The organism is Lysobacter panacisoli (assembly GCF_009765165.1).
Taxonomy (GTDB): domain Bacteria; phylum Pseudomonadota; class Gammaproteobacteria; order Xanthomonadales; family Xanthomonadaceae; genus Lysobacter_J; species Lysobacter_J panacisoli.
The window spans coordinates 784137-841441 of record NZ_VLNU01000001.1; the positions used below are offsets into that span (position 1 = coordinate 784137).

A 57305-nucleotide genomic window follows, 5' to 3' on the forward strand; every position below is an offset into this window, starting at 1 on the left:
GTGGGTGTTCATGCGTGTGCTCCCAACCGTTCGCGCAACAGATTGCGCGCGCGATGCAATTGCGCTTTCGAACTGCCGACCGCCATGCCGAGTTCGGCGGCGATCTCCTCGTGCTTCCAGCCCTCGACGTCGTACAGGACCAGCACCGCGCGGGCGCGCGGCGGCAGGCTGGCGACGGCGCGTTCCAGGTCCATCGACAGGGCCGTGGTGTGTCCGGCCGAATCGGCGCTGCCGAGCAGATCGAATACCTCCTCGTCCGAATCGCCATCGTCCTGCGGGCGGCTGCGGCGGCTGCGCATTTCCATCAGCGCGGTGTTCACCGCCAGCCGATGCAGCCAGGTCGAGAAGGCCGACTCGAACCGGAACGCCGGCAACGCCTGCCATGCGCGGACGAAGGCTTCCTGGGTCAGGTCCTCGGCGCGCGCGCCCTGCCCACCGACGAGACGGGCGATCACGCCGTGCACGCGACCGGCATGGCGGCGGTAGAGCGCCTCGAAGGCACGCACCTCGCCGCGCGCGGCGGCGGAGACCAGGCTGCGTTCCTCGCTCCCGTCCTCGCTCGCGACGGGCATGTCGGTCAGGTTTTCGGTCACGACGGTCAGCATAGTGGCTGTGATGCGGTGGGACCGTGCCGGGTTTAAGCGGGGCCGGCGCCGCCGGTTTGCCCACCCTGTCCGGTCCGGGGTCCAGACAGCACAAAGGCCGGCAGGGCCGGCCTTCGCTGTGCTGGATCGATGGAGGACCGGCTTAGTTGCTGGCCTTGTCCTCGACCTTCTGGCCGAGCTTCTTCACGTCCTTTCCGAGGCCTTCCATCGTGTTGCAGGCGGTCAGCACGGCCAGCGAGAAGGTGGCGAGCAGCAGCAGGGAAACAAAGCGCTTCATGGTCTCTCCCCGAGACGAGGTCTGGTAATGGCCCAAGGATCGCATGGCCCGCCGCCGGCCGCACCCGCCCGACCGGGTCGACGGGCGTGATGTCAGCCGCAATTCAGGACGCCGTCGCTCAGTCGCGCATCAGGGTCGACTTGCCGAACAGGCTTTCGACCAGGTCCACCGCCAACCGCGCGGTACGGTTGCGTTTGTCGATGATCGGGTTGAGTTCGACGATGTCGAGCGAGGCCATCCGCCCCGTGTCCGCGATCATCTCCATCACCAGCTGCGCTTCGCGGTAGTTCGGCCCGCCCGGCACCGTCGTGCCCACGCCGGGCGCGATGCTGGGATCGAGGAAGTCCACGTCGAAGCTGACGTGCAGATGGGTGTTGTCGTCCACGCCTTCCAGCGCTTCTTCCATCACCCGCTTCATGCCGATCTCGTCGATGTAGCGCATGTCGTACACATCGAGACCGTATTCCTGCACAAGGCGCTTCTCGCCTTCGTCGACGGAACGGATGCCGATCTGGCGGATCTCCTCCGGCCGCAGCGCGGGCGCTTCGCCGCCGAGGTTCGTCAGTGCGTCGGGGCCGAGTCCGCACAGGCACGCCACCGGCATGCCGTGGACGTTGCCCGAGGGCGTGACCTGGCTGGTGTTGAAGTCGGCGTGCGCGTCGAGCCACAACACGCGCAGTTGTTTGCCGGTGCGACGGCAATGGCGCGCGACCGCCGTGATCGAACCCAGCCCCAGGCAGTGGTCGCCGCCGAGCAGGATCGGCAGGCGCTGCTGTTCCAGCTCGGCCGACACCGCGTCCATCACGAGGCGGTTCCACGCGACCACTTCCGCCAGGTGGCGATAGCCTTCCACCGGCTTCTGCCAGGGATTGCGCGGGCCGTCGAGGTTGCCGCGATCGACCACGTCGACGCCGCGCTTGAGCAGGGCCTCGCCGAGGCCGGCGATTCGCAGCGCTTCCGGTCCGAGCCGGGCGCCGCGGTGTCCTGCGCCGACGTCGGTCGGTGCGCCGATCAGCGAAACCGGCGGATGGGTACGACTCATCGATGGCGTCCTCGTCTGGTGCCGGCAGTCAGAATCGAACTGACGACCTACCGCTTACAAGGCGGTTGCTCTACCAACTGAGCTATGCCGGCGAGACGGACATTCTAGCCTGCGGCCACGGTCGCGCCCATGTCAGCGCAGGCGCGCGCAATCCAGCGGTCGCGGCGCCATCTGCACCGCGGCTTCGGCGCGGGCGGGATCGAACTCTGGCTTGGCGACCAGATCGAGCCAGACCGACACGCGACCCTCGCCCAGCGGCTCAGCGCGCGCGGGAAAGCCCGCACCAGTGAGGCTGTCGGCGCGGCGGCGTGCGGAGTCCTCGCTGCGGTAACGGCCCAGTGCGATCGAATTGGCCTCGCTGCCCTGGCGCACGACGAAGAAATCGCCGAAGCCCGCCGCGGAAATCTTCCCGGCCATCGCTTGTGCGTCCTCGAGCGTGGCCGCCGCAGGCAGGTAGACGCGCCAGCCGCGCGCGCTCGAACCGGTGCGCTGCTCGCGCGGCACGACACGGCTCGATACGGCCATCAACAGTTCGCGCGCATTCTGCGCGGCGGTGGAATCGTTGAACGGGCCGACGCTGTAGCAGCGCGCGCCGGCGGGAATGGCGGCGGCGGTCGCATCGCGGAGTGCTTCCGGCGGCATCGGTGCCGGAGCCTTCGTGGCCGATGGTGCGATGGGCGATGGCGATGGCGCAGTCGTCGTGGTCGCCGGTGCGGCAGGCGCGGCCGGCTGCGGCGCGCGGGTTTCGCGCACCAGTTGCAGGCGCGCGACGTCCGCGGGCTGTTCGACCGCGATCGGCGGCGACGGCGGCGCGCGCAGCATCCACCAGGCGGCGACGCCGAGATTGAGCACGAGCAGCAGGACGACCAGGGCGCGTACGAGCATGGGGCGAGATTCTAAGGGGCAATCCTAAGCGGCGGTTTCGACGGCGGCCCACTGCGCGAGGCCTTCGAGCACGAGCGTTGCGACTTCGGTCGCGGTCGGCAGGTGCGCCGCCAGCGTGTCCGAACCGCCGCCGTGCAGCAACAGTCGCGGTTCCTCGCCGAGCCGGACACGGGCCGCGTCGAGGCTGCGTTCGATCAGGGCGACGGCCGCGCCGTCGCAGCCGGACGCCAGCGCGTCCTCGGTGTCGGCGGCGAAATCCACGTAATTCCCGCCCTGCTCCGGCAGCTGCGGCGCGCGCGCGTGCAGGACTTCGCGCATCAGCGTCGGCGACGGCGCGATCCGGCCGCCGAGGTGGGTTCCCTGAGCATCGAGCAGGTCCACCGTCAGCGCCGTGCCCACGCCGCACACCAGCGCCGGTCCCTGCGCGCGTGCATGCGCGGCGACCAGCGCCAGAAAGCGGTCGACGCCGAGCTTGCGCGGATCGCGATAGGCGATGCGCACGTCGCCGAAACGCGGCTGCGTGCGCGCGATGGAAATACGCCGGCAACGCGAGGCGAGCGCTTCCAGCACGGCCACGCGTAGGCCAGGCTGCGCGACGCTGGCCAGGTAGGCGACGTCGATGTGTTCCGGCAGATGCTGCGTCAGCGCGGCCGCCACGTCTTCCTCGCGATGCGGTAGCGCACGCGCTTCACCGACGCGGCCGCCGTCGAGCAGCGGCGCGCACTTCAGCCGCGTGTTGCCGAGATCGAACAGCCACGCGCTCATGCCGTCGCTCCGCTGCGCACGCTGACTTCTCCCGAATGGAATGCGCGTTCCTGACCGTCGTCGAGGCGCACGCGCAGCGCACCGTCGTCCGCGAGGCCGAGCGCGATGCCGGCGAGCGTCGCCGTCGGGGCGTGCACGGTGACAGGACGCCCAGCCAGCGCGTCGAGTGCGGCATAGCGCGCCTGGAACGGCGCGAGGCCGGTCGCATCGAATTCGTCGAGCGCCGGCAACAAGCGCGACAGCACCGCACCGGCCAGCGCATTGCGATCGGGCGCGCGTGCAGGCGCGGACAGGCCCGCGAGATCGCACCACGGTTGATCGATCCGTGCCGCCACGTCCGCCGGCATGCGCACGTTGATGCCCAACCCGATCACTGCTCGCGCCGGACCGGCGTGTTCGCCGCCGCCTTCGACGAGGATGCCGCCGAGCTTGCGCAGGCTGCCGTCGAATGCGGGAACGACGAGATCGTTCGGCCACTTCAGGCGCACGTCGTCGAAGCCGAGGCCGCGCAGGGCTTCCGCCGCGGCAATGCCGGCTACCAGGCTCAACCCGCCCAGGCGCGCCAGACCGGCACCGAACTGGCGCGAGACGGACACATAAAGGTGTGCCGCCAGCGGCGACGACCACTCGCGCCCGCGACGACCGCGGCCGCCGGTCTGGCGCTCGGCCAGCAGCACGCGAGCGCCGCGCTCGGGCGTGGGCTGGCGCAGGAGTTCGGTATTGGTCGAGTCGAGGGTCCAGGCCACGTCGAGCCCGGCCAGGACAGCGGCAGCCGCCGGGATCAGCGCGGAACGGATCGCACCGGCATCGAGCAGCTCCAGCGGCGTCGTCAGCACGTAGCCGCGCCCCGCCTTCGCCTCGATCGGCACGCCGGCTTCGCGCAGCGCACCGATGCGCTTCCAGATGGCGGCGCGGGTCTGGCCGCTGGCGCGGGCCAGGGCGTCGCCGGACGCCGGGCCTTCGATCAGCCGTTGCAGCAGTGCGCGCTCGTCCATCAGCGCGCCCACGACGGCAGGCGGCGGAGAGGGTCCAGACGGGCGACGGAGGGAGCGCGATTCATGGCGCGGATTATGCGGGAGCCGCCCCGGCCGACGAACGGCAATGCACACGCGCGATCGCGCCCGGGACCGCCCGAAATGCCGCTCCGGGGACACCCTACGGTCACGAATCGGCGGGACGATGGCCGTGCGCGGCGAAGCGTTGCAACGTTTCGCCCCGACCGTGCATCGATAGGAGATGATTGCGTCTGCAAGGTGCCGTCCGGATCGACGGTCGCCGAACGGCCCGAACCGGGCGGCGCCGATACATGGAGAGTTGCTGCAATGCACCACCAGCCCGTCCGGCCGACGTCCCGTTTTCGCGCTATAGTCCAGTCTTGCCCGGGGTGCGCCCCGGGTCCGTCCGAGGATTCCGCCATGTTCCGGATCTGCCTGTGCCTGCTGATCGTGGTCGCCAGCTCGACCGTGGCTGCGCGCGAGATCAAGCTCAGCTCCGCCAACAGCGGCAGCTGCCCGGAAGCAGCATCGCTCGCGCGTGAGAACACCCGTGCCACGCCGCGCGCGACCGCTCCCGCCCGTGAAGTGAAGGCCCGACCCAGCGTCCACAGCGACGCCGGCACCAGCTCGCGCATGCAGTCCCCGCGCTGGCACAGCTTCCTGCCGGGCATGTTCCGCTAAGACGCGCGTTTGCTAGGTCTGTTCCGACGCCTTCGCGGCGGTCCCGCTTCCATTCCCGACGATGTCTGGCACGGCACGCGTTCGCGCGTGCCGTGGCTGTCTTCGCTCGACGGCGCACGCGAGGCGCGACTGCGCGAACTCGTCGCGCGCTTCCTGCACGAGAAGACCGTCACGCCGATCGGCGAACTCACCCTCGACGACGAACAGCGCTGCAGCCTCGCCGCGCTGTGTTGTCTGCCGCTGCTGGAATTCGGCGCCGAAGGACTGCGTGGCTGGTCGCAGCTGATCGTCTATCCCGATGCGTTCCGCGTCGATCGCACGCACGTCGATGCGGCCGGCGTACTGCACGAATGGGAAGACGAACTCATCGGCGAAGCCTGGGAACAGGGTCCGGTGATCCTGTCGTGGGCCGACGTCGTCGCCGATTGCGAGGATCCACGCGCGGGCTTCTGCGTGGCCGCGCACGAAATGGCGCACAAGATCGACGTGCTCGATGGCTTGCTCGACGGCACGCCGCCGTTGCCGCGTGCGTGGCAGCGCGAATGGGCGCGCGACTTCCAGACCGCGTACGACGCGCTCGCGGCGAAAGTCGATGCGGGACGCGACACGGTCATCGACGGCTATGCCGCGGAAGCGCCGGAGGAGTTCTTCGCCGTCGTCACGGAGTATCACTTCAGCGATCCGCACACGCTTCGTCGCGCGATACCGAAGGTCGCCGAACACCTGCAGCGGTTCTACGGGCCCTCGCCCTTCGCCTGAGCGCGACGACTTACAGGCCCGGCGGCAACACCACTTCGAAATGCGCGCCGCCCAGTTCCTGCGAGCGGCTCACATCGAGCGTGCCGCGATAGCTGCGCACCACGTCCTGCACCGTGGCCAGGCCGATACCGTGGCCCTGCACGCGCTCGTCGCCGCGCACGCCGCGCTGCAGGATCAGCTCGATCTTGTCCTCCGGCACGCCGGGACCATCGTCGTCCACGGCGAGGAACAGGCCCGGACGACGGTTCGGCGCGATCTCGCCTTCCTTCACCGTCAGCAGCACGCGCGAGTGCGCCCACTTGAACGCGTTCTCGAGCAGGTTGCCCAACACTTCCTGCAGGTCGCCGGGCTCGCCGTAGAACTTCACACCGTCGTCGAGATCGAACTCGCACAGCACGCCTTTCGACGCGTAGATCTTCTCCAGGCTGCGCACGATCTGGTCGGCGTAGGGTTCGATCTCCAGCGGCGCGGCGAACAGCACGTGGCCCGACCGCGCCGCACGCGCGAGCTGGTACGACACCAGGTCGCTCATGCGCCGCACCTGCGTGTCGATTTCCTCGCGCAGTTCCGCCGCACTGACGTCCTCGCCGATGCGCGCGCGCAGCACGGCAAGCGGCGTCTTCAGGCTGTGCGCCAGATCGGCCAGCGTGTTGCGCTGGCGCTCGAGGTTCTCGCGCTCGCTCTCGATGAAGGCGTTGATGCTTTCGGTCAGCGGTTCCAGCTCGCGCGGATGGCGCCCGCTCATGCGCGAAGCGAGGCCGCGTTGCACGCGCTTGAGTTCGTCGATCACGCGCCGCAGCGGGCGCAGACTCCAGCGCATGATCACCGCCTGCAACAGCAGCAGGATGAAACCGGCACCACCGAGGTAACGCCACAGAGCCTGGCGGAATACGCTCACCTGGCGGCTCAGCGCGGTGGTGTCTTCGAGGATGTAGATGGTGTACGGGAACTCCGAGCGCGCGTCGTCGCCGCCCGCGCTCCAGATCAGGCCGCGGCCATAGCGGTAGGCCTCGCCGGGCTGACCGTTGATCTCCTTGATCGGCAGCGGCCCCTCGAAGGTCTCCAGGTTGGCCGCGAGCATCTCGCCGGCCGGCAGGGTCGGGCCCTGCGCGGAGGACGAATCCCAGTGCCCGTTGGGCAGCACCACTTCAGCGTAGAGGCCACTGCCCGGACGCTCCAGGCGCGGATCGACCGTCTCGTACGGGGGGATGAACTCCCCGTTGCGCGCGAATTCGCCGCCTGCCACGTAAGCCAGCGCGAGGCTGCGCAGGCGCTGGCGCATGTTGCTTTCGGCCGTTTCCAGGAACGCGCGGTCGAGCGCGTAGCCTGCCAACGCGAGGAACGCCAGCAGGCCCAGGCTCGCCGCCAGCAGCTGTCGGGCCTGCAGCGAACGCGGCTGGCCCCAGCTCATCGGCGGCGACCGGTGCGATGTCCGGCGTGGAAGTGGCATGCGGAAGACGGCATTGCCGCCAAGGGTAACCAGCGCGCCGCGCGTTGACGATTGCTCGCCGACGCCCGGCGCGTGGGAATCATCGAATCCGTGCGCTGTTGCTTATTCCCCGCTGCGCGCGATGGCGAAGCGGTAGCCACGACCACGGACCGTCTCGATCGGCTTGAGCGAGCCATCCGGGTCGAGCTTCTTGCGCAGGCGGCCGATGAAGACCTCCAGCACGTTGGAGTCGCGGTCGAAGTCCTGCTGGTAGATGTGCTCGGTCAGGTCCGCCTTCGAGACCAGCTCGCCGGCGTGCATCATCAGGTACTCGAGCACCTTGTACTCGTAGCTGGTCAGGTCGACATTGCTGCCGTTGACGCTCACCGTCTGCGCGGCGAGGTCGAGCACCACCGGACCGCATTCCAGCGTCGGCTTGCTCCAGCCGGCGGCGCGGCGCACCAGCGCGTTGAGGCGGGCCAGCAGTTCCTCGATGTGGAACGGCTTGACCAGGTAGTCGTCGGCGCCCTGCTTGAGGCCCTCGACCTTGTCCTGCCAGCTCGAACGCGCCGTCAGGATCAGCACCGGGAACTTCTTGCCTTCGTCGCGCAGGGCCTTGATCAGCTCCATGCCCGACATCTTCGGCAGGCCCAGGTCGATGATGCCCAGGTCGAACGGAACTTCGCGGCCCATGTACAGGCCTTCCTCGCCATCCTGGGCGGCATCGACCGCGAAGCCTTCGCGCTTCAGGCGGGCCGCCAGGGTTTCGCGCAGCGGAGCTTCGTCTTCGACCAGCAGAATTCGCATGTGGACTCCAATGTCGTCGGTTCGTTCTAGGCCGCTCCCCGGGGGCGGGATTCCCAGAGCGTGGCGGGTCAGTCGTCGTTGCGGCGTGTAGGGTCGTCCTGCGGATCCCGGCCACGCGATTGCGATTGCGGATCGTCCATGTAAATGCGAACGCGGCCGCTGGAGTCCACCACCTTCACGCGGTTGACGTCACGGCCGTCGTACGGCACCCGCTCCGCGCTGAGGACCTGGCCACCGGTGCGGCGCTCGACCCGACGCACCGAATCCGAGAGTCCGCGACGGTCCTCACCGCGATCGTGACCGCGGTCGTCGCCGCGATCCTGTCCCTGTCCACGCCCCTGCTGCGCCCACGCGGTTCCGACGGTCGCCGAGACGGCGGCCAGCAGGATCATCAGGGCGGTGCGGGACAGCGGCTTCTTCATGGCGGGCAGGGCTGGGAACGCGGCAATATCGCATGTCCGTGCGACGAGTGTGCATTCTCGAAACGGAGCGGTGAATCCGGTCTGAACTTTTCCCGCTGGGACTGGCCGGCATTCATGGCGCCCGACGTGAGGCAGGCGCCGGGCACTAGAAGACCTCGCCCACGCAGCATCGCAGCGAGCCGCCCGCGGCCTCGATGGCGTCGAGTTCGACGCTGCGGACCTGGAACCCCGCGCCGGCCAGCACGGCCCGGCTTTCCGGCGCCAGCGCGCGCGCGGCATCGGCGCTCATCCAGACCGCGTCGTCCGACAGGGCGATGGCATTGCCAGCGAACGCGCGGTGCTCGGCGTCCGACAGAATCACCGCGTGCGGCGCATGGAACTCCGCGATGGCCCGCGCGACCTCATCCCGCGCAAAACCGCGCGGCGCGACCAGCGCGGCGCGGCCCGCCAGCACCGCGAGCACCACGTTGGTGTGGTACTCGCCCGGCGCCAGGTCGAACATCAACGTTGCGCGCAACCCGAGCGCTTCGTGCATGAGCGCCGCGCCCGCCTCGTCGCAGCGTTCGGACAGGCCGCAGTAGCCGATGCCGCGCGCGCGGTCGATCACCAGCGCGCCGGTGAGTTCGCACGGATGCGGCTGCGTGGACAGGTCGATCTCGGCGTAGTCGAGTACGCCGGCGAAGAACGCGCGGATGTCCTCGCGTTCCGCTTCGCGCTGGCGCACGGGATGGCGCATGCGGCCGACCACGTAACGACCGGCGGCGGTCGCGAACACGTTGTTGGGGAACAGGCCGTCCGGCGCCTGCGGATCGCCCGCGAAGCATACCGTCGGCACGACCTGTGAGAGTGCCCGATGCAGTGCGCGGTGCTGTTCGCTGGCACGCGCGGCATCGAAGCCCGCCGCCTGCGCCATGTAGCGATTGTCGGATGCGGACTGTTCGGCGAGACGGAAACCGTCCGGCGCGACCAGGAACGCGGCACGCGCGGTCGCCGGCCCGAAATCCGCATGCAGGCCGCGTGCGATATCGAAGAACGCCGCGAGGTCGCGCGTGATCATGCGGCGTCGACCCGTTCGCCGGCGAAGGATTCGGTGATCGCGAGCGCTTCCTCGATCAGCGACCAGTCCGCGCCCGGCTTGTGCGCGCCCTCGCTGAGCACCTGGCGGAACGCGCGGCCGCCGCGCTCGCCCGCGAACAGGCCCAGCAGGTGCCGGGTAATGTGTTTGAGGTAGACGCCGCGCGCGAGCTGCGACTCGACATAGGGACGCAGCGCGCGCAGCAGTTCGCCGCGGCTGCGCAGTTCGCCACCGAACCAGGCCACGTCGAGCCGGTGCAGCAGGTACGGATCGTGGTACGCGGCGCGACCGAGCATCGCGCCGTCGGTGTGGTCCAGGTGCGCGGTCGCCTCGTCCTGCATGGCGATGCCGCCGTTGACGACGATCTGCAGCTGCGGACGTTCGTGCTTGAGCCGGTACGCCCAGTCGTAGCGCAGCGGCGGCACTTCGCGGTTCTCCTTCGGCGACAGACCCTGCAGCCACGCGTTGCGCGCGTGGATCACGAACATGCCGCAGCCGGCCTGCGCAACGGTGTCGATGAAATGCGCGAAGCGATCCCAGTCGTGGTCGTCGTCGACGCCGAGCCGGCACTTCACCGTGACCGGCACGTCGCAGCCTTCGACCATCGCCGCGACGCTCTCCGCCACCAGCGTCGGTTCGCGCATCAGGCATGCGCCGAAACGCCCGGCCTGCACGCGATCGGACGGACAACCGCAGTTGAGGTTGACCTCGTCGAAGCCGTGTTCGGCACCGATGCGTGCCGCCTGCGCGAGCAACTCCGGCTCGCTGCCTCCGAGCTGCAACGCGACCGGATGCTCCACCGCATCCATCGCCAGCAGCCGATCGCGATCGCCGTGGATCACTGCATTGGCATGCACCATCTCCGTGTACAGCCGCGCATGCGGCGCAAGCAGCCGATGGAACACGCGGCAATGCGTGTCAGTCCAGTCCATCATCGGCGCAACCGACAGCTTGATGGTCTGCGGATCCAACGTTTTTTGTTTATCTACGGTCACTTGTCCCAGCAGCGCGGCGTTCGATGGCGGGCCATTGTCCGCCGAAAAGGGCGAGCGCCCAAGTAGCGGATCGGACAAGGTCCGCGAAAGGCCGGCCGGGCCGATGCCCCCCGCCTCCCGCTTGGTCGCATCGCCCAGGGCTTACGGAGCCGACTTCTCGACGAGGATGCTGACCTCGACGCGACGGTTCGGAAGCAGGCACTCGCGGAGCTTGTCGCCTCCCAGCCCATCGCACGCCTGTACCTGCTCCGTGTCGCCCCGCCACTCATAGGAAATGATGTCGGCGGGGATGCCCTGGGTAATCAGGTAATCGCGCACGGCCTTCGCGCGCCGCTCCGACAGCGCCTGGTTGTACTGCCGCGTCGGCCCTTGCAGGCGATCGGCGTGCCCGATGAGCCGGATCGAGGTGATGCGCAGGTTCTCGTCCTTCGCCCGCTGCAAGGCCTTGGTCAGCACGGCTTTCGATTCGCCGCGCACCCGACTCATCGTGTCGCGATCGAAATCGAACAGCAGGTTCGCCGTCAGCGTCATGTTCTGCGGCTCCGGCGTGCAGTTGCGCGCCAACGACTCGGCCTCGTTGGTCAGGTCCTCAGCCATCTGGATGTACGGTTTCGCGTGGCGCCACTGCTGCTGGTTGAACTCGTTGCCGGCGTGCACCAGTTCGACCTCACCACAGGCCACGGCCTGCTGGGCGCACTCGAATCCGGGCGTGCCGTGGATCGCACCCAACCGCTTCCACAAGTCCTCGCGCAGGCGGCGGGCATTGTTCACCAGAGGCGTGTCGTTCGACGGCTCGGCGCCCTGCTCCATCGCGCCGATCAGCTGCGCCGACTGGTCCAGCGCATCCTGCGGGAAGTCGCTTCGATCGTTGCGCGAATACTCATGGAAAGACACGTCTAGCCAGCATTGCGCCTTGGCGAGATGGTAATCGCGCACCGGACGCCCACCGTCGTTGAGCGCCTGTATGCGGTCCTGCGTGGCCTGGTAGGTGGAATGGTCGGCGTAGAGCGCCTCATCGGTGATGCGCTGCTCCTGCGGTGCCAGCTGCGCGCTGGCATCGCGCGCCTCCTGTGCCCAGAGCGGCGCGGTGCAGGCCAGGAGCAAACCGATGAACAGTCGCGTGCGGAGGGATGTCATGTCCGGTGTCCTCACTTCTGCGCCGGCTTGCGGTAACGGTCGTCGTCGCGTTGGAACAGGTTCTCGTCGAACTTGAAGCGCAGCCGTATGAAGGCGCCTTCGTCGGTGTATTCGTAGCCGGTCAGGTCGGGGTCGCCTTCGAAGCCGACGAAGTTGTAGCCCACCGACAGCCACAGGTTCTGTCTCAGCAGGCGGCCGATCTCGACGCCATAGGCGTACTGGTTGGCGTCGTAGTCGCCCTGGAAAGTGGATGCGAGCACGCCGACGTCCCAGTTCTCCGTGATGTCGTAGACCACGCGGCCCGACACCAGGACGCCACGGAAGCGGTCGTCCACGCGTCCGCCGTCGTTGTAGCTGAATCGGTCTTCCTGCCACTTCGCCGCGACGCGACCGGTCAGCCACCACGGCCGCGACGGATGCCAGTCGGCGTGCGTGGAGAGAATGTGCGCGGCGGTGCGGATGTCCTGGCCGACGTTCTGCTGCGGAAGCCCGGCGATGCCAATGCCGCTCTTGTCGGATTCGATCTTGTACTCGTAACGGGCCAGCGCGTTGATGCGGTTGTGGTCGGTGTCGCGATAGGCCACGCCGAGCTGGAAGCGATCCTGCAACACGTCGCCACGCGACTGGTAGTCGGTCGCCAGCAGGTAGTTGCGCGCGAGCAGCGTCCAATCGCGGTTGAGCTTGCGCGCCCATAGCAGCTGGAACAGCGTGGTGTTGAACTCCTCGTCGGTGGCCGTGCCCTCGACATCGCCGGAGACCCGGTATTCCAGGCGCATCGCACCGCGCCACAGCGGGTTGGCGCTGTAGTCCAGGCCGAACGCCAACGCAGTGGTATCGCCGGTGTCGCCGTCGTAGATCTTGACGTGCTCGGCGGCGGTGCTCAGGCGCAGGCCCTCCGTGATGTCCCAATCGTTGCGGATGCCCGAGGCCATCTGCACGTCGCGTCCACTGATCGCATCACGCATCCGGTATTCGCTGAACACCTGCGTGTCCTTGACGTACGTGCTGTCGATGCCGAATACCAGCGCATCGGCTTCGCGATCCGTCGTGGTGATGCCGTAGGCGCTGGCCAGGCCGGTCTGCTTCTCGTAGCGGCCGTAGAGTCGATTGCGCTCCTTGAGGCGGTAATCGACACCCAGCGCCACGCGATTGCGATCCTCGCCGTTGACGTCCTGCTCGTACTCGCCACCGATCACGAACTTGTCGTTGATCTTGTAACCGGCGCCCGCGTGCACCGTGTCGGATTCCAGTTCCGTGCCGATGGGCAGGTCGGAGTTGGGCACCGTGCCTTCGCTGCGGATGACTGGGAGGCCGGTGAGCGGATCCAGCGGCTGTTGGCCATACCCCAGCGCACCGCCCGCGGCGCCGGTCGCGAAGCCACCGCTCAGCCCGCCCGTGCCGCCGAACGGGGGCGAGATCGACCACGGCGAATACGCGCCGATCGTTTCGCGGATCGAGCGCACGCCCAGGTCCAGCGTCAACCGCTTGGTCGCATCGATGCGCACGCCCGCACCGCCGGCGTTGCGGTCACCGCCGTCGGGGTTGCGGTCCTCGCTGCGCAGCGCTTCGACGTAGATCTCGAAGCGTTCGTTGACGGCCCAGGTCAGCTCCAGGTCGTACTCCCCTCGCCCGCCGTACAACGGCGAGGACGGGTTGTTGAACGCCGGATCGCTGCGACCAGCGAACACGGATGCATCGAAAGTCTTGCCGTCGTGGCCGAACTCGAGCCGGTAGGCATCGCCTTCGACTTCGCCGCTGAGGTCCTTCAGCCCAGGCGTCGCGAACTGGTTGATCGAGTTGGTATTGACCTCGCTTTCGGTACGCGCCGCTTCCAGCACCATCCAGGTGTTCTTGCCGAATCGGAAGCCCAGGTTCGCGCTGCCCATGCGGAACGGCGCGAACGGGTTCTCGTCGTTCACGTAAGCCGCACCCGCTTCCACATTCTTCGTCAGGCGGAACTGCGCATCCACGCCGTAGACCCAGAACTTCTCCGTGCCCTGGTCGAGTTCATAGGTGATGCGCAGCGAGATCGGATTGAGCTCGCTGTCGAAACCCGGCAGGAACTGGTTGAGCAGTATCCGTCCGGAGAACGGCTCGAAGCTGTAGTCCACCAGTCGCGCCAGCGGACGCACGGTGATGATCCGGCTGGGCTGGTTGCGATCGCGCGTGACGACCTCCACGCGCTCGCTGCCTTCGAGCACCGCGCTATTGCTGAGGCCGTACGGCCCGCTGCCCTGGCTTGGGAACTCGTCGATCACCTGCCGCAGCGAGTCCTCCATCGCGAACACATTGCCGCGCACGCGCTTGCCTTCGAAGTGCCAGCCAAAGCCCGTCGCGGTGCGGTTGTAGTTGCCCAGGCTGCGCATGACGATCTTGCCGTCCTGTGCCACGCCGGTCTGCGAGGCCAGCGAATCGCCGGTCTGGAAATCGCCGTACAGCAGGTAGCTGCGGTTCTTGTCGATGCGCACGTACAGGCGCTCGGCCGACTGCGCGTCGAAGCCGCGCAGCGAGGAATCGCCGTAGACGGGATAGAACTCCTCGGGCCGGATGTCGCGCAGCAGACGACCGCGCACTTCCTTGTCGGAGTCGTAGGCGGCCGTGAGCAGGTACTCGCCCTTGATCGTGCCCTTGACGAAGAACGCCGTGCGCGCGGCGGCATTGGCCTTGCCGCTGTTGAACTCGCGCTCCCAGCGGCGGATGTCGCGATCGAAGCCATCGTCGCGACGCACTGGATCGAGCGAGCCCCCGTTGCGGAAGTTGACCACGCCTTCGATCAGGCCGGTCGCGAGCAGATCCCGCATCTCCGGCAGGAAGCTCACCGTGTTCTCGGCCGCCACGCCGCCGGCGGTGATGCGCAGCAGCACGTCCTGCGGAACATCGGGCGCGAGCAGATCGAACTCGGCGCGACCGTCCTTCACGGGCAACTGGATGCCCGGCGTGACGCGATCCGCATCGAGCCGGCCCGGACCGAGTTCGTCCGTGCGTCCGCCCGGCAGCTGCACGCGACCGCCGCTGTATTCGATGGTGGCGAAACGTTCGCCTGCCAGCGGCCGTTCGTCTTCGCCGAGCAGCTGCACGATCACGTGCACCGGCGATTGTCCATCGGCGGGAACGCCGTCGCGATCGACGTCGACCCGCACGATTTCGACATCCGTGTTGACGCTGTAGTCGACGTTGCCAGACTGCACTTCGACGGCGTGTGGCGGTTCACCGGTCGTCGATGGCGTTTGCGGGTATAGCGCGGCCGGTGTGCCGAGCGCTGGCTCGAAGCGGTGATCGACCGGTTCGGTGGCGGGTGTCGCATCGATTGGCGTCGGCGCGATGTCACTGGATGGCGCGACATCCCCGGTCGGCGATGCCGCATCTGCCGTCGTTGCCGGAACGCGCGTATCGATGCCGCCGCCGATACCGACACCGGCCGGACGCGCAGTGCCGCGCGGCGCCACGATCGACGGCAACTGCCGCGCGGTGGTCGTCGCACCCGACGGCGCGCCCAGCGGCTGCGTCTGGAAGCTCAGCGGCGCGCCCTGTATTTCGGTCTCCGGTGCGGAGGTTTCACCCTGAGTGCGGCGCGCCTTGACCTGTTCCAGCACTTCGTTCGAACCGCTGCCTTCGATGAAGTCGGCCCGGTGCAGCTCGCCGTTCTTGAGGTCGATGAACAGGCTGTTCGCATCGCCCAGGTTGCGGTTGCTGCTGGTGGTCAGGCGCGAGCCCGTCGGCAACGTGCTGGCATCGACCTTCAGCGTGTGGCTCTTCGGCGGCAGCCCGCAGTAGCTGTACTTGCCTTCGGAGTCCGACACCATCCACGTGCCGTCCTCGAAGTAGAAGCGCACGCCCGGAATGCCCAGCTCTTCGCTGTCCTGCACATGGTTGTTGTTGCCGTCGACGAAGATCTTGCCGAGCACGCAACCTTCGTCGGTGAACACGCCGCCCGTCACCCGTACGCGGTACTGCGCGCGGTTGGACGGCACCGTGCCCGGCAGCGGCTGCAGCGTGCCCGGGTCGACGCAGCCGCCGTCGATCGAGCAACCGAACGCCTGCGCGCGATTGATGCCGTCGCCCTGCATCGAACCCACGCCGATACGCACGCGGTAGCTGAGCTGGATCTGCTGGCCCGGACGGATCGGCCCGACGTTGAACACCAGGCGCGGACCGGGTTTTCCGAGCGGATCGGCGATGCCGCGCCCGTCGGCGCGCGCGGTGCCGTCGATGTAGGTGAAACCTGGCGGCAGGTTGTCGACGACGTTGACCGTGTCGAGCGCCTCGCCCGCCGTCTGCCGGATCGTGATGGTGTAGAGCAGGGTGTCGCCGACTTCGACGATCTGCCGGTCGCCGGTCTTGGTGATGACCAGTCCCGGTGGCACGGAGGGATCCAGCGGCAGGTGGTTGTGCACGATGTTGGCTGTGCCGGAGCCGGCGAACAGCCCGAGGTAATAGGTCGTGGCGGGTCCCACCGGGCCGGTGGGCGGCGTCGGTTGCGGCTGCACCTGGAAGGTCGTGCCGACCGCGCCCGGCGGCGACAGGGCGCTGCCTTCGGGCGGAATCAGCGAGGAGCGGAAGGTGTAGCCGCCCGGCGGCGTCACCGTGAGCGAGAACTCGCAGCGCGGCGGCGCGCCCGGCCCGAACAGGAACAGGTAATAGCCGTCCGAGCCGACCTGCATCGAAATGTTGTTGCCTTCGACGTTGTAGCCGCCCTGCCCGCCGTTGAGGATCGACGTCGCCGGGTCGTAGTTCGCGCAGATGCCGACCGGCGCCAGCGTGACGATCGAGTTGGGCACCGGATCGCGCGACACTGCGTCGTACACCACGCCGCTGGGATCCACGGGCAGGCTCTGCTGCGGCAGGTTATCGCCGGAGCGCAGCACGACTTCGAGCTGGGTGATGCCATTCTCGTCGACGCGGCACGTGCTGGCGGTGCCGCTGGCGACAGCGGCATCGGTCTGGCACGGAGCGGCCGGTCCGGCCGCTGTTTCGCCGGTCACCGGGAAGCCCCATAGCACGCCGCTCTGCGGATGGCGGAAACGCACGAGGAAGCGCGTCGCGGGCAGCAGGTCTTCGAAGCGGTAACTGCCGTCCGCCGCGGTCGTTCCGGTGCGCACCACGGTGCCCGTCGCCTGGTCGAGCACTTCCACCGTCCAGCCCTGCAGGCGCTGGTCGCCGCCGTCGAGCAGCGCATCCTCGCTGCCCACGTCGAACCACACCGTGCCCGACAGCGAGGCCGCGGCCTGCACTTCCGACTGGATGCGGCACGCATTCTGGGTGATGGCCGGATCGCACAGCGGCAGCTGCGTGACGTCGCCGTCGAACGCGCCCTGCTCCGCCGCCGATGGCGAATGCGCGGCATCCTCACCGCCACCGCGCACGATCACCGCGTTGTGCACCGGCGATGCCGGTGCGGCGGCGGCACCGACTGTCACCGGCACCGTGATGGTGTCGGGCGAGGTCGCACCATTGAGGATCAGCGTCTGGCTCGTGCAGCTGAAGCGGTCCGCACCGACCGCGCCGGCGCACGTCCAACCGTTGCCGGTGGGCACGGCGGCGAGCGTCACGCCGACCGGCAGGCGATCGTCCACCTGGTACTGCCCGGCGGTCGGACGCGGGCCGATGTTGCGCACGCGGATGGTGTAGGTGGCGGCATTGTTGACCGTGAAGCGCGCCGGGTCGGCACTCTTGCTGACGACCAGATCCGGCGTGTCGGCGACCTCGCCGAAGTTTTCGTCGACGGCGGTCTGCCCGGGCAGCAGCACGATGTTGCTGATCGCCGAGGGCACGACCTCGATCGGAGTGGCCACGCCCATCGGCGCGCCGTTGACGGTGCCAGCCGTGGTGACGCCGTTGGTGGTGTCCGGCGGCTGGTCGGGCTCGGTGACGGTGTAGGTGCCGGGACGCAGGTTGTCGAAGACGTAATTGCCGCTCGCGTCGCTGACCACGCTGCGCGCCGCCACCGCCGCCAGCGGCGTGATGGCGTTCGCCGCGGCCAGCGTGGTGGGCAGGTCGTCGTCGCCTTCCAGCGTGATGGTGACGTTCGGAATGCCGGTCTCGTCCGCGTCGACGACACCGTTCTTGTTGTTGTCGTAGTACACGCGGCCGCGGATGCTCGCCGCCGGTATCTCGCCGAAGTCGTAATTGATGCCGGCCTGGTCCAGCCCGAGCGCGATGGCACTGATCGCCGATGGCACCGTCAGGACATCGGTGGCGGTGCCGCCGGCATTGCCGGCCACCGTAGCGCCGTTGAGCGTGCCCGGCGGCTGGTCGGGCTCGGTGATCGTGTAGGTGCCCGGGACGAGTCCGGCGAACAGATAGTTGCCGTTGGCATCGGTGGTGATGCTCTGGTTCACCGCCACGCCGCCCTGATCGGTGCCGGTCAGCGTCACGGTGACGCTCGCGATGCCGGTTTCGGCGCCGTCGATGGTGCCGTCGTTGCTGATGTCCAGCCACACGCGGCCGGACAACGAACTTCCGCTGGGCTCTTCGCCGAAGTTGAAGTTCAGTCCCTCGCCCGTTCCGACGCCTGCACTCAGGTCGATCACGCTGATGCGGTCGGTCGTCGCCGCATCGCCGCCCACGGCGGTCCCTGGCGTGCAGCCGGTGGTGCAGGCGACGCCGTTGATCGTGCCGGGATTGATCGCGCTCGGACGGTTGCGGAACGTGCCTGTCGGCAACGGTTCGCGCAGCGTGTAGACCACGTTCGGGTCGAGGTTGCTGAACAGGTACGCGCCGTTCGCGTCGGCGGTGACGGTCTGCACGACGGTCGACGTGCCGGCGTTGAGCAGTTCGACCGTGGCGCCGGCGATGACCGGGTCGGTGCCCACCGTTCGCACGTTGTTGAAGTCGGCGTCGACGTAGAGGAAACCCGACAGGCTCGCGTTGCTCAGTTCGGGGAAGTGGTAGCGCACACCCGCGGTGGCCGCCGGAACCGATATCGCGGCGTAGCTGGAATCCGGCGTGCCGCGCGCATAGTTGCCCCCGAGCGATGGCGCCTGGGGCCCGGTGGTGGGTGGATCGATTGGGCCGTTCACGAAACCGGCGGGCTGGGTTTCGACGATGGTGTAACCCGATGCGTTCGACGGTGAGAGGTCGGCGAACAGGTAGTCGCCATTGGCGTCGGTCGTCGCGTTCAGATTGACCGGATTGCCGAACGCATCGACACCACTCAGCGCGAGCACCACGCCGGGAATCCGTGGCTCGATCGACGCATCCTGCGGAATGCCACCGTTGCCGGTGCTGCGGTCGCGGTCCTGGAACACCGTGCCGGCCAGCGACGAGGCGGTCACCGTGATCGGCACCGTGCTGGTGTTGTTGCCCGGCACGTTGTCGACCTGCTGCGTCGTCACCGTGGCGGTGTTGTTGACCGTGCCGCCGGCCGGAACCGTGTCGAACCGCACCGGCACGATCACGCGCACGCGGCCCGGCTGGCCCGGATTGAACGTCACATCGCCGGCGGAACAGCTCAGGTTCTGTCCGGCGAGCAGGCAGGCACCGGACCCGTTGGGTTGCCCGTCCGGCACCGCGGCCACGGCCGGGCCGACCTTCTGCCAGGTCGCCGCGCCGGTGACGACCACGCCCGGCGGCAGGCTGTCGCTGATGATCGTGCCGTCGCCATTGAGCGGACTGCTCCCGGTGCGATCCAGCGACACGCTGTTGCCCGGACCGTTGTTGACGACATCGAACACGAAATAGAACGGCTCGCGGATCGACACCGTGGTGATGTCCGGCGGTAGTGCCGCGTTGGGATCGGCCGCCGGCGGCGTCGCGCCCGACACGACATGCTTGGTCACGCCCAGATCGACGCGACTGCGAACGCTGGTGGTCTCGTTCTCGGTGTTGTTGGCTGCGTCGGCCTCCGGCTCGATGGAGTCCGCACTGGCGACGTTGAGGATCGTGTCGCCGCCCGCGCCGGGCTGCGACTGGTACTGGAATTGCAGATAGGCCGTGGAGGTCGCACCGGGCGCGATCACGCCGTTCACGTTGTTCGGGAAGCCCGCGCCCGGCACCAGGCAGGCCACCTGCAACGGCGCCCCGGTGGTCGGGTTGCTGCCCGTGATCTGGCAGATGCCGGCCGTGAGCTGGAACGGTCCGTTGGGGTTGTCCGACTCGCCGATCAGCTGCACCGTGCGCCCGGGTGGCGGCGTGATCGTGTCGGTGACGACGACGCCGGTGGCCACCGACGGCCCCAGGTTCTGCACGGTGATCTGGTAGGTGATGAAGTTGGCGGAGGGATCGGTGGGGTCGTAGCCCAGCGGATCGACGCCGTTCGGGAACCCGACATCGAGTTTGTTGACGATCAGATCGACGTCGCCGACCTCGATCGTCAGCGACGCGCTCTTCTCGTCGTCTGCGTCCGTGTCGATGTCGTTGTATTCGAACGCACCGTTGCCATCGATGCCACCGCTCAGGTCGGCATTGCCGTCATTGTCGTAGTCGAAGAAGAAGTCGGCGAGGTTGTTGTAGACCCGCGTCGGCAGGCTGGTCAGGTTCGCGCGCGGGCGCAGCGTGACGTTGAGGCTTTCGGTCTGTCCGCCGGGCATGTCCAGCGGCGTGCAGACGATGGTGACCGTGCCGGCGGTGCTCCCGACCGTCGTATAGATGATGCCGCCGGCACCGGGTTGCGCGGCCACGGTCGGGCTGGTGAGCGCGTTGCAGTTCTGCGCGCCCGCGCCGGTGCGGCTGATGACGGTCAGGAGGAAGCCCGGGTCGTTGTCCACCAGCGAGATCACATCCCTGAACACCACCGCCGGCGCCAGCGACGGCCCCTGGTTGGTGTAGTCGATGCGGTACACCGTGTCCTGCCCCACCGCACCGGGCGAGCCGGTCACGATGGTCTTCGCGGTCGTCTGCACGTTGGCCACGCGCGGGACGCGGACGAAATCGGCGCCCTGATTGTTCGAGACATCCACTTCGCCCGACGATCCCGCCACGTTCGGGTCGATCGCCACGCCGGCGCGGTTACACCAGGAACCCGCGGGCGTCGTGATCGCACCGCACGCTTCCGGCGCGCGCGACGCGCTGTCCGCGAGCGGGCCGGTGAGGTTCACCACGATGCTCACGCCGGGACCGGGTGGCAGTGGCGTGGTGCCCGACTGGCAGTTCAACGTGCCCGTGCCGCTGACGGTGCAGGTCCATCCGGGCGGCGCGGTCACGCTCGCGCTGGTGCGTCCCGGCAGGAAGCCCGGCAGCGTGTCTTCCAGGATCACGCCGATCGTGGCGTCGGGGCCGGCATTGCTCACCACGATGGTGTAGCTCATGCCGGTGTAGTCGATCGGCAGCGTGTTGTCGGCGTCGCCTGCACCATTCGTCTGCTTGGTCACGCTGAGGTCGGATCGCAGCGGGCTCGGACGCACGCCGGAGCCGTTGCAGTCGTTGCCCGGCTCCTGATCGCCGACACCGCCGTCGGTGGTGGGCTCGCTGGAACCGCCGGAGCCACCCGTGCACGCGTTGTTGGTCAACGTCGTGCCGTCGGCCTCCGGGTGCGCAAAGGACTGGATGCGCAGCGGCGGCGCCGGCCCCACCGGCAACGGCAGCGCGCTCGCGTTCAGCGTGCAGGTCACCACCTGCTGCGCCGGTGGCGCTGCGTACGGTGTGGCCGAACACGTCCACGGCGTGGTGTCGGACGGGAAGTACTCTTCGCCCGGCGCCAGTACGTCGACGACCTGAACATCGCCCGTCGCGGGACGCGGGCCGTTGTTGGTCACGTTGATGGTCGAGGTGGCGATGTAGCCGCTTCCCGCCGGCGGCGTCGGGCCCGGACCCGGCCAGATCGGAATCACGCTGGGCGACTTCGACTTGGTCAACGCGAGGTCGGCGCCGTCGGGAATCACCGTGAAGTTCACGGTGCCGGCGTTGTTGCCCGGCACCGGATCGGGCGTCGGCGAATCGACGGTTGCGGTGTTGATCTGGTTGCCGGAGCTTCCCGGCCCGGTCGACGGCACCAGTGCCGTCACGGTGAACGTCGCGCTCTCGCCGACGGCGAGCGTGGCCGGTGGCGTCAGGACGCAGTTGAACGCGGTGTCGCCGGGCGTCGTGCATACCCAGCCAGCCGCCGCCGTCGTGGACTGGATGATGAATCCGGCCGGCATTGGGTCGCTGAAATTCACCGCCGCCGCGGGGCTTGGACCGTTGTTGGTGACGGTCAACTCGAACGTGATGAGCTGCCCCGGCAGCGCGGGAACAGGTGCGGCTGTCTTGGTCATCTGCAGATCCGCACCGGCCGCCACCGTGACCGTCGCGCTGCCGGTGTTGTTGCCGGGATTCGGATCGGGCGTGCCGTTGGCGGTGACTGTTGCCGTATTCACCAGGTCGCCGCTTGCGGCGGTGACCGTCGCGCGGAATGTGTACGTCGCGCTGGCGCCGACCGCGAGTGGGCCTGCGAAGGTGCCGTTCTGTGCGTTGAAGGTCCAACCCGTGCCCGATGCGCTGCCCGGTACGAATGTCGTGCCGGCGGGCAGCACGTCGTTGACGGCGAAATTGCTCGACGGACTCGGGCCGTTGTTGACGACGGTGACGGTGTAGGTGACTTCGGTGCCCGCGACCACCGGGTTCGGCGACGCTGTCTTCGTCAGTGCGAGATCGCCCGCATCGATCAGCGTGGTGTTCTGCGAGACGACGTTGTCGCCGACGTTGGTGTCGCCGGCGAAGAACGGATCGCTCGGCGGCAACGTATTCAGCGGCGTCGTCGCCGGCGGCAGCGGCGCATGGCCGATGGCGGCGGTGGTGACCACGGTGCCGGGTGCGAGCCCCGCGGTGCTCACCTGCAATTGGAAGGTGGTAGGCGTCGGTGGATCGGTGCCGGTCACGCTGCCCAGGCTGCACACCACGCGTGTGCTAACCACCGGATCGACCGAGCAGTTCGCGGGCAGGTTCACCGCAGTCGCACCGGGCGGCAGATCGAACAGCACGAACGTGTCGTCGACCGTGTCCAGATCGCTGTTGAGGACGGTCACCTCATAGGTGATCACGCCACCGGCCGGCGTCGGATCGGAGCCGGTGTCGGAGAACTCGGACACCTGCAGGTTCGCCGCATGCGACGGCGCCGCCCAGCCTGCGAGGACGAAGAGCAGCACGAACAACGCAAACGCGAACGCACGCCTCGTGTGCCCGAACGGCCGTGAACGTTCCATCGCTCTGCGACTGCCCGGACAGACGTACGACTTCATCAAGCCCACGCCAGTCGAGCATCGACGTTCACGTTTCCGTGACACCGATGCGCGGTTATGGCCGTCTCGGCCTCGCCCCTGACGACGCCGGAATTTAGCCGTTGTTCACGATTTCTCGTTAGATACCAATCGCGTCGTGAACGAACTGTTCACGACTTTCCAACGATATCTCTAGGTCTTCGCGCGCATGCACCGCTGAATGGATCGCAGCGCGTCTCCCCGCATGCGAGGTTCGATGCGTTACTCAGGTTCCACTCGGCGCGGAATACACACGCGCGCGAAATCGGCCCTCGCGTGAGGTTGCGGCCCGCGCATGCGCACAGGCCGCAACGTGTCGAACGTCGAGCTCACGAGCCCGACGACGCGTCCTTCATCTTCTCCAGCACCCGATCGAGACTGAAGCTGGCCGCCTTCTGCCGAGGCGGGAATTCCTTGAAGGTCATCAGGAACTCCTGGACGATCGCCTGCGCGGGCACCAGCAGGTAGATGTGCCTGAACATCCAGTCGTAGAACGTGTTCGAGGTGATCTCGGCACGCTCATATGGATCCATCCGCAGGTTGAAGATATAGGGCGTGCGCAGCACCACGAACGGCTCCTGCCAGATCTTGAGCGTGCCTGGCACGCGCTGCTCCATGAACAGCATCTTCCAGTTGTCGTAGCGCAACGCCGCGACATCGCCTTCGTCGGTGAAGTAGATGAACCCGGGACGCGGGCTCTTCGCTTCTTTCCCCGTCAAATACGGCAGCAGGTTGTAACCATCGAGGTGGACCTTGAAGGTCTTGCCGCCGATCTTCAGCCCCTTCTTGAGTTTCTCCTTGACGTCAGGGTCGCCCGCGATGGCAAGGATGGTGGGGAACCAGTCGAGGTGACTGACGATCTCGTTCGACTCCGAGCCCGCCTCGATCCTGCCCGGGAAGCGCACCATGCACGGAATGCGATACGCGCCTTCCCAGCTCGAGTTCTTCTCGTTGCGGAACGGCGTCGTGCCCGCATCGGGCCAGGTGTTCATGTGCGGCCCGTTGTCGGTGCTGTACTGCACGAACGTGTTGTCTGCGATCCCGAGTTCGTCGAGCAGGTCGAGCATCTCGCCGATGCACTTGTCGTGGTCGATCATCACGTCGTGGTACTCGGACTGCCAGCGACCGGACTGTCCACGGCTCTCCGGCTTCACGTGCGTCCAGGCGTGCATGTGCGAGGTGTTGAACCATACGAAGAACGGCTCGCCAGCCTCGTGCGCGGCCTTGATGAACTTCTTCGCCGCGGCCATGAACTCGTCATCGCAGGTTTCCATGCGCTTGCGCGTGAGCGGACCGGTGTTCTCGATCTTCTGCCCACCCTTTCCGTCCGCCCAGCAATGCAGCACACCGCGCGGGCCGTACTTCTTCTTGAAGTCGGGGAAGTCCTTCGCGTTCGGATAGTCGACTTCTTCCGGTTCTTCTTCGGCATTGAGGTGGTAGAGATTGCCGAAGAACTCATCGAACCCGTGCATGGTCGGCAGGTGTTCGTCGCGATCGCCGAGGTGGTTCTTGCCGAACTGGCCGGTGCGGTAGCCAAGCGGTTTTAGCGCCTCGGCGACCGTGATGTCCTCGGCCTTGAGGCCCAGGTCCGCGCCGGGCAGGCCGACCTTGGTCAGGCCGGTGCGCAGTCCGCACTGGCCGGTGATGAACGACGCGCGTCCCGCGGTGCAACTCTGCTCCGCGTAGGAATCGGTGAAGATCATCCCTTCCTTGGCGATCCGGTCGATGTTGGGCGTTCGATAGCCCATCAACCCCTTGGTATAGCAACTCAGGTTCGCCTGGCCGATGTCGTCGCCCCACATCACCAGGATATTCGGGCGCTCCGCACCGCCCTTCTTGCCTTCGGTCTTCTTCGATGCAGCTGCCATTTCGGGCCTCCAGGCCTCGGGGAGAACCATGAACATCGAATTCGTCGCCCCCCGGCGAACAGGCGTTAATGGTCCGTCCAGCGAAGTAAAACGACGGTGAAGCGCCCGCGTGAAAGCAGTGTGAGTGGATGAAGGCGATCGACCGACTAAATAGTCGCGCGTGAGCGGCGATGGCGTTTCTCTTCCGCCGGATGGCCGCGATGACCCATGCACTGAATGTGATCGCCATCTTTGGCGAATGGAGGTCGTCCCATGTCAACGCAGGATCCCACCGTCGTCTCACCGTTGAGCAACCCGTCGACCGAACTTGCGGCGCGTCGCACCGGCATGGCGTTCCAGCGAACACGGCTGGCTGCCGATCGCACCTTGATGGCGGTGATCCGCACCTCGCTGTCGCTGATCAGCTTCGGCTTCACGATCCACAAGGCGTTCGAGCGCCTGAAGGACATGAAGGTCATCGATCACGCCGCGTCGGCGCGGAACTTCGGCCTGTCGCTGGTCGTGATCGGAATGCTGGTTCTGATCATGGGGATCATCTACCACGCCTGGTTCATGGCCGCGCTGCGCAAGCAACGCGGCGTGCTGGGCAGTTCCGGCCTGATCCACGGTGAAACACCGTTCCCGCCGTCGATGACGCTGGTCGCCGCGGTGCTGATCCTCGTGCTCGGGCTGGCGACATCGATCAGCATGGTCTACCACATCGGTCCGTACACCTGACATCCACGCAGCGCAGCGCATGGAAGGCATGCGGTCGGATGGTGCCATCCGGCGGATTGAGCGGCGCCGCACAACCTGCCATCGACATTCAACGCTGGAGAGCGCGACATGGGATTCGGTGCTGGCCTGGAGAACGCGCCGCTGTGGCTGCTGGGATTGCTGCTCTTCGGGGGAATGCTGCTGGCCCGGGAAGCGGGGAGCTTCCTGCATGACCGCCGTGGATCGACGGACACGGAGGCACGCAAGGACAGTGACGCGTTCGCCATGACGTCCGTTCTCGGCCTGCTCGCGCTGCTGATCGGCTTCACCTTCTCCATCGCATTGTCGCGGTACGAGTCGCGACGCGAACTGGTGGTCAAGGAAGCCAATGCGATCGGTACGACGTGGCTCCGGATGCAACTGCTCGACGCGCCCGAGCGGTCGCGAATGGAAGACCTGCTGCGACGGTACGTGGATACCCGCATCGCCTTCGGCGCGGCGGCCTCGCCACAGGCGGAAGTCGAGCAGTACCAGCGGGCCGCGACATTGCAGAATGAACTGTGGGTCGGCCTGATGGCCGCGATCGCACCGTTCCGCGATACTCCGCGCGCGTCGCTGCTCGTCACCACGACGAACGAGTCCATCGACCTGGCGGCCGAACGCTTCGCCACGCGTCAGGCGCACATTCCGCCCAGGATCATGCGGATGCTGGTGCTCTTCGCATTGCTCGCAGCGGGAATGGTCGGCTACGAGCGTGGACATCAACGCCGGGCGACGACGCTCCTGTTCCTCCTGCTGACACTTGCCGCATCGCTGGTCGTCGACCTGGATCGCCCATCGACCGGCATGATCAACGTTCCGCAGGACCCGATGCTGGACCTGCGCGCTTCGATGCAACCGGGTGTCGCGTCGTAAACCCTGGGTCAGCGGAGGGCGCTGGCCAGCCCGCCCTACCCGCTACATCCACCGCAGCACACCGACGGAAGCTGGCGGACCTGCGCAGGCTCCACGCGCTGTCCCGACAATAGCAGCAGCACGACGAGGGTCCGCGCGTCGAATGCGCCAGCGATGCGCAACCGGCCCGCATCCTCGTCCACCAGCGCGGCCGGGTCGACCGTGCGCAGCGTTTCGTCGATGCGGCCCAGATCCGTCGCCGGTCCGTCCAGTTCCACGATGAATTCCATGAATCCTCCAGTCGGTAGCGTCACGAAGCCCGCGCGAGCGTGCGGATGCGCGAGGCCAGATAGTCGAAATAGCGATCGATGTAGCTGATGCCGTTGTGCGCATCGATCAGGTAGGGATTCATCAGCGTGTGGCGCAGGATCACCACGTGGTCGTCACCCGCGCCCATCGTTTCCGGGTCGAGGTCCAGCGCTGCAAGGATCCGCGCGAGACGCTCCTGCCCCAGCGATGCAGGACGCAACGTCGTCATCGAACCGAAGAATTCCTTCACCTGCAACGGGCGCGATGGATCGCAGCGCAGATCGTCGTGCAGCGTGCGCACGAAGCGGTTGGCGCGTCCTATATCACGGTTGCCAGCGAGGTTCAGCGCAAGGCAGACGAGGTTGCTGTCGGGCTCGAACGGCACGCATACGCGTGCGACGTCGGACAACTCGGACGCCACGCGTTCGGCGCCGCGACGGAACGCTTCGGCAGCGGCGACGGTCTGGCGCGGGAGCTGGCCGAAGCGCGCGTGGTCCAGAGGCAACACCTGGTGCATGACGTAGACCGCCGCCGCCGATGCGCCGGCCTTCGATCCTTCCGGGATGTACTGGCCGAGCTGGCGGAAGCGAGTCATGTAGTCCTCCGCCTCCAGCCCGTTGAACACGTAGTCCGCTTCTTCCGACAGCAGCGTCATCGCACGGTTGTCGCGGCACACGAACGCGCCCGCGCCATACGGCAGGTAGCCCAGCTTGTGCGGATCGACCGTGACCGAATCGGTCCGGCCCACCGCGGCGAACGCGGCGTGCACGCATTCGCTCGGGAATGACTGCAGTCCCTGCGCCACTTCCGCGCGCGAACGAAGACTGCCGTCCGGATTGCGGAACATAGTCGCCAGATAGCCGCCCCATGCCGCGTCCACGTGGACGCTGAAGCCCAGGCCCTGCGCCTGGGAGCGATCGCGCGCGGCAACGATGCGGTCGATCGGATCGATCATTCCGTGTTCGGTCGTGCCGAGCACACCCACCGCCATCAGCACCGGCTGGCGCGTGCGGCGGCATTCGTCGAGCGCTTCGTCGAGCGCGTCGGCATCCAGGCGCATGTCGCGCTCCGGCAGCAGCGAGAGCTGCGCGCGACCGAGGCCGAGCAGCTTCAGGCCCTTGCTCCACGAGTAGTGTGCGGTGACCGGTGCGTACACGCGCGGTACGCGCAGCGTCGGATGGCGCGAGAAGAATCCGGTGAGCCCGAGCGTCTCGATGCGCTCGGCCTGCACGCGCGAACGCCAACGCTGCGCCTCCTCGGGCGAGAGCGTCGCCAGCCAGCGCTGCCAGCCTTCGACCAGCGCAATGCCCGGCGCGACGCCGACGTTGAACGCCTGCCAGTCGTCCGCGAGTCCGCGTACGTCCTCGATCGCCACGCCGACGCCCGCGGCGCGCAGCGCGACCGGGAACGCCTTCAACGCCAGTGCCAGGCGCAGCGCCTGGTAGTTCGCGACGGTGCCGCCGGAGGTGAGATGACCGAACGCGCATCCGGGCACATCCGGATCGGCCGGGTAACCGAGCATCCGCGCGAGTTGCAGGCCGACCTTCACTTCCAGCTCGACCGTGACGGGTGCGGCGTCCTCGCAGACGTTGTTGGGGTTGTAGGGCAACGTCAGCAGTTGCGCGGCCAGCCCCGGCAGCAACAGGTCCGAGGCCATGTGGCCGATATAGCGCGGGCTGTGGAACGGCACCGAACGCTTGAGCGCGGCCGACAGCGAATGCAGCTCACGGCGCATGTTCGCTTCAAGCGCCTGGTAGGCGGGATGCTGCGCGGCCGCGGTCGGGATCGCCGGCGGATCCTCGGGATGGAAGTTGCGCCGCCAGTACACGTGGTCGCGCAGGAACTCCACCACCAGCTTCTCCAGCAGCGTGTCGTTCTCGCCGTAGGGGCCGAGGAAGCACGCGTGCAGCGCTTCGGGCGACAGCACCGGCGTGGCGGGCGGAGGGGGGCTGGAACGGAAGGTGTCCACGCGGGCATCCGGATGAGCGATGCGTCCAGCCTAGGCAACGGCCGTCCGGACGCGCTGATCCAGATCAAGTCGGAGAGCGCGGGAAGGCTCCATCGCGTTCACGGCCGAACGCGGGCGCGGTCGGCCCGTCGAAACGCGTGCCGTCGGCCTGCACCAGCGGGATATCGATGGCTTCGCCCTGCAACGCGCGTGCGAGCGTCGCGTCGGCGGCGTCGGTGTCGATACCGTGGCGCGCGTACCAGTCGGGGTTGTAGTAGCTGTGGCCGTAACGTTCGCCGCCATCGCACAGGATGGTGACGATGGAGCCGCCCTGCCCGGCCGCGTGCAACGCCCACGCGCAGCGCAGCACGCCGACGAAGTTGGTGCCGGTGGATCCGCCGACGCGTCGCCCGAGACGCTGGCTGACGTGGCGCATCGCTGCCAGGCTGAGGGCGTCGGGCACCTTGGCCATCGCGTCGATGCAGGTCGGGATGAAGCTCGGCTCCGGTCGCGGGCGGCCGATGCCTTCGATGCGCGAGGTGCCGGCGCAGCCCGCCGACGCGAGGCCTGCGCCGCAACTGGCGGCGTAATGGTCGAAGAACGCCGAATGTTCCGGATCGACGCAGAGCGTGCGGGTTTCGTGGCAGCGATAACGCAGGTAGCGCCCCAGTGTCGCCGCGGTGCCGCCCGTGCCGGCCCCACACACGATCCACGCCGGCTCCGGATGCGGCTCCAGCGCCATCTGCCGGAAGATCGATTCGGCGATGTTGTTGTTGGCGCGCCAGTCGGTCGCACGTTCGGCGTAGGTGAACTGGTCCATGAAATGGCCGCCCGTCGTGCGCGCCAGTTCGCGCGCCTGCGCGTCGATGCTGCCGGCGTCGTCCACGAGATGGCAGGAACCACCGTAGAACTCGATCGCGGCGATCTTCTCCGGCGAGGTGTGCTTGGGCATCACCGCGATGAAAGGCAGGCCGAGCAGTCGCGCGAAGTACGCCTCGGACACGGCCGTCGATCCGCTCGACGCTTCGATCACCGTGCTGCCCGCGTGCAGCCAGCCGTTGGCCAGCGCGTACAGGAACAGCGAGCGCGCGAGCCGGTGCTTCAGGCTGCCGGTCGGATGGCTCGACTCGTCCTTGAAATAGACGTGGATGCCCGGATACGCGGGCATCGCGAACGGAATCAGGTGGGTGTCGGCGGAACGGTTGAAGTCCGCCTCGATCCGCGCCACCGCGGAAGACACCCAGTCACGACGGATCATGCGCGGCACTCGCTTGCGAGGGATCGGGTCGCCCACCTGTGCAGGCGACCCGTGTACGGCTTACTTGGTGACGACGACCTTGCCCTTCATCAGCATCGAATGGCCGGGGAAGCTGCAGTAGAACGAGTAGTCGCCGCCGGCGGTGAGCTTCTTGCCGGGGAAGGTCGCGGTGGCCTTCTCGCCGCCGCCGACGATCTTGGTGGCAGCGATGACGCGCGCGTCGCCCTTGGGCACGTAGTTGTTCGGCAGGCCGGCCTTGACGCCATCGCGCACCACGCCGTCGAGGTCCTTGGTCGCGCTGATCACGACGTTATGGCCCATTGCCGCGGCCGGCATCTTGCCCGTGTGCGCGAACTGGATCGTGATGGTCGGGCACGAGGCCGAAACGCTGACCTCCTTGACGTCGAACTTCATCGCATCATCGCCCTTCACGGCGATGGTGCAGTTGTTGGCGGCCTGGGCGTGGCCGGCGGCGGCGATCAGGCCGAGCGCCAGCAGCGAGGTGGACAGGAACTTCATGGCAACTCCTTGGGGATGGATGGTGGTTACGTAGAGCGGGATTGGCGGACGGTCAGTTTGGCGCCGCCAGGTGTTCACGCACCGTGGAGACGAAGGCGGGATCGGGCTGCAGCCCGTCGACCTCGCTGCGCGCGACGATACGGCCGTCGCGGTCGAGCAGGATCAGCACGCTGGTATGGTTGAAGCTGCCATCCGGCTGCGCGCGGTAGCGCACGCCAAGCGCGGAGGCGAGCGTCCTGACGTCGCGGGCTTCGGGACGCAGCAGGTGCCAGCGAGCATTGTCGAGGCGGTGCTGCTGCGAAACCTCGGCCAACGCCGCGGGCGTATCGCGCGCGGGGTCGATGCTGACGACGGCGAAATCGAGTGCGGACTGCTGGTCTTGCGGAAGCTGCTTCTGCAGTGCCTTGCCGCTGGCGATGATCAGCGGGCACATCAAGTGGCAGTTGGTGTAGAACATCGACACCACCACCGGCTTGCCGCGCAGATCCTGCCACGCGAGCACGCGTCCGGACTGGTCGGTCATCGATGCCGGGAGGTTGTAGACCGAATCGCCCGGGAGGGCCGGACCGGCGGTGGCCGTCGCCGCGAGCAGCAGCGACAGCGAGAGGAGGAATCCTTGCAACACACGTCTCATGGCGAACTCCGCACGCAACGGAAACCCAGGTTGCCCAGCGTGCTGCGCGGCTCCATCGCCGACAGCAGGGCGACCCGCTTGAGGACGGCGTAGTCGTCGCTGTTGGCGAACGACAGGCCGGAAGCGCCACAGAACTGCAGACGATCGCCGTCGTTGGAGCCGCGCTTGTCGGCATTGCCGAGCAGGCTGGCGTAGTCGCCGACCCACTCCCACGCCGTACCGTGCAGCCCGCGCACGCCGTATGCGTTCGCCGGCGAGTCCACGCGGGCGTCCACCGCACGCGGCGTGCCGTCGTCGAACAGTCGCGCGCGCCATGACGAATCACCGCGCGCGTCGCGGCGGGTGGCATCCGCCGCGGCCACGTATTCCCATTCGGCCCAGTCGGGCAACCGCGCGTCGATGCTGTTGCAGTACGCATCGGCGGCGAACCAGCTCACCTGCGTCACCGGCGCGTCGGGATCGACATCCGATCCCGCCGCGTCGGCAGAATGCCAGTGCGCGAGGTACGCACGGTCCGCCACCAGCGACGGCACGCGATCGCGCCGCCACTGCGGTTGCTCACGCACGAAGCGCTCGTACTCGCGCACCGTCACCGGCCGCCGCGACATGGCGAATCCGGTGACGGTGCGCGGGCCGTCGCCCGCGTCGGAGCGCACGGTGGAGCGGAACTCCCCACCCGGCACTTCGACGAAGTCGGCCTGCGTCGTAGGCGACGAGGTGCCCATCAACGCGAACCACACGACGGCTGCGGCGAACATGCGATCGCCCTCCTGTTACTCAGTGACCCTTGGCCTTGGCCTTGGCGCCGGCCGGCTCGGGGTACTCGCCTTCGGACTGCTGGCCGCTGTAGATCGCCGGGTTCTTGTCGCCCGTGACCTTCAGGATGCCCAGCGTGCCCTTGTGGAACGTGCGGAAGATGCTGTGGTCGACCAGCACGAAGTTGCCCGGCACGTCGGCCTTGAACTCGACGATGGCCGAACCGCCCGCCGGCACCAGCGTGGTCTGCACGTTCTCCTGGTACTTCGAGCCGCCTTCGGTGTAGACCTTGTCGAAGATCTCGCCGATGACGTGGAAGCTGGACACCAGGTTCGGGCCGCCGTTGCCGACGTACATGCGGATCGTCTCGCCGGCCTTCGCCTGCAGCGCGTTGTCGCCCGTCAGTGCGCCTTCCGAACCGTTGAAGACGACGTAGGTCGGATGCTCGTCGATCGCCTTCTCCAGGCTGAAGGGCTGCAGGCCCGGCTCGCCGTGCTTGCCTTCGGTGTAGAAGTCGCCCTGCATGACGTAGAACTCCTTGTCCACCTTCGGCAGGCCTTCCGGCGGCTCGACCAGGATCAGGCCGTACATGCCATTGGCGATGTGCATGCCGACCGGCGGGGTCGCGCAGTGGTAGACGTACAGACCCGGGTTCAGCGCCTTGAAGGTGAACTGCGTCTGGTGGCCCGGCAGCGTGAAGGTTGCTTCGGCGCCGCCGCCCTGGCCGCTGACCGCGTGCAGGTCGATGTTGTGCGGCATGTGCGAGTCGTGCGCGTTCTTCAGCTTGAACTCGACCGTGTCGCCCTGGCGCACACGGATGAAGCTGCCCGGCACGGTGCCGCCGAACGTCCAGAAGTTGTAGGTGACGCCGTCGGCCAGGCGCATTTCCTTCTCGATCACTTCCAGCTCGACCAGCACCTTCGCCGGTGCGTTGCGGTTGGTCGGCGGCGGCACCATCGGCGGCGCGGTCAGGACCGCGTTGATGGTCTGGGTGGGCGCGCCGGATGCGTCGTGGGCCGCGGCGCCGACGACGACGGGCGCGCCGATGCCGAGTGCGACTGCAAGCGCGTACTGCAACAGATTGCGTGATGCGCGAATCATGGGATCGCTTACCTTGAAGAAGGCCTGTTGGCCGTTGGGCGCACGTTAGGCTTCGCCAACCTGACCGGCCTTGACCTACGTCAAGCGTTTTCGGAGTGTCCGCACGCTGTCGGAAACGGCACGCTCCAATTTGATCAGGATCATTTTTCAGGGCGTTTCCGGGGAACAGACTTCGCCGCAATCGCTGATGCGACTAAGTCGCCAGCACCGGTTTTTCCAGAAACCTGCGGTGTCCCATGCCTGCTTCCACCACGATCCATCCCCACCGGAGCGCACCTGTCGTGCGCCCGCTTGCGCTCGCGCTATCCCTGTTCGTCGCGGGCACCTGCGCGGCGAACGAAAGCGCACACGCGCACGACGACTCTATGCACGACCCCGTCACGCTCGACACGCTCGTCGTCACCGACGTCATGCCGACGCTGGCGATGACCTTCGTCACCAACACCAAGCTGCCGCGCCAGCCAGTGCCGGCCAGCGACGGCGCCGATTACCTGCGCACGGTGCCCGGCTTCACCTCGATCCGCAGCGGCGGCACCAATGGCGATCCGGTCTTGCGCGGCATGTTCGGATCGCGCCTGAACCTGCTCACCGACGGCGGCCACATGCAGGGCGCATGTCCGGCGCGCATGGACAATTCGCTGTCCTACGTTTCGCCGGAAACCTACGACCGGCTCGAAGTGATCAAGGGACCGCAGACGGTGCTGTGGGGACCGGGCGCGTCGGCGGGCACGGTGCGTTTCGAGCGCGACATTCCGTTCTTCGATGCGCCAGGCATGCAGTTCAACGGCAGCCTCACGGGCGGCAGCTTCGATCGCAACGACCAGGTGATCGATACCGCCGTCGGCAATGCGGATGTCTATGCGCGCCTGACCGCCAACCGCTCCGAATCCGACGACTACCGCGACGGCAACGGCGAGCGCGTGCCGTCGGCGTGGGAGAAGTGGAATACCGACGTCGCGTTCGGTTGGACGCCGGATGCCGACACGCTGGTGGAAGTCGGCGCCGGCACCGGCGACGGCGAGGCGCGTTATGCAGGTCGCGGCATGGACGGCGCGCAGTTCGATCGCACCAGCTATGGCGTGCGCGCGGAGCGTCGCAACATCGGCGAAGTGTTCGACAAGATAGAAGCACGTCTCTACTACAACGACGTCGATCACGTAATGGACAACTACACACTGCGCGATCCCGATCCGAACGGCAGCATGCCGATGCCGATGGCGAGCAACGTCGCCCAGCGCACGACCGGTGGCCGCATCGCCGCGACGTGGAAGACCGAGGCATGGGACCTGCAGGCCGGCATCGACCAGCGCGACAGTCGTCATCGCCAGCGAAGCGCGATGGGCCGCGACGTCTACCTGTCGAAGCCGTGGACGACCGACGCGCGCTTCGACAACGTTGGCGTGTTCGCGGAACTCGGGTGGAATCTTGCCGAGCGCCAGCGCCTCGTCAGTGGCCTGCGCGTGGATCGCGCGGGTGCGACGGACGAACGCGCGAGGACCGGCGGGATGATGCCGCGCCCGAATCCAACGGCCGGCCAGACGCGCCACGAAACGCTGCCGTCGGGACTCGTGCGCTGGGAAGTGCAGCCGAAGGACTCCGCGATCATGTGGCACTTCGGCCTCGGCCACGTGCAGCGCATGCCCGACTACTGGGAGCTGTTCTCGCCGGGCAGCGGCCCGACGGGCTCGCTCAACGCCTTCTCCGCGATCGAACCCGAACGCACCACCCAGCTCGACGTCGGCATGCACTACCGCGCCGGACGCTGGGATGCGTGGGCCAGCCTGTACGCGGGACGCATCCAGGACTACATCCTGTTCAAGTATTCGCGCGGCATGATGGGTTCGACGACGCAGGCCTACAACGCCGACGCCGACATCCGCGGCGGCGAAGTCGGCGCGGAGTTCCGCCCGAAGGAGAACTGGAAGTTCGGCGGCACGCTCGCATACGCCTGGGGTGAACTCGACGACGGTGGCGCGCTGCCGCAGACACCGCCGCTGGAAGCGCGCCTGACCGCGTCGTACGACAACAAGCGCTGGTCGGCGGGCGCGCTGCTGCGCGCGGTGTCGGAGCAGGATCGCGTCAATCCCGGTTACGGCAACGTGGTCGGTCAGGACCTCGGTCCAAGCGCGGGCTTCGCGACGTTCTCGATCAACGGCGGCTATCGCTTCACGCCGCGCCTGAGCCTCGCGGCGGGCATCGACAACATCTTCGACCGCGCCTATGCCGAGCACCTGAACCTCGCCGGCAACAGTGCATTCGGTTATCCGGCCGACCCGGTGCGCATCAACGAGCCCGGCCGCAGCGCGTGGCTGAAGCTCAACTACAAGTACTGAGCGCACGACTCCGCGGTGCGCGTCGTCGATCTGCCCTGCCCTTGACGTGAGTCAAGGGCAACCGCGCCGGCGCTGCCTAGCCTGAGCATGTCACGGAGCGCACCGGCGCGCTCCGTTTTCCTCAGGAACATATCCGATGATCTCCGCGACGAATCCGAACCTCCAGACCGAACGCGAACTCCTGCTCACCCGCGCCCTGCGCAACGCCGATCCGGAAGCGGAGGTCAGCATCGACCACGAAACCGGCCAGCTCAGCATTTCCACCGTGCTCGGCGAGGGTGAGGTGATGGAACTCCTGGCAGGCCTGGGCGTCGATGCGGCACCGATTCCCGCCGCACATGGCGAAGGCGGCAATTGCTGCGGCGGTTGCGGCGGTTGATTCGCACCCGTCCGCCACGATGCGTTTCCACGACCTGCGCCAGTTCCTCGGCTGCCTGTCCGACCACGGTCAGCTGCTGGAGATCGACGCCCCCATCGATCCCGAGCTGGAAAGCACCGCACTGAGCCTGCGCGCCTTGCGTGCACAGGGGCCTGCGCTGCTGATGCACAACGCCAGCGGCTCGACGCATCCGCTGCTGGGCAATCTGTTCGGCCATCGCTCGCGGATCGAACTCGCGCTGGGCGAGCGGCCGCTGTCGTCGCTGCGCGAACTCGGCGAACTCCTCGCTGCGATCAAGGAGCCGCGCTGGCCTTCCAGCGTGCGCGACGCGTTGTCGAGCTGGCCAGAGCTGGCGCAGCTTGCGCACGTCGCGCCGCGTGCGTGCGATGACGCGGCATTCAACGAAGAAGTACTCGAAGGCGAAGCCGTCGACCTGCGTCGCCTGCCGATCCAGCGCTGCTGGCCGGAAGACATCGACCGCCTTATCACCTTCGGTCTGGTGATCACGCGCGGCACGCGCCAGCCGCGCCAGAACGTGGCGATCTATCGCCAGCAGCCCATCGGTCGCAACCGCGTGATCATGCGCTGGCTCGCGCATCGCGGTGGCGCACAGGATTACGCGAGCTGGCAGGCGATGCATCCGGATCGTCCGTTCCCCGTGCTGGTCGCGATTGGTGCGGACCCGGCGACGATGCTCGCGGCCGTCGCGCCGGTCCCGGACACGTTGTCGGAGTACGAGTTCGCCGGCCTGCTGCGTGGTGCGCGTTCGCGCGTATGGCACAGCGCGCTGACTGGTCTCGATGCGCCGGCCGGCGCGGAGATCGTGCTCGAAGGCTTCATCCATCCGGGCGACACCGCGCTGGAAGGACCATTCGGCGACCACACCGGCTACTACAACGCCCAGGCGCATTTCCCGGTGCTCACCGTCGAGCGCATGCGCCTGCGCCGCAATGCGATCTACCACGGCAGCTACATGGGCCGCGCGCCGTTCGACGAGCCATCCGTGCTGTCGATGGCGCTCAACGACCTGTTCGTGCCGATCCTGCGCAAGGTGTTCCCGGAGATCGAGGACTTCTACCTGCCACCGGAAGCGTGCTCGTACCGCGTCGCCATCGTCAGCATCCGCAAGCAGTACGCGGGCCATGCGCGGCGCGTGATGCTCGGCGTGTGGTCGTACCTGCGCCAGTTCACGTACACCAAGTTCGTGATCGTCACCGACGAGGACATCAACGTGCGCGACTGGAGCGAGGTGATCTGGGCGGTGTCCACGCGCGTGGATCCGGCGCGCGACAGCGTGCTGATCGAGAACACGCCGATCGACTACCTCGACTTCGCCAGTCCGACCTCGGGGCTGGGTTCCAAGCTCGGCCTGGATGCCACGCGCAAGTGGGCCGGCGAGAGCGACCGCGAATGGGGTCGTCCGATCACCCTCGATCCGCAAGTGGAACGACGCGTGGATGCGATCTGGGAGCAGGTGTGCCGTGCGCGCGAGGAGCCGCCGCCCGGAATCTGACGCTGGACGGTTCGGCCCTTCCCTTCCACGGATTCCTTCCATGCAACTGGTCTGTCCCGCCGGCAATCTGCCGGCCCTTCGCACCGCCATCGACGCGGGTGCGGATGCGGTCTATCTCGGCTTCCGCGACCAGACGAACGCGCGCGCGTTCCCTGGCCTGAACTTCGACGACGGCGAGATCCGCCAGGGCATCGCCTATGCGCATGCGCGCGGCCGCCAGGTGTATGTCGCCCTGAACACCTATCCCGACAGCGCGCGCCTGTCGCACTGGCAACGCGCAGTAGATCAAGCCGCGGAGCTGGGCGTGGACGCGATCATCGCCGCCGAGATGGGCGTGCTCGACTATGCGTGCCGCACCCATCCGTCGCTGCCGCGCCATCTGTCGGTGCAGGGATCGGCGACGACAGCCCCGGCATTGCGCTATGCGCACGAGCGCTTCGGCATCGCCCGCGCGGTGCTGCCGCGCGTGCTCTCAGTGCAGCAGGTCGAACGACTGTGCGCGAACGCACCGGTACCGCTGGAAGTGTTCGCGTTCGGCAGCCTGTGCATCATGGTCGAGGGTCGCTGCCAGCTTTCGAGCTACGTCACCGGCGCGTCGCCGAACCGCCACGGCGTGTGCTCGCCGGCGCGCTTCGTGCGCTGGGAAGAGCACGACGACGGCCGCCGCAGCGTGCGACTGAACGACGTGCTGATCGACCGTTTCGACCCGGCCGAACCTGCCGCCTATCCAACCGTCTGCAAGGGACGCTTCGGCGTCGCCGGCGAAGTCTTCCACGCGCTGGAAGAACCCACCAGCCTCAACACGCTCGACCTTCTGCCTCGACTGGCGCAGGCAGGCGTGGCGGCGTTGAAGATCGAGGGCCGCCAGCGTGGCGCGGCCTACGTCGACGCGGTGACGCGTACCTGGCGCGCGGCGATCGACCGGCATCGTGTCGCGCCGGAAGCATGGCGTGCGCAACCCGCCTGGCACACGACGCTGGCCGCGCATGCGGAAGGCCACCAGACCACCCTCGGCCCCTACCACCGCGAGTGGCACTGACATGCAGTTGAGCCTCGGACCCCTGCAGTACTTCTGGCCGCGCGAACGCACGCTGGCCTTCTACCGCGAAGCGGCGGCGTGGCCGCTGCATTCGATCTACCTCGGCGAAACCGTGTGCAGCAAGCGCCGCGAGCTGCGCACGCGCGACTGGATCGCGCTGGCGGAGGAATTGTCCACGAGCGGCAAGCAGGTCGTGCTGTCGTCGCTGGCGCTGATCGAGGCCGAATCCGAACTGAGCGCATTGCAGCGTCTGGTCGATGACGGTCGCTTCTGGATCGAGGCCAACGACCTGTCGGCGGTGCAACTGTGCCGCGAACGCCGCGTGCCCTTCGTCGCCGGCCCCAGCCTCAACGTCTACAACCACGACGCGCTGGCGATGCTGATCGAGGACGGCCTGCGGCGCTGGGTGCCGGGCGTCGAGCAGGGCCACGCGCTGATCGGCGAACTGCTGTCGGCGCTGGAGGCTCGCGGCACCGCGCGTCCCGAGGTCGAGGTGATCGCGTGGGGTCGGCTGCCGCTCTCCTATTCGGCGCGCTGCTTCACCGCGCGCGCGGCGGACGTGAGCAAGGACCAGTGCGGCTTCCGTTGCATCGACCATCCCGACGGCCTGCCCCTGACCACGCGCGATGGCCGACCGTTCCTGCGCATCAACGGCATCCAGGTGCAAGGCGAGGAGACCATCGACCTGCTGCCGGAGCTGCCACGTCTGCGCGAACTCGGCGTCGACCTACTCCGGTTGTATCCGCAGGCGGAAGGCATGGATGGGATCGTAGAGCATGCGGCACGGGCGCTCGCGGCGGACACGCCCGTGGATGCACTCGGCGCACGCAACGGCTACTGGCACGGCGAACCCGGCATGAGCGGGATCGCACGCGACGCGTGAAGTCAGCCGTCCTCGCGCCAGTGCGCACCGAGGCTGCGCGAGCGTCGCAGCGCCGAGGCCAGCAGGCGCTGCGCCACGGTCGTTTCCCAGCCGGAACCGGCCATCTCGTCGATATGCGCGCATGCATCACGCAGCGCTTCCGCATTGCGAACCGGTCCGGCCGCGTTCCACAGGATCTCGCGCAAGCGTGCGAGGGCCGGCGGCGCAAGTGCCGATCCCGGTTCCGCGGTGATCGTCGCGCCGGCGGTCGATGCGGCGTGGCGAAGACGCAGGTGCCGTCCGGTGCGACGCCCGCAGACCACGCCCTCCAGCAGCGAGTTGCTCGCAAGCCGGTTCGCGCCGTGCAGGCCATTGCACGCGACTTCGCCGACTGCGTACAGGTTGGTTACCGACGTGCGCCCCAGGGGATCGGTCGCGAGCCCGCCCATGTGGAAGTGCGCGGCGGCCGCGATCGGGATCCGATCGTGGCGTGGGTCCACGCCATGCTCGCGGCATGAGGCCAGCACCGTCGGGAACGCGTGCGTCCATCCGTCGGGCAGCGACGTCGCGTCCAGCCATACCGGCCCATCGCGTCCGGCTTCCCAGACGCGACGGGCCACGATGTCGCGCGGCGCGAGGTCGCCGAGCGGATGGCGGCCTTGCATCAGCGCATCGCCGCGATGATCCAGCAGGCGCGCGCCGGCGCCGCGCAGGGCTTCGGTGATCAGCGGCAGCCGCGTCTGCGTGCCGTCGAACGCAGTCGGATGGAACTGGACGAATTCCAGATCACGCGTGCGTGCGCCGGCGGCGAGCCCGAGCGCGATTCCGGAGCCGCGACTGGACCCGGGATTGGTCGTGCGCGCGTACAACGCGCCGATTCCGCCCGTGGCCAGCACGACCGCATCGGCGTCGATCTCCTCCACGTGACCGTGGCCATTGCGTACGCGAACGCCGACGACCATCCCGTCCGCCATCAACAGCGCTTCCACTTCGGTGTTCTCGCGCCACTGGACGTGCGCGGCGTCATGCACGCGCTCGCGCAGCGCGACGACCGCGCGCTCGCCGGTGCGGTCCCCACCCGCGTGGACGATGCGCGACCGTCCATGACCGCCCTCGCGGCCCAGCGCGTGCTCGCCACGGGCGGTTCGATCGAACGCCAGGCCATTCGATTCCAGCCAGGCGATGGCCTCGCGCGCCTGCACCAGCACGTTCCAGACGATCGTCGCGTCGTTGTGGTGCGCGCCGGCGGTGAGCGTATCGGCGACGTGCGCGCGCACGTTGTCCTCATGTCCGAGTGCGGCGGCGATGCCGCCCTGTGCCAAGCGGCTGGCGTTGAGTCCGCCGGCGTCCAGCAGCACCACTTCGCGCGGCGCGGCCGACAGTGCGGTGCTGAGTCCCGCGATCCCGGCGCCGACCACCACGATCGGCGCGGTGCGTCTTAAACGGGATCGCGCCGCCCGACCTGCAGCATGCGTTCCAGCGCCAGGCGCGCGCGTCGCGCCACCTCCGTCGGTACCGTCACTTCGTGCTTCAGGTGCAGCAGGCAGTCGTGGATGTTCGGCAGCGTGATCCGCTTCATGTGCGGGCACAGGTTGCATGGCTTGATGAACTCGATGTCGGGGAACTCGGCGCGCAGGTTGTCGGCCATCGAACATTCGGTGATCAGCGCGACGCGCTGCGGCCGCTCCCGCGCGAGCCAGCGACCCATCGCCGTGGTGGACCCGACGAAGTCGGCTTCGGCCTGCACTTCGGGTGGACACTCCGGGTGCGCGACGAGCATCGCGTCGAAGCGCTCGCGCGCGTGCCGCGCCTGCGGCACGGTGAACTGTTCGTGCACTTCGCAGCGGCCATCCCAGAGCACCAGCTCGACGTCCGTCTGCGCGGCGACGTGGGCGCCGAGGAAACGGTCCGGCAGGAAGATCACCTTGTCCGCGCCCATCGCCTGCACCACCTGCACCGCGTTGGCGCTGGTGCAGCAGGCGTCGGACTCGGCCTTCACCGCGGCCGACGTGTTGACGTAGCTCACCACCGGTGCGCCAGGATGCTGCGCGCGCAGCGCACGCACGTCCGCGGCCGTGATGGAGGACGCCAGCGAGCAGCCGGCCTCCAGATCGGGAATCAGCACCGTGCGATCGGGCGCGAGGATCTTCGCCGTCTCGGCCATGAAGTGGACGCCGCACAACACGATCAGGCCAGCGTCGCAATCGGCGGCGGCCTGCGCGAGCGCGAGCGAATCGCCAGTGACGTCGGCCACGCCGTGGAAGATCTCCGGCGACTGGTAGCTGTGCGCCATGATCACCGCGCCGCGTTCGCGCTTGAGCCGCTCGATCGCATCGATCCACGGCAGGTGCAGCGGCCATTCCAGGCACGGCAGCAGCGGCTCGAGACGCGCGCCGAGCTCGGCGTAGCGGTCTTCCAGGTCCTCGCTCCAGCGCGGCGCGAACGATGTGGACGGCATCCGGATTCCTCAGGCGTGTGCGGTGGCGTGGACGGCGCGCGCCGCGCGCATGCCGCGTGCGGTGCGATGCAGGACGATGCGCAGCCCCAGCGGCAGCGATTCCCACGGCAGGCGATCGAGCAGGTTGCGTACCGTGAGGCCGAGCTCGACGTCGCCGGTGAGCATCAGCCGGCGCTGGAAGAACAGCGTGTCCGCGTCCTCGAGCCGGCTCGCCAGCAGCATCAGGTCGGTGGCGGTGCCGCGCACGACGGCCTCGGCCGCGCCACGACTGCGGCGCACGCGACCTGTGTCGACTTCCAGCACCCACGACAAGCCCAGGTCGGTCACCTCGATGCCGATGCGGCGGTGCTCGACGGTCTGCAGCCAGTCGCCCTGCATGCTCGCGAGCAGCGCCTTCGACAGGACGCGTTCGGCCGCGCCGTCGAGCAGCGCCGACGGAACCAGCGCGAGCGGCGCACGCCATCGGCGCGGCGGCGGGAGCAGGCGCAACAGGCGCGTGGTGCGACTCGCATCGCCCTCGCCCTGCGTCCACGTCGATGCCGGTTCCGCACGCGCACGCGACGCCTGCTGCTGGCAGGCATCGCCGATCAGCGTGTCGACGAGACGGTGCGCGGATGCCACCGGGATGCGCAGGCGCGTCGCCATGCGTTCGGCACGCTCATGGACCTGCGCTTCGCGATCGTGGTCGTGGACAGGGGCGTCCATCGCGTTCTTCGCCGGTCCTGCGGCGGACACGAGGCGGCGTCGCGCCGCGAGCAGCACGATCATCGCGTCGTCGACGCGATCGATGCCGAAACGCGCGCCGGACAGGACGCGACGGGCCAGGCGGGGTCGGGTGTTCTGCGGTTGCATGCGGTTTCCCATCGTCGATGGTCGGGCGCCAGATGCTAGGTGCGCGCCGCCGCGCTGCCATTGACCTGCGTCAATCCGGGGCCAGCTCGGCGGCATGGCGCCGCATCCGGCGATGGCAATGGCACAGCGTGATGAGCGTCGCGGCGTGCGCGAGGGCCAGCGCCACACCAGCGACCGCCTGTCCTTCCTGCGTCCATACGGCGGTCGCGAGCACCGCCGATGCGACCACGTGCGCGCCGAACACGCGCCGCTTCGCGCGTTCTGGCATCAACCGGCCCACGCCGGGGACCTGGCGGCCGCGCGGCACGTCGCGGCGCAGCTGGATCCATGCCAGGAACGCGGCGATCTCCAGCAGCATTGCGGCCACCAGCATCGGCAGCCCGATGCCGAGCGCGAGCACGCCGATGCGCACGGCGCGCAGGGGGTCGTCCTGCGGCCACCACAACAACAGCGCCGCCGCGACAGCGAGCACGCTGGCGCCGGTCGCCCACCCCGCGATCAGCGCGTGATTGCGTCGATGGCGCGCGCGCAGCTGCGTCCACAGCGACGCGAGCGCGAACACCCACACCGCTGCCGCCACGACCATCGCCAGCCATGCGTCGTCGCCCTGCATGCGTGCGATTCCGCCGGCCACCAGCCCGACGAGGACGCTCGTCAGCCATGCCGCCACGCCGCGCGGCGGCAGCGCACGCGCGCCCTGCAGCATCGGCATCGTCACCGAGCCGACGGCGACGATCAGCGCGAGCGTCCAGCCAACGGTACCGAACGCGGCGTGCGTGTCGACCACGCGATCGAGCGCGATGCGAAGTTCACCGCCGAGGGTGAGCACCGCGGCCACACCGAGTACGGCCGTGGCGACCAGCCCGGCCAGCGCGATGCCGATCGCAGCACGCAGCCATCGCGTACCGGCGCCCTTCGCCAGCGCGCGTGCGGCGAGGATCGCGAACACCAGCAGCGACCCTGCCACCAGGCATCCGGCGAGATGCAGCGCGACCATGTTCAGGCCCGACATCCCGTACGCGAACAGCATCAACCCGACGTTGAACGCGGCATGCAGCAACGGGAACAGGCGGCGATGATCGAACGGGCTCATCACCGCGACCGGCAGGAACTGCGTAAGCGCGCCCAGCATGGCGTTGCCCAGCACGCCAAGTGCGACGAGATGCACCAGCACCACCGTCGGAGGCGACCAGCGCGACGCGAGTGCGGTCTCGCCATGCCATGCCAGCCACGCGCCGGCGACCACGCCCCACGCCGGGGCGCTCGCGAGGAATCGCATCGGCACGCTGGGCGACGGCGCCTGCGTGAGTGCAAGGCCGCTCAAACGTCCGCATCTCCGTCGAGGATCGACGCATGGTCGGCGCGCACGATGCGCACGCGGTAGCCACGATCAGCGGGCGCGACCGCTACCGCATACCCGTCGGCGTCCAGCATCGCCAGCAACGGCGCGGGATACAGCGGCGTGAATGCCTCCAGGCAGGCATCGCCGGGTAGCACAGCGAGCGCGTCGAGGATGCGTTGCATCGGCTCCGGCGGCGCGAGCTCGCGCAGGTCGAGGCTGGTATGCGGCATCAGCACGACGGACTCACACGTCCTGTTCGAGGTCCGCGTCGTATTCGTCGTGCGCGTCGGCGGCGGTGGTGCTCAGGCCCGCCGCGTCGAAGGATTCGGCGACCATCGCGAAGGCGGCCGTGCCGGGTTCGATCGAGTCGTTCCAGAAGTTCATAGGTCATCCCAACAGGTAGAACAGGCCCAGCGGGTTGTGCGCACGGGCGATGAAGTAGATCTGCGCGAACACCAGCAGCGCGGCGGCGAACGCGATGGCGCGCGTCCGCGGCGTGCGGCCGCGCCGCAATGCGAACACGCCGAGCACGATGTACACGACCACCAACGCGACCTTCACCGTGAGCCAGCCGTTGGCGAAGAGCTCCTTCGGCAGGATCGTCAGCAGCATCATCGCCGCGGTCAGCAGGACCGTATCGACGGTGTAGCTGAAGTAGCGCACCGGAGCGGCCATCGGCCAGCGCATGCCGACCAGCAGGCCACCGCCGCGCAGCAGGAACAGGCTGCCGCTGCAGGCGATTGCGAGGATGTGGACAAGCTTGATCTGCGGGTAGAACTCGAGCATCACTATCTCAACCGTGCTGTATCAACCGTGTGTTGTCTCAACCGGGCTTTCCGTCGGCGCGCGGGGTCAGGTAGATCCAGCCCAGGCGCGACACCCACGGCAGGAACGCAACCAGCCAGCCGATCGCCGCGACGGCATGCCATGCGTAGGCGTCGGGTGCGATCTCGGCCGCGATACGAAGCACGGCTACGATCTGCACGGCGACGAACGCGAACCACGCGATCGGGTACATCGCCAGCGGACGGCCGGAGTGACCCTGCGTCACACGCGTCACCATCGCGATCAGCAGGCTGCCGAAGAATCCGATGAACAAGGCATGCGCGGGCGCGCGACCCAGCTGGAAGCCGCCGTCCATCGCATAGATCGCACTCTGCAGCGAATACAGCGCGAAGGTGATCGGCAGCCATGCCGTGCCGATGAACAGCACCGCCAGGATCCCCGGCATGCGCTTGCGCGGCCACCAGTGCCACAGCGCGAGCAGCGACAGCGCAAGCAGGGGAACGTCGACCAGCCACAGCCATGCATACGCGTGCGACAGCTCCAGCAGCAGGTGCGCGAACAGCAGCGCCCACGCGGCACCGAGCCACCACATCGGTCGCCACGCGCGATAGCCCGGCACCACGTTGGCGGCGAAGAACGGGAACATGCGGTGCGCGACGGTCAGGTACACCGGCAGCAGCAGGCCGACCGTGCCGAGCTTGATGCTCAGCATCGCCAGCACCGGCGATCCGCCCAGCACGAATGCGAGGAACGCGAGCAGCCCGGCCCAGCCCAGCACCAGCGCAAGGAAGCACGAACGCGCGTGCCAGGTCGTGCCTTCTTCCTGCAGCAGCAGGCGACCGAGGAAGAACAGACCCGTCGTCCAGCCCGCCGCGGCCATCAGCACGCCGATGAGGACGCCGACTTCCAGTCCGCAGGCGCCGAGCAGGAGCGCAAGCTGTCCGCCCATCAGGCCGGCGCCTATCGGCACGTAGTGCCAGCGTTCCAGCGAAGGTAGGCCCATCCAGCGCGGGAAGACGGTGAGCAGGAATCCGAAGATGAAACTCGGCAGCACCAGGTACTGCATGATGAAGGCGTGCAGCCAGCCGGCCGGCACGCTCACCTGGGGCGCGGACAGCAGTCCCGGCCAGCGCGTGGACACCAGCCACACCGCCCACCACAGCATCGCCAGCAACACGTTTCCCGCGCCGATGAAGAACATCAGCCGGTGCGGGGCCTGCATGAGGTGGCGCGCGGAAGCGCCGGGGGGTTCGGTGGCCTGGAGCATGCGGGCAGTGTCGTCCTGGCCCTGTGTAGGCGCCTTGACACATGTCACCCGCGCCAAAGAAAACGCCCGGCCGTTTCCGGCCGGGCGTTGCAGGGCCCTATGGGGGAGGGACGATCAGGCCTTGCTGGGCAGTGCGTCGGTCGCCTCGACACGCTTGGGCGCCACCCACAGGCGGAACACGAACCAGGCCAGCGCCACCGCACCGACGCTGAAGATCGTGTCGGACGGCACGCGCATCCACACCAGCAGGTCCACGATCGGCTGCTGCATGAACTCGGCCGAACGCGCGTACCAGTAACCGTGGTCGAGCGCCGCCTTCAGCTGGAGGATGCCCAGCGGAAGCAGGGTGAACAGCGCCATGCCGGCCAGGCCGATGTTGAAGGCCCAGAAGCTGGTGCGCAGCACCTTCTCGTTCCACTGCACGTCCGGCTTCAGGCCGCGCAGGCAGAACAGCATCAGGCCGATGCCGAGCATGCCGTACACGCCGAACAGCGCGGTGTGGCCGTGGGTCGGAGTCAGGTTCAGGCCCTGCATGTAGTACAGCGACAGCGGCGGGTTGATGAGGAAGCCGAACAGGCCCGCACCGACCAGGTTCCAGAACGCCACCGCGATGAAGAACATGATCGGCCAGCGGTAACGCTGCATCCACGGCGTCGCCTTGCCCATCTTGTAGCTGTGGTAGGCCTCGAAACCGACGTACGCCAGCGGCACCACTTCCAGCGCGGAGAAGCTGGCGCCCAGCGCGATGACCGCGGTCGGCGTGCCGGTGAAGTACAGGTGGTGCAACGTGCCGAGCACGCCGCCAGCCATGAACACGATGGTCGCGAACAGCACCGCGATCGTCGCGGTGCGCACCTGCAGCAGGCCCAGACGGGTGAACAGGAACGACATCACCGCCACGGCGAAGACCTCGAAGAAGCCTTCCACCCACAGGTGCACGACCCACCAGCGCCAGTACTCGATCATCGACAACGAGGTGTGCTCGCCCCACATCAGGCCGGCCGCGTAGAACAGGCCGATCGCAACGGTGGACAGGAACAGCAGCACCACGATCGAGCGCGACTCGCCGCCGTTGCGGATCGCCGGCCACAGCGCGCGACCGACCAGCGTCAGCCACAGGCCCAGGCCGATGAACAGGAACCACTGCCAGAAGCGACCGAGGTCGACGTATTCCCAGCCCTGGTGACCGAACCAGAAGTTGTGCTCCAGGCCGAGCTTCTGCATCACCGCGAACCACTGTCCGGCGAACGCACCGACCACGATGACCAGCAAGCACACCCACAGCAGGTTCACGCCCAGCCGCTGGAACTTCGGCTCATGGCCGGAGATCGCTGGGCCGATGTAGAGGCCCATGCCCAGCCACGCGGTGGCGATCCACAACACCGCCAGCTGCGTGTGCCAGGTGCGCGTGAGCGCATACGGCAGCACATCGGACAGCGCGAATCCGTACGCCTCCTGACCCTCGACCTGGTAGTGCGCGGTGATCGCGCCGAGCAGGATCTGGGTGAGGAACAGCGCGATCACCACCCAGAAATACTTGGCGGTGGCCTTCATCGACGGTGTGACCTTGATCGACGCCAGCGGATCGGTCTTCGGCAGCGCCGGCGCGAGTTCCTCGCCGTGGTTGACCGCGTAGTGCCAGCCGAGCAGGCCGATGCCGGCGATCAGGAACAGCACGCTGAACACCGTCCACACGAACGCGGCCGTGGTGGGCTTGTTGCCGACCACGGAGTCCGCGGGCCAGTTGGCCGTGTACGTGATGTCCGAACCCGGCCGCTGCGTCACCGCGGCCCAGGACGTCCACCAGTAGAACGCGGTGAGCTTCTTGCGATGTTCCGCATCGGGAACCGTGTCGTTGCGCATCGCGTACGCTTCGCGCAGCTCGGCGGTCGCCGGATCGTTGCCGAACAGACTCTCGTAGTGCTTCGCGACTTCGCCGATCGCAGCGACGCGATCGGCGTCGATACGGATCGTCTGCGTCTGGGCGTCGTAAGTGTTGGGACGCAGCAGCGCCTGCACGCGCGCCTGGTAGGCGGCCTGCTGGTCCGCACCGAGGCTGGCGTAGTCCTTGGCGCCGGCCTCACGCGCCCAACCGTCCATGACGGCAACGGCTTCGCGGTGCAGCCAGTCGGCGCTCCAGTCCGGCGCGACGTAACCGCCGTGGCCCCAGATCGAACCGAGCTGCTGGCCGCCGATCGACTGCCATACCTGGCGTCCGGTCTCGATGTCCTTTCGCGTGAAGACGACTTCGCCGGTGGGACCGACGACCTGTTCGGGCATCGGTGGCGACTGGCGGTGGATCTCGCTGCCGACCCAGAGCAGGACGGCGAACGATGCGATGAGCAGGACCGCCAAGCCTGCCCATAGCTTGCGGGTGGAATTCATGTCTGCGCTCCTATGGATAGCGCGGGCATCTTCCGGCCGTGGCAGGCACCTGCCCATGACGCAGGTCAAGCGCAGGGGTGTTGCGCATCGCGCCGCCTTAGTGGCGCAGCACGACCAGCGCGAGCGATTCCAGGCGCTGCATGTCGAGGATCTCGACGTCGCGCAGCTTGATCGACACCAGGCCCTCGCGCTCGAAGCGACGCAGCACGCGGCTGACCGTCTCCGGCGCCTGGCGCAGGTAGTTGGCGATGTCGGTGCGCGACATCGTGAGCTGGAAACGGCGCGGCGAGAAACCGCGCGCAGCGAGTCGTCGCGACAGGCCGATCAGGAACGCCGCCATGCGCTGGTCGGCGGAATGATCGCCCGCGAACAGCGAGGCGACACCGATGTCGCGGCTCATCAGCTTGAACAGGTGGCGCTGCAGGTTCGGCAGGCGCGTGGCCAGCATCGCGATGCGCGGGAACGAGAAGCGGCACAGCATCACCGTGTCGAGCGCCACCGCGTTGCACGGATAGCGGTCGTCGTGGATCGCGTTGAGCCCGATCACCTCGCCCGGCAGGTGGAAACCCAGCACCTGTTCGTGGCCGTTGGGATCGATCATGTAGGTCTTGACGGTACCGGCACGCACCGCGGCGATGGCACTGAACTCATCGCCTTCGCGGAACACGTGCTCGCCCGGGCGCAGTGGGCCGACGTGCTCGACCAGCACGTGCAGGTCCATCAGCGCGCTCTTGTCCATGCCCTCGGACAGGCAGGCCTGCGAGAACGCGCAGGTGGAACAGAACGTCAGCGAGTCGCCGTCGTCGGCGATGATCGAAGGGTTCGTACGTGGAAAGACAACGCCGGAACTCATGCCGCGGTTCGCATCAGACGGTTCGTGAGAACTGTACCGGCGTCGTCCCCGCTTGCGGGGCGAGGTAGCGATCGAAACACGCCGCAAGCACGCGCAGGAGCAATCGCCCTCGCGAGGTGGCACGGATCGTTCGCGCGGACAGTTCCACCAGTCCGTCCTCCTGCAACGCCTTCAATTGCTGCAAAGACTGCGCGAAATAGTCGCAGAAGTCCATGACATGCCGACGCTCGGTCATGGCGATGTCGATCTCGCCGTGGCACATGAGCTGCTGGATCACGTCCGCCCGGATCACGTCGTCCGAGTCCATCTGCATGCCGCGCCACACCGGCAGGCGCCCTTCGTCGATGGCGCGTTCCCAGCTCGGCAGATCACGCGGATTCTGGCTGAAAGTATTGCCGACATGGCTGATTGCGCTCACGCCGAGGCCGACCAGGTCGCTGTCGGCGCAGGTCGTGTAGCCCATGAAGTTGCGGTGCAGGTCGCCGCGCGCCTGCGCGCGGGCGAGGTCGTCCTCCGGCAAGGCGAAGTGATCCATGCCGATGTAGACATAGCCGGCCTCGCCCAGGCGCTCGATCGCCCGCTGCAGCAGCCCCAGCTTGACCTGTGGCGTGGGCAGGTCCTCGGCGCGGATCTGCTGCTGCGCGCGGAACAGGTTCGGCAGGTGCGCGTAGCTGTAGATCGCCAGCCGGTCCGGACGCGCATCGAGGGTGATGTCGAGCGTGCGGTCGAAACCTTCCAGCGTCTGCAGCGGCAGACCGTAGATCAGGTCGACATTGACCGAGCGCAGGCCGTAGGTACGGCAGGCATCGATGATGTCCAGCGTCTGCTCGACGCTTTGCACGCGGTTCACCGCACGCTGCACGGTCGGGTCGAAATCCTGCACGCCCAGGCTGGCGCGGTCGAAACCGGCCTGCGCCAGCGCGCGCACGTAGTCGCGGTCGATGAAGCGCGGGTCGAGCTCGATCGAGCACTCGCGCTTGCCATCGCGTGCCGGCGGGAAATGGCGATGGATCACGTCCACCGCTTCGGCAAGCTGGTCGGCGGAGAGGAAGTTCGGCGTACCGCCGCCGAAGTGCAGCTGCACCAGTTCGCGATCGCGATCGAACAGCGTCGAGGCCATCGCGATCTCGCGATAGAGACGGTTCAGGTACACCTCGCCGCGCGTGGTGTCGCGCGTGATGATTCGGTTGCAGCCGCAGTAGAAGCACGGGCTCATGCAGAACGGCACGTGCACGTACATCGACAGTGGGCGCGGGATCGGATCGCCGTTGGTCGCCGCCGCGGCTTCGCGCAGTTGCGCCTCGCCGAAGCCGGCGGCGAACTGCGGCGCGGTCGGATACGAGGTGTAGCGCGGCCCGGGCCGGTCGTATCGGCCGAGCAGATCCGGGTCGAAAAGGATGGGCGAGATGGGCATGGGAACGATGGTCCGCGCCCGGCGCAGAAGTCGCCTTGATCTTCGTCAAAGGGAATGCGAGGCGCGCCCGCGCGATGGGCCCGGGAGGCCCTGCAGCCCGCTTCAGCGACTTCACGCTGCGTGTCGATCGCGCACGCACTTGATCTGCGTCATGTCGGGTTCGGGTTGCTGAACGCGATGCTTCGCGTCGCCGGATTCGACGCCGACGCGGGCCATCCCGGGCGCGCCGACGCCATGCGCCGACCGGCCATCGCCATGCCCTACTACGTCGTGCTCGTGATCCACCTCCTGTGTGCCTTCGTCTTCGTCGGCACGGTCTTCTTCGAGGTGCTGGTCCTGCATGCGGTGCGACGGCATGTGCCGCGGGACGCCTTCGCCCAGGTCGAGCGCGGTATCGGCGAGCGTGCGCGCCGCCTGATGCCCTGGGTCCTGTTGCTGCTTTACGGCGCCGGCATCGCGCTGGCCTGGCACTACCGCGCTGCGCTGGCGCATCCGTTCGGCAGCCCGTTCGCGACGATGCTCACGCTGAAGATCGTTCTCGCGACCAGCGTGTTCCTGCACTTCCTCCATGCCATGCGATTGCGACGGACGCGACGCCTCACCGGTGCGCGCTCGCGTCGCCTGCACCTGAGCGTGTTCGTGCATGTCGTCGCGATCGTGCTGCTCGCCAAGGGTCTGTTCCATGTGACCTGGTAGCCGCCGCCGACCGGCGCGGCCCTGCACGCGAACGCCCCACCTCTTTTCTCCAACCTCAGGTCATCTCCATGCGTACCGTTTCCTCCGTGTGCCGCGCTGCACTCGCGGCTTCCATCCTTGCATCGCTGGCGTCGCCCGCATTCGCCGATACCGGTTCCGACGGCTGGATCAAGCCGGTCTTCGACGCGCGCTACCGCTTCGAGCACGTCGATCCCGACAACGCGCTGCACGACGCCGACGCCAACACGCTGCGCACGCGACTGGGCCTGGAGACGCGTCCTCTGGCCGGCTGGTCCGCGCATGTCGAGATCGACAACGTCAGCCATCTCGGTGCCGAGGATTTCAACAGCACGCGCAACGGCAACACCAACTACGCCGTCGTCGCCGATCCGGATGGCACGGCGTTCAACCAGGCGTGGCTCAAGTGGGCCGGCAAGCACGGCGGCGCCACCGCGGGTCGGCAACGGGTGAACTTCGACAACCAGCGCTTCGTCGGCGGGTCGGCGTGGCGGCAGAACGAGCAGACCTTCGACGGCGTGCAGTTGCAGTTCTCACCGTTCGACACGCTGACCGCGACGTACCTGTGGATCGATCAGGTCAACACGGTGTTCGGCCCGTCCGATGGACGCGCCAATCGCAGCAACCTGGCGACGCTTGAAGGCGACAGTCACCTGCTCAACGTCCAGTACCGGCCGTCGAAGGCGCTGTCGCTCACCGCGTACCAGTACCGCCTCGACTTCGACAACGCGGCGGTGACTCCGACCGCACCGCTGGGCACGCTCTCCACCGTTACCACCGGCCTGCGTGCGCAGGGCGCCGTGCGCGCCTTCAGCTACGCGGCCGAGTACGCGCGGCAGACCGACCACGCAGGTAATCCGTGGGATCTCGACAGCCGCTACGCGCTGCTCGAACTGGGCTGGAAGGCTGGGCCGGTGCAGTTCAAGGCTGGCGAGGAACGACTCGGCGCAGGCAGCGGCACCGGCAATCGCGCGTTCCAGACACCGCTGGCGACCAAGCATGCATTCCAGGGCTGGGCGGATCTGTTCCTGACCACCCCGGCCGACGGCATCCGCGATCGCTACGCCGGCCTGTCGTCCGCGCTGTTCGGCGGCACTGTCCAAGCCTGGGTCCACGACTTCGACGGCGATCGCGGCCCGAGCCTTGGACGCGAAGTCGACCTGTCCTACCAGAGGCCGCTGCCGTGGTCGAAGAAGTTCACGGGACTGGTGAAGCTCGCCAGTTACCACGCCGACGACGCCCGCACCGTGGACACCGACAAGGCCTGGCTGCAACTCCAGTACACCTACTGACACCCGGACCGACCGGCACGCCCGCCCCTCGATTGATCTGGGTCAGGGCGTGCCCTCGGCCGGCATGCGCGAATGCGCGCACTCCACCCGAGGAATCCACGATGAGCCTCTACCCCTTCGATGCCCGCGGTATCAGCAAGCGCTTCCGCCATGCCTCGATCTTCGGCGCGCTTGACGCGATGACGTCCGGCGAGACCATGCGGTTCTTCAACGACCACGACCCGATCCCGTTGCTGCGCCAGATCGAGCAGCGTTACGGCGAAAGCGTGCGCGTGGAATACCAGCAGCGCGAGACCGGCGTGGTCATCATCGACTTCACGGTGACCGCCAGCGCGGCGTGATCGCACGGTCGATTCAGGCCGACGGCTCCCAGACCATGTAGACGTCGGCACGCGCGTAATGCGAGCCCGGACGCGGTGCCGGATGGTGGCGGAAGCCGACGCTTTCGTACAAGGCCAGCGCCGGGCCGAGCTTGGTGCTGGATTCGAGGAACAGTTCGGTGCCGCCACGCGCGCGGAATACGTCGATCGCGCCGTCCATGAGCTTGCGACCCACGCCGAGGCCGCGCGCTTCCGGCGCGACGACCATCTTGGTGAGCTCGAACACGCCATCCGATTCGAGCTTCAGCGCGACGGTGCCGATGGCGTGGTCGTGATCGTCGATCGCGAACAGCACGTGGCCGCCACTGGCGATGATGTGGCGCTCCGGATCGCCGAGCACTTCGCGATCGATCGGCTCGACGGTGAACCAGCGTTCGAGCCATTCGAGGTTGAGGCGCTCGAAATCCTCGCGCCAGCGGGGTGCGTACTCGACGATGCGGACGGAAGCCTGGGTCATGCCCGCGATGATAAGCGGTGACATACGGCCCAACGAAGACGGCGGCCGAAGCCGCCGTTCGTGCACCGCATCGATGCCTCAGTCCTTCTTGCCGCCCTTGTTGCCCTGGTTGCCCTTGCCCTGGTTGGGCTGGACGCCCTTCGGCTTCGCGGACTGACCGTTGGACTTGGCCTTGGCCTGCTGGCCCTGGGGCGTGGCCTTCTTCGCGCCCGCGTTGCTGTTTCCCTGCGGACCCTTGCCGCGACCGGGGAAATCGCGCTGCAGTTCCGCATCGAGGGTGATGTCGCGCCCCCAGCGGTCGTAGCTGGGCACGAAGCCCTTCTTCAAGCGATGGAATTCCGGCGAACCCGGCTTGATGCCGAGGTTCTTCGCCACCGCGCCCCAGCCCTGCGCATGGTCGCGTTCCCAGACATCGACGACGTAGCGACACGGACGACCGATGATCGAGGCGAGGGCGCACGCGAAATACACATCGCCCGGCGCCCACTGCCTGTCGACCAGCAGGTCGCTGACCAGATCCCGCGGCGCGCCGTAGTAGCGCACCATCTCGTCGACGAAGGGATCGCGATAGCGCCCACCGTAGCGGTTGACGTCGGACAGCCAGGTGTCGACCCAGACGTCGCCGCTGCGTGGGTTCCATCCGAAGGTGTAGTCCTGCGCCGAAGCCGTGCCGCCGATGCCCAGTGTCGCGGCCGCGGCGACCACCAACGCGCCGATCCTCGCCTGCCAGGTCCGCATGAGTCCGTCTCCCGTGTTCACGTCATGCCCGCATCAATCGTCGTCGCGCCAGTCGCGGCCGCGCCGGTCATCGTAGCGGCGGTCGTCATGGCGACGATCGTCGTGGCGGCGATCATAGCCGTCGTACCGCACGTAGCGGTCGCGGTAGTAGCGGCGATCGTCGTAGCGATGATCGTAGCGGGCGTCGTAGTACTGGGTGACGCACTTGCCGTGGTGGTTGCACTTGCCGCGGCCGGGCTTGTTCCAATGACCGTAGGCGTTGCCGTACGGCGGGCCCGCGCGATGGACGTGGCGATAGTAGGTGGGACGGCCGCGATAGTCGTGGACCACGACCAGGCGGTCGCGATAGCCGTGGTCGTAGCGGTAGTACGGATAGCCGGAGTGGTAGATCACGTCGGCGATGTCGACGATGACGCGCACCAGATCGTCGGCGCGCGCGGGCGCGGGCGCCATTGCGGCCACGCCGAGACCGGCGGCCAGCATCATCGGTGCGAACCATCGGGTCATTACGGTGGCCATTTCGTTGCTCCCTGATGGCCCGCACCCCGCGGGCCGTGGAAGCACGATGCGACCGGCCGCGTGAATCATTTTTTAATCCAGCGGGATCGTCCCGGTGCCGCTTATCCGCCGTTGGGGATCGCGTTCAGCCTGGGCGGCCGGCCAGCTCGCGCAACGCCGCCGGCAGCTCGTGCGCGCTGCCGATGCGGCGCAGGCGCGGGGCGGATTCGGCGACTTCGGCCTCGTTCTCGTGGGCCCAGGTGGTGTGGTACGGAACGTGGATGCCCCACCCGCCCAGTTCCAGCACGGGCGCGATGTCCGAGCGCAGCGAATTGCCCACCATCGCGAAGCGTTCGGCCGGCAGGTCGAACTCCTCGAGCAGGCGCGCATAGGTCGACACGTCCTTCTCGCTGACGATCTCGATGCGGCGGAACAGGTCGGCGAACCCGCATTGGCGCACCTTGGCCTCCTGGTGGAACAGGTCGCCCTTGGTGATCAGCACGACGTCGAAGTCCGCGGCGACGGCCTCCACCGCTTCGCGTACGCCCGGCAGCAGTTCGACCGGGTGCCGCAACAGGTCCTTGCCGAGCTGGACGATGCGATGCACGTCGCGGGCTTCGATCTTCTGCGCGGTGATGTCCACCGCCGCCTCGATCATCGACAGCACCATGCCCTTCACGCCGTAGCCGAACAGCGCGATGTTGCGCTTCTCGACCTCGTACAGGCGCTCGTGCACGCGCGCGTCGCGCAGGTCCGCGTAGGCGCCGACGATGCGTTCGAATTCGAGCTGGGCTTCGTCGAAGTAGTCCTGGCTGCGCCAGAGGGTGTCGTCGGCATCGAAGCCGACCAGGGTGATTTCGCTCATGCGCATAGTTTAAGGGCGCGGTTGGCCTGGCGTGCTTTTCCTTCTCCCCTTGTGGGAGAAGGTGGCGCGAAGCGCCGGAAGAGGGGGCGCGCGTAGCACGTGCCATACCCCTCCCCCTGGCTCGCTTCGCGAGCCTGTCCCTCTCCCGCAAGGGGAGAGGGCTCACACCCTGAAAAGAAAGGGGCGGCTCAAAGGCCGCCCCGAAGCGCATTCGTTCCGTGGTGATGCCGTCGTGCTGCTATCAGCGCTTGCCGCCGCTGTTTCCCGAGCCGCCCTGCGCCTTGGCGACATAGGACTTGTATTCGTCGGCGGTCAGCGCGCCGTCGGCGTCCGCATCGGCCTGCTCGAACACCTTGCTCAGCGCCGGCACCGTCGAGGCTTCGTTCTTGCTCAGGCTGCCGTTCTTGTCGACGTCGACGTCGGCCCAGCTCTTCTTCTGCGGGGCCGCGGTGTCGGCGGTGGCCGGCGATGCAGCCGCCGGATCCTGCGTGGCGGTCGGGCTCGCGGTCTGCGCGAAGGCGAGCGGCGCGGACAGGGCGGCCACGAGGCCCACGATGATCAGCGGCTTGCGGGACTGGATGCTCATGCGGTGTCTCCTGGAGTGGAAAGAGTTCTGCGCGGATAGGCCGGTGGCGTGCCGCACGAAGCCACCTTGCCGCGCGACGCATGAACGCCCCAGCGGTCGCGGGAGTTAATCCAACGTTCTCTTAACCAGCACGCGGGCGATTGCGTCTAGACGAAACCGCTTTCAGTGATGCGTGGCGCGCCGCAACGTGACGCAGTGCAGACTTCGCAACCGCCTCGCGCGGTGATCGCGACTGAACGGAACACAACCTTCACCCCATCGCGGTCAACGCGCGTCGCGTCGATGCATTTTCCTCACGCCTCGTCTTCGGCGGCGACATGGACTTCCACGCCGCCGTCGTCTTCCACGTGCACGGACACATTGATCGGCCGGCAGCAGACGTGGCAATCCTCGATGTAGCGCTGCGTCCCCGCGGAATCGTCCACCAGCAACGTGATGGTCTCGCCGCAGTAGGGGCACTGCACGTCGATCGCGGGAAGCATGGCGGCTACGGCTTGGCTTTCGGCAGCGTCTGGTCCGCGGCCGGCACCAGCGATATCTCCACCGGCGTGCCCGGATTGTGGCTGAGCAGGCGGAACTGCCCCGCATCCAGCGCGAGGATGTCGGTGGGATACGAGACGCCTTCCTCCACCATCGTCAGCGCGCCGTTCTCCAACGACCACTTGCCGTGCATCGGCGTGCCGTTGGGCGAATCGATCACCAGCGTGCCGCCGGAGAGGAAGGTGTACGTCGTGCCGGGTTCGGCCGAGGACGACGCGCTGACCTGCCACACGCGATCGACGAACGCGGACGGTTCGACGACCGGCTTCTCCGCCGTCGGCATCGGCTCTTCGGGCGCCGGCACATCGGTGGAACGCGCCGGTTGTCCGGAGGTATCCGCCGTCACCGTCGCGGGCGTTTCCGCTGCGGGTTCGGCGGGCGGCGCGGCCTTCTGGCAGGACGCCAGCACCAGTATTCCCAGCAGCGCGACGACAGGCAGGATGGACCGGTTCGCAATGCGCATCGCACACACTCCTCGCTCGTGTTGCGCGCACCTTAGCACCGTCGTGCGAAGGCGCGTTTCATCACGTCGCGGTCACTGTCGCGGGGCAAAGCTGTCGCGCGTGTATGTCGGTATTCCGGCGCCGCGGAATGCTCCGGCGATGGCAGGAGGAACGATGAAGATCCGCCATGTATTCAGCACTCCCAACCTCGATGCCGCGCAGTCGGTGATGAACGCCGCGCGCGGCGCGGGCGTGAACGACGACGACATCCTGCTCGTCGC

General features: G+C 67.8%; 53 protein-coding genes and 1 tRNA gene (2 of these 54 cut by a window edge). 13 read left to right on the forward strand and 41 right to left on the reverse strand.

Annotated elements, in window-relative coordinates:
• The 8 genes from FOF45_RS03900 to birA form a co-directional block, all read right to left on the reverse strand.
• Window positions 1–12, reverse strand: partial view of a hypothetical protein gene (locus FOF45_RS03900; protein WP_158982697.1) — the beginning only. 528 nt of this gene lie to the left of the window's left edge; only the first 12 of its 540 coding nucleotides appear in the window; its start codon is at window positions 10–12; its stop codon lies beyond the left edge, outside the window.
• Window positions 9–572: an RNA polymerase sigma factor gene (locus tag FOF45_RS03905; RefSeq protein WP_158987199.1), complete on the reverse strand. Its 564-nt coding sequence runs from the start codon at window positions 570–572 to the stop codon at window positions 9–11. The genes FOF45_RS03900 and FOF45_RS03905 overlap by 4 nt, the downstream gene beginning before the upstream one ends.
• Window positions 573–747: 175 nt before the next feature.
• Window positions 748–882 carry an entericidin A/B family lipoprotein gene (locus FOF45_RS03910; protein WP_158982698.1) on the reverse strand — a complete coding sequence of 45 codons (135 nt, stop codon included), beginning with the start codon at window positions 880–882 and terminating at the stop codon, window positions 748–750.
• Between the two features lie 118 nt (window positions 883–1000).
• Window positions 1001–1924 (reverse strand): arginase, encoded by a 924-nt coding sequence (gene rocF, locus FOF45_RS03915; protein WP_158982699.1) that lies wholly within the window; start codon window positions 1922–1924, stop codon window positions 1001–1003.
• A gap of 16 nt (window positions 1925–1940) precedes the next feature.
• Window positions 1941–2016 (reverse strand) — tRNA-Thr (locus tag FOF45_RS03920).
• Window positions 2017–2056: 40 nt separating this feature from the next.
• Window positions 2057–2809: an SPOR domain-containing protein gene (locus FOF45_RS03925; RefSeq protein ID WP_158982700.1), complete on the reverse strand. Its 753-nt coding sequence runs from the start codon at window positions 2807–2809 to the stop codon at window positions 2057–2059.
• 24 nt (window positions 2810–2833) lie between these two features.
• Window positions 2834–3574, reverse strand: a complete 741-nt coding sequence (locus FOF45_RS03930) for a type III pantothenate kinase (RefSeq protein ID WP_158982701.1) — start codon at window positions 3572–3574, stop codon at window positions 2834–2836.
• On the reverse strand, window positions 3571–4569 hold the full coding sequence (birA, locus tag FOF45_RS03935; RefSeq protein WP_158987201.1) for a bifunctional biotin--[acetyl-CoA-carboxylase] ligase/biotin operon repressor BirA: 999 nt from the start codon (window positions 4567–4569) through the stop codon (window positions 3571–3573). Before birA ends, FOF45_RS03930 begins: the two co-directional genes overlap by 4 nt.
• A 420-nt stretch (window positions 4570–4989) precedes the next feature.
• Here birA and FOF45_RS03940 point away from each other — a divergent pair, with 420 nt between their 5' ends.
• Window positions 4990–5250: a hypothetical protein gene (locus FOF45_RS03940; protein ID WP_158982702.1), complete on the forward strand. Its 261-nt coding sequence runs from the start codon at window positions 4990–4992 to the stop codon at window positions 5248–5250.
• An 18-nt stretch (window positions 5251–5268) separates the two neighbouring features.
• Window positions 5269–6009, forward strand: a complete 741-nt coding sequence (locus FOF45_RS03945) for a M90 family metallopeptidase (RefSeq protein ID WP_158987203.1) — start codon at window positions 5269–5271, stop codon at window positions 6007–6009.
• Between the two features lie 10 nt (window positions 6010–6019).
• Here the strand turns inward: FOF45_RS03945 and FOF45_RS03950 are convergent, their stop codons facing one another.
• The 8 genes from FOF45_RS03950 to FOF45_RS03985 all read right to left on the reverse strand — a co-directional run bounded on the left by FOF45_RS03950 (window position 6020) and on the right by FOF45_RS03985 (window position 24913).
• Window positions 6020–7420: an ATP-binding protein gene (locus tag FOF45_RS03950; protein ID WP_158982703.1), complete on the reverse strand. Its 1401-nt coding sequence runs from the start codon at window positions 7418–7420 to the stop codon at window positions 6020–6022.
• A 141-nt stretch (window positions 7421–7561) separates the two neighbouring features.
• Entirely contained in the window at window positions 7562–8245 is a 684-nt protein-coding gene (locus tag FOF45_RS03955) for a response regulator transcription factor (protein ID WP_137833915.1), read from the reverse strand.
• Window positions 8246–8313: 68 nt separating this feature from the next.
• Entirely contained in the window at window positions 8314–8667 is a 354-nt protein-coding gene (locus tag FOF45_RS03960; RefSeq protein WP_158982704.1) for a hypothetical protein, read from the reverse strand.
• Between the two features lie 145 nt (window positions 8668–8812).
• Window positions 8813–9724, reverse strand: a complete 912-nt coding sequence (locus FOF45_RS03965) for an arginine deiminase-related protein (RefSeq protein WP_158982705.1) — start codon at window positions 9722–9724, stop codon at window positions 8813–8815.
• Window positions 9721–10713: a tRNA dihydrouridine(20/20a) synthase DusA gene (dusA, locus tag FOF45_RS03970; protein WP_267902647.1), complete on the reverse strand. Its 993-nt coding sequence runs from the start codon at window positions 10711–10713 to the stop codon at window positions 9721–9723. Before dusA ends, FOF45_RS03965 begins: the two co-directional genes overlap by 4 nt.
• A gap of 165 nt (window positions 10714–10878) precedes the next feature.
• Window positions 10879–11874, reverse strand: a complete 996-nt coding sequence (locus FOF45_RS03975; protein ID WP_158982706.1) for an OmpA family protein — start codon at window positions 11872–11874, stop codon at window positions 10879–10881.
• A gap of 11 nt (window positions 11875–11885) precedes the next feature.
• Window positions 11886–22934, reverse strand: coding sequence for an SdrD B-like domain-containing protein (locus FOF45_RS03980; protein WP_158982707.1), 11049 nt, complete (start codon window positions 22932–22934; stop codon window positions 11886–11888).
• Between the two features lie 440 nt (window positions 22935–23374).
• Window positions 23375–24913 (reverse strand): arylsulfatase, encoded by a 1539-nt coding sequence (locus FOF45_RS03985; RefSeq protein ID WP_158982708.1) that lies wholly within the window; start codon window positions 24911–24913, stop codon window positions 23375–23377.
• A 252-nt stretch (window positions 24914–25165) separates the two neighbouring features.
• Here FOF45_RS03985 and FOF45_RS03990 point away from each other — a divergent pair, with 252 nt between their 5' ends.
• Entirely contained in the window at window positions 25166–25630 is a 465-nt protein-coding gene (locus FOF45_RS03990) for a YidH family protein (protein ID WP_199244424.1), read from the forward strand.
• 174 nt (window positions 25631–25804) lie between these two features.
• On the forward strand, window positions 25805–26524 hold the full coding sequence (locus FOF45_RS03995) for a bestrophin-like domain (RefSeq protein ID WP_158982709.1): 720 nt from the start codon (window positions 25805–25807) through the stop codon (window positions 26522–26524).
• A gap of 35 nt (window positions 26525–26559) precedes the next feature.
• Here the strand turns inward: FOF45_RS03995 and FOF45_RS04000 are convergent, their stop codons facing one another.
• The 7 genes from FOF45_RS04000 to nirK all read right to left on the reverse strand — a co-directional run bounded on the left by FOF45_RS04000 (window position 26560) and on the right by nirK (window position 33028).
• On the reverse strand, window positions 26560–26793 hold the full coding sequence (locus FOF45_RS04000) for a hypothetical protein (protein ID WP_158982710.1): 234 nt from the start codon (window positions 26791–26793) through the stop codon (window positions 26560–26562).
• 20 nt (window positions 26794–26813) lie between these two features.
• Entirely contained in the window at window positions 26814–28781 is a 1968-nt protein-coding gene (locus FOF45_RS04005) for a pyridoxal phosphate-dependent decarboxylase family protein (protein ID WP_233264041.1), read from the reverse strand.
• A 64-nt stretch (window positions 28782–28845) separates the two neighbouring features.
• Entirely contained in the window at window positions 28846–30018 is a 1173-nt protein-coding gene (locus FOF45_RS04010; protein ID WP_158982711.1) for a PLP-dependent cysteine synthase family protein, read from the reverse strand.
• 60 nt (window positions 30019–30078) lie between these two features.
• Window positions 30079–30537 (reverse strand): azurin, encoded by a 459-nt coding sequence (gene azu / locus FOF45_RS04015; RefSeq protein ID WP_158982712.1) that lies wholly within the window; start codon window positions 30535–30537, stop codon window positions 30079–30081.
• A 52-nt stretch (window positions 30538–30589) separates the two neighbouring features.
• Entirely contained in the window at window positions 30590–31162 is a 573-nt protein-coding gene (locus tag FOF45_RS04020) for an SCO family protein (RefSeq protein ID WP_233264198.1), read from the reverse strand.
• Between the two features lie 5 nt (window positions 31163–31167).
• The gene (locus FOF45_RS04025; protein ID WP_233264042.1) at window positions 31168–31929 is read right to left on the reverse strand and encodes a formylglycine-generating enzyme family protein; all 762 of its coding nucleotides are present in this window, start codon (window positions 31927–31929) and stop codon (window positions 31168–31170) included.
• A 19-nt stretch (window positions 31930–31948) separates the two neighbouring features.
• Window positions 31949–33028, reverse strand: coding sequence for a copper-containing nitrite reductase (gene nirK, locus FOF45_RS04030; RefSeq protein WP_158982714.1), 1080 nt, complete (start codon window positions 33026–33028; stop codon window positions 31949–31951).
• 365 nt (window positions 33029–33393) lie between these two features.
• Between nirK and FOF45_RS04035 the strand changes: the two genes are divergently transcribed.
• The 5 genes from FOF45_RS04035 (at window position 33394) to FOF45_RS04055 (ending at window position 39175) form a co-directional block, all read left to right on the forward strand.
• The gene (locus FOF45_RS04035; protein WP_233264199.1) at window positions 33394–35361 is read left to right on the forward strand and encodes a TonB-dependent copper receptor; all 1968 of its coding nucleotides are present in this window, start codon (window positions 33394–33396) and stop codon (window positions 35359–35361) included.
• Between the two features lie 136 nt (window positions 35362–35497).
• Window positions 35498–35740, forward strand: coding sequence for a hypothetical protein (locus FOF45_RS04040; protein WP_158982716.1), 243 nt, complete (start codon window positions 35498–35500; stop codon window positions 35738–35740).
• A 19-nt stretch (window positions 35741–35759) separates the two neighbouring features.
• Window positions 35760–37253, forward strand: coding sequence for a UbiD family decarboxylase (locus FOF45_RS04045; protein ID WP_158982717.1), 1494 nt, complete (start codon window positions 35760–35762; stop codon window positions 37251–37253).
• 40 nt (window positions 37254–37293) lie between these two features.
• The gene (gene ubiU / locus FOF45_RS04050; RefSeq protein ID WP_158982718.1) at window positions 37294–38292 is read left to right on the forward strand and encodes a ubiquinone anaerobic biosynthesis protein UbiU; all 999 of its coding nucleotides are present in this window, start codon (window positions 37294–37296) and stop codon (window positions 38290–38292) included.
• Window position 38293: 1 nt separating this feature from the next.
• Window positions 38294–39175, forward strand: a complete 882-nt coding sequence (locus tag FOF45_RS04055; RefSeq protein WP_158982719.1) for a U32 family peptidase — start codon at window positions 38294–38296, stop codon at window positions 39173–39175.
• Window positions 39176–39177: 2 nt separating this feature from the next.
• Here the strand turns inward: FOF45_RS04055 and nadB are convergent, their stop codons facing one another.
• The 11 genes from nadB to hemN form a co-directional block, all read right to left on the reverse strand.
• Complete coding sequence (gene nadB / locus FOF45_RS04060; protein ID WP_233264043.1) at window positions 39178–40575, reverse strand: L-aspartate oxidase; 1398 nt, start codon at window positions 40573–40575, stop codon at window positions 39178–39180.
• 17 nt (window positions 40576–40592) lie between these two features.
• Window positions 40593–41612, reverse strand: coding sequence for a quinolinate synthase NadA (nadA, locus tag FOF45_RS04065; protein WP_158982720.1), 1020 nt, complete (start codon window positions 41610–41612; stop codon window positions 40593–40595).
• Between the two features lie 9 nt (window positions 41613–41621).
• A complete protein-coding gene (ubiT, locus tag FOF45_RS04070; protein WP_158982721.1) occupies window positions 41622–42464 on the reverse strand; it encodes a ubiquinone anaerobic biosynthesis accessory factor UbiT in 843 nt (280 codons plus the stop codon).
• 70 nt (window positions 42465–42534) lie between these two features.
• Window positions 42535–43788 carry a hypothetical protein gene (locus FOF45_RS04075; protein ID WP_158982722.1) on the reverse strand — a complete coding sequence of 418 codons (1254 nt, stop codon included), beginning with the start codon at window positions 43786–43788 and terminating at the stop codon, window positions 42535–42537.
• Window positions 43785–44036 carry a DUF2249 domain-containing protein gene (locus FOF45_RS04080; protein ID WP_158982723.1) on the reverse strand — a complete coding sequence of 84 codons (252 nt, stop codon included), beginning with the start codon at window positions 44034–44036 and terminating at the stop codon, window positions 43785–43787. The genes FOF45_RS04075 and FOF45_RS04080 overlap by 4 nt, the downstream gene beginning before the upstream one ends.
• Window positions 44037–44049: 13 nt before the next feature.
• Entirely contained in the window at window positions 44050–44190 is a 141-nt protein-coding gene (locus tag FOF45_RS04085) for a hypothetical protein (protein WP_158982724.1), read from the reverse strand.
• Window positions 44191–44193: 3 nt separating this feature from the next.
• Entirely contained in the window at window positions 44194–44592 is a 399-nt protein-coding gene (locus FOF45_RS04090) for a SirB2 family protein (RefSeq protein ID WP_158982725.1), read from the reverse strand.
• Window positions 44593–44629: 37 nt separating this feature from the next.
• Entirely contained in the window at window positions 44630–45859 is a 1230-nt protein-coding gene (locus FOF45_RS04095; protein WP_158982726.1) for an NnrS family protein, read from the reverse strand.
• Window positions 45860–45973: 114 nt separating this feature from the next.
• The gene (locus tag FOF45_RS04100) at window positions 45974–48244 is read right to left on the reverse strand and encodes a nitric-oxide reductase large subunit (RefSeq protein WP_158982727.1); all 2271 of its coding nucleotides are present in this window, start codon (window positions 48242–48244) and stop codon (window positions 45974–45976) included.
• A 97-nt stretch (window positions 48245–48341) separates the two neighbouring features.
• Window positions 48342–49097, reverse strand: coding sequence for a helix-turn-helix domain-containing protein (locus FOF45_RS04105; protein ID WP_158982728.1), 756 nt, complete (start codon window positions 49095–49097; stop codon window positions 48342–48344).
• 13 nt (window positions 49098–49110) lie between these two features.
• Window positions 49111–50511, reverse strand: a complete 1401-nt coding sequence (hemN, locus tag FOF45_RS04110) for an oxygen-independent coproporphyrinogen III oxidase (RefSeq protein WP_158982729.1) — start codon at window positions 50509–50511, stop codon at window positions 49111–49113.
• Between the two features lie 177 nt (window positions 50512–50688).
• Here hemN and FOF45_RS04115 point away from each other — a divergent pair, with 177 nt between their 5' ends.
• The 3 genes from FOF45_RS04115 (at window position 50689) to FOF45_RS04125 (ending at window position 52858) form a co-directional block, all read left to right on the forward strand.
• Window positions 50689–51207, forward strand: coding sequence for a CopD family copper resistance protein (locus FOF45_RS04115; protein ID WP_199244425.1), 519 nt, complete (start codon window positions 50689–50691; stop codon window positions 51205–51207).
• Between the two features lie 68 nt (window positions 51208–51275).
• Window positions 51276–52517, forward strand: coding sequence for an alginate export family protein (locus tag FOF45_RS04120; RefSeq protein ID WP_158982730.1), 1242 nt, complete (start codon window positions 51276–51278; stop codon window positions 52515–52517).
• 101 nt (window positions 52518–52618) lie between these two features.
• Window positions 52619–52858: a DUF2249 domain-containing protein gene (locus tag FOF45_RS04125; RefSeq protein WP_158982731.1), complete on the forward strand. Its 240-nt coding sequence runs from the start codon at window positions 52619–52621 to the stop codon at window positions 52856–52858.
• Between the two features lie 13 nt (window positions 52859–52871).
• On the opposite strand, the gene FOF45_RS04130 is transcribed toward FOF45_RS04125, so the two are convergent.
• From FOF45_RS04130 to FOF45_RS04160, 7 genes are all read right to left on the reverse strand, one after another.
• Window positions 52872–53354, reverse strand: a complete 483-nt coding sequence (locus FOF45_RS04130) for a GNAT family N-acetyltransferase (RefSeq protein ID WP_158982732.1) — start codon at window positions 53352–53354, stop codon at window positions 52872–52874.
• Between the two features lie 78 nt (window positions 53355–53432).
• Complete coding sequence (locus tag FOF45_RS04135; protein WP_158982733.1) at window positions 53433–54092, reverse strand: hypothetical protein; 660 nt, start codon at window positions 54090–54092, stop codon at window positions 53433–53435.
• 33 nt (window positions 54093–54125) lie between these two features.
• Entirely contained in the window at window positions 54126–54611 is a 486-nt protein-coding gene (locus tag FOF45_RS04140; protein ID WP_158982734.1) for a hypothetical protein, read from the reverse strand.
• Window positions 54612–54735: 124 nt separating this feature from the next.
• Entirely contained in the window at window positions 54736–55461 is a 726-nt protein-coding gene (locus tag FOF45_RS04145; RefSeq protein ID WP_199244426.1) for an HAD family hydrolase, read from the reverse strand.
• 235 nt (window positions 55462–55696) lie between these two features.
• Complete coding sequence (locus FOF45_RS04150; protein ID WP_158982736.1) at window positions 55697–56041, reverse strand: EF-hand domain-containing protein; 345 nt, start codon at window positions 56039–56041, stop codon at window positions 55697–55699.
• Window positions 56042–56334: 293 nt separating this feature from the next.
• Window positions 56335–56523 (reverse strand): CPXCG motif-containing cysteine-rich protein, encoded by a 189-nt coding sequence (locus FOF45_RS04155; protein WP_158982737.1) that lies wholly within the window; start codon window positions 56521–56523, stop codon window positions 56335–56337.
• Between the two features lie 5 nt (window positions 56524–56528).
• On the reverse strand, window positions 56529–57044 hold the full coding sequence (locus tag FOF45_RS04160; RefSeq protein ID WP_158982738.1) for a hypothetical protein: 516 nt from the start codon (window positions 57042–57044) through the stop codon (window positions 56529–56531).
• Window positions 57045–57198: 154 nt separating this feature from the next.
• On the opposite strand from FOF45_RS04160, the gene FOF45_RS04165 reads away from it, so the two are divergent.
• A protein-coding gene (locus tag FOF45_RS04165) for a hypothetical protein (protein ID WP_158982739.1) crosses the window boundary here: on the forward strand, window positions 57199–57305 show its beginning. It continues 391 nt past the right edge of the window; 107 of the gene's 498 nt are visible here — the first part of the coding sequence; the start codon lies at window positions 57199–57201; its stop codon lies off the right edge, out of view.

Bases quoted from the DNA above. Each gene is read 5' to 3' on its own strand.
- FOF45_RS03905 (WP_158987199.1), bottom strand. From the start codon at position 572: ATGCCCGTCGCGAGCGAGGACGGGAGCGAGGAACGCAGCCTGGTCTCC.
- FOF45_RS03910 (WP_158982698.1), bottom strand. From the start codon at position 882: ATGAAGCGCTTTGTTTCCCTGCTGCTGCTCGCCACCTTCTCGCTGGCC.
- rocF (WP_158982699.1), bottom strand. From the start codon at position 1,924: ATGAGTCGTACCCATCCGCCGGTTTCGCTGATCGGCGCACCGACCGAC.
- FOF45_RS03925 (WP_158982700.1), bottom strand. From the start codon at position 2,809: ATGCTCGTACGCGCCCTGGTCGTCCTGCTGCTCGTGCTCAATCTCGGC.
- FOF45_RS03930 (WP_158982701.1), bottom strand. From the start codon at position 3,574: ATGAGCGCGTGGCTGTTCGATCTCGGCAACACGCGGCTGAAGTGCGCG.
- birA (WP_158987201.1), bottom strand. From the start codon at position 4,569: ATGGACGAGCGCGCACTGCTGCAACGGCTGATCGAAGGCCCGGCGTCC.
- FOF45_RS03940 (WP_158982702.1), top strand. From the start codon at position 4,990: ATGTTCCGGATCTGCCTGTGCCTGCTGATCGTGGTCGCCAGCTCGACC.
- FOF45_RS03950 (WP_158982703.1), bottom strand. From the start codon at position 7,420: ATGAGCTGGGGCCAGCCGCGTTCGCTGCAGGCCCGACAGCTGCTGGCG.
- FOF45_RS03955 (WP_137833915.1), bottom strand. From the start codon at position 8,245: ATGCGAATTCTGCTGGTCGAAGACGAAGCTCCGCTGCGCGAAACCCTG.
- FOF45_RS03960 (WP_158982704.1), bottom strand. From the start codon at position 8,667: ATGAAGAAGCCGCTGTCCCGCACCGCCCTGATGATCCTGCTGGCCGCC.
- FOF45_RS03965 (WP_158982705.1), bottom strand. From the start codon at position 9,724: ATGATCACGCGCGACCTCGCGGCGTTCTTCGATATCGCACGCGGCCTG.
- FOF45_RS03975 (WP_158982706.1), bottom strand. From the start codon at position 11,874: ATGACATCCCTCCGCACGCGACTGTTCATCGGTTTGCTCCTGGCCTGC.
- FOF45_RS03985 (WP_158982708.1), bottom strand. From the start codon at position 24,913: ATGGCAGCTGCATCGAAGAAGACCGAAGGCAAGAAGGGCGGTGCGGAG.
- FOF45_RS03990 (WP_199244424.1), top strand. From the start codon at position 25,166: ATGTCAACGCAGGATCCCACCGTCGTCTCACCGTTGAGCAACCCGTCG.
- FOF45_RS03995 (WP_158982709.1), top strand. From the start codon at position 25,805: ATGCTGCTGGCCCGGGAAGCGGGGAGCTTCCTGCATGACCGCCGTGGA.
- FOF45_RS04000 (WP_158982710.1), bottom strand. From the start codon at position 26,793: ATGGAATTCATCGTGGAACTGGACGGACCGGCGACGGATCTGGGCCGC.
- FOF45_RS04010 (WP_158982711.1), bottom strand. From the start codon at position 30,018: ATGATCCGTCGTGACTGGGTGTCTTCCGCGGTGGCGCGGATCGAGGCG.
- azu (WP_158982712.1), bottom strand. From the start codon at position 30,537: ATGAAGTTCCTGTCCACCTCGCTGCTGGCGCTCGGCCTGATCGCCGCC.
- FOF45_RS04025 (WP_233264042.1), bottom strand. From the start codon at position 31,929: ATGTTCGCCGCAGCCGTCGTGTGGTTCGCGTTGATGGGCACCTCGTCG.
- nirK (WP_158982714.1), bottom strand. From the start codon at position 33,028: ATGATTCGCGCATCACGCAATCTGTTGCAGTACGCGCTTGCAGTCGCA.
- FOF45_RS04035 (WP_233264199.1), top strand. From the start codon at position 33,394: ATGCACGACCCCGTCACGCTCGACACGCTCGTCGTCACCGACGTCATG.
- FOF45_RS04040 (WP_158982716.1), top strand. From the start codon at position 35,498: ATGATCTCCGCGACGAATCCGAACCTCCAGACCGAACGCGAACTCCTG.
- FOF45_RS04045 (WP_158982717.1), top strand. From the start codon at position 35,760: ATGCGTTTCCACGACCTGCGCCAGTTCCTCGGCTGCCTGTCCGACCAC.
- ubiU (WP_158982718.1), top strand. From the start codon at position 37,294: ATGCAACTGGTCTGTCCCGCCGGCAATCTGCCGGCCCTTCGCACCGCC.
- FOF45_RS04055 (WP_158982719.1), top strand. From the start codon at position 38,294: ATGCAGTTGAGCCTCGGACCCCTGCAGTACTTCTGGCCGCGCGAACGC.
- nadA (WP_158982720.1), bottom strand. From the start codon at position 41,612: ATGCCGTCCACATCGTTCGCGCCGCGCTGGAGCGAGGACCTGGAAGAC.
- ubiT (WP_158982721.1), bottom strand. From the start codon at position 42,464: ATGCAACCGCAGAACACCCGACCCCGCCTGGCCCGTCGCGTCCTGTCC.
- FOF45_RS04080 (WP_158982723.1), bottom strand. From the start codon at position 44,036: ATGCCGCATACCAGCCTCGACCTGCGCGAGCTCGCGCCGCCGGAGCCG.
- FOF45_RS04085 (WP_158982724.1), bottom strand. From the start codon at position 44,190: ATGAACTTCTGGAACGACTCGATCGAACCCGGCACGGCCGCCTTCGCG.
- FOF45_RS04090 (WP_158982725.1), bottom strand. From the start codon at position 44,592: ATGCTCGAGTTCTACCCGCAGATCAAGCTTGTCCACATCCTCGCAATC.
- FOF45_RS04095 (WP_158982726.1), bottom strand. From the start codon at position 45,859: ATGCTCCAGGCCACCGAACCCCCCGGCGCTTCCGCGCGCCACCTCATG.
- FOF45_RS04100 (WP_158982727.1), bottom strand. From the start codon at position 48,244: ATGAATTCCACCCGCAAGCTATGGGCAGGCTTGGCGGTCCTGCTCATC.
- FOF45_RS04105 (WP_158982728.1), bottom strand. From the start codon at position 49,097: ATGAGTTCCGGCGTTGTCTTTCCACGTACGAACCCTTCGATCATCGCC.
- hemN (WP_158982729.1), bottom strand. From the start codon at position 50,511: ATGCCCATCTCGCCCATCCTTTTCGACCCGGATCTGCTCGGCCGATAC.
- FOF45_RS04115 (WP_199244425.1), top strand. From the start codon at position 50,689: ATGCTTCGCGTCGCCGGATTCGACGCCGACGCGGGCCATCCCGGGCGC.
- FOF45_RS04120 (WP_158982730.1), top strand. From the start codon at position 51,276: ATGCGTACCGTTTCCTCCGTGTGCCGCGCTGCACTCGCGGCTTCCATC.
- FOF45_RS04125 (WP_158982731.1), top strand. From the start codon at position 52,619: ATGAGCCTCTACCCCTTCGATGCCCGCGGTATCAGCAAGCGCTTCCGC.
- FOF45_RS04130 (WP_158982732.1), bottom strand. From the start codon at position 53,354: ATGACCCAGGCTTCCGTCCGCATCGTCGAGTACGCACCCCGCTGGCGC.
- FOF45_RS04135 (WP_158982733.1), bottom strand. From the start codon at position 54,092: ATGCGGACCTGGCAGGCGAGGATCGGCGCGTTGGTGGTCGCCGCGGCC.
- FOF45_RS04140 (WP_158982734.1), bottom strand. From the start codon at position 54,611: ATGGCCACCGTAATGACCCGATGGTTCGCACCGATGATGCTGGCCGCC.
- FOF45_RS04145 (WP_199244426.1), bottom strand. From the start codon at position 55,461: ATGCGCATGAGCGAAATCACCCTGGTCGGCTTCGATGCCGACGACACC.
- FOF45_RS04150 (WP_158982736.1), bottom strand. From the start codon at position 56,041: ATGAGCATCCAGTCCCGCAAGCCGCTGATCATCGTGGGCCTCGTGGCC.
- FOF45_RS04155 (WP_158982737.1), bottom strand. From the start codon at position 56,523: ATGCTTCCCGCGATCGACGTGCAGTGCCCCTACTGCGGCGAGACCATC.
- FOF45_RS04160 (WP_158982738.1), bottom strand. From the start codon at position 57,044: ATGCGCATTGCGAACCGGTCCATCCTGCCTGTCGTCGCGCTGCTGGGA.